Origin of the sequence: Embleya sp. NPDC059237 (genome assembly GCF_042754105.1) — a bacterium.
Lineage (GTDB): Bacteria > Actinomycetota > Actinomycetes > Streptomycetales > Streptomycetaceae > Embleya.
Window position 1 is genome coordinate 171,975 of record NZ_JBHZAE010000017.1, and the last position, 57,671, is coordinate 229,645.

The following is a 57,671-nucleotide window of genomic DNA, read 5'->3' on the forward strand; positions in this document are numbered from 1 at the left end:
CCAGGTAGCGCAGGCCCAGGCGGGCGGCGACCGCCCGCGAGACGCTGGACTTTCCGGAACCGGACGGGCCGTCGATGGCGACCACGGCGGTCGCGAGCGGCGTACGGGCTTCCACGGTCGCCGACCTTTCACTTGTCTGGCTGCTTGCCGGCCCGGGGGCCGTCACGGGTATTGCCGAACCGGGCGGCGCTGCGGAGGCCGCGGGGCGATAGGACACCGCCCGAGGGTACCGTCACGGATAGCCTTGATCGGTTCCCCCATTATTCCGTCACCCGCCCCTTGGAGTTCCCGTCGTGCGTACCGCCGCCGTGGTCGGCACCGGACTGATCGGCACATCCGTCGCGCTCGCGCTGACCTTGCGCGGGGTCACGGTGTATCTGCGCGATCACGACAGGACCGCGGTGCAGACGGCGGCGGCGATGGGCGCGGGCCTGGACGCGGTGCCGGCCGAGCCGGTGGACCTGGCGGTGCTCGCGGTGCCGCCGGGGCGGATCGCGGAAACCCTGTGGCAGGTACAGGAGTCGCGGCTGGCGCTGAGCTACACCGACGTGGCGAGCGTGAAGGAGCAGCCGCTGGCCGAGATCGCCGCGCTGGGCTGCGACCTCGGGCGCTACATCGGCGGGCATCCGCTCGCCGGGCGGGAGCGCTCCGGGCCGCTGGCGGCGCGCGGCGACCTGTTCGAGGGCCGGCCGTGGGTGCTCACGCCCTCGCGGGAGACCGACACCGAGACGCTCAACCGGGCGCTGGAGATGGTGTCGCTGTGTCGCGCCGTGCCGGTGGTGATGAAGCCGCGCGACCACGACCACGCGGTGGCGCTGGTGTCGCACGCGCCGCACCTGGTGTCCGCGCTGATGGCGGCGCGGCTGGAACACGCGCAGGACACCGACACCCGGCTCGCGGGGCAGGGGGTGCGGGACGTGACCCGGATCGCGGGCTCCGACCCGCGGCTGTGGATCGACATCCTGGGCGCCAACGCCGAGGCGGTGGCCGATGTGCTGGCGGGCCTCGCCGGGGATCTGGACGCCGTGGTGGGCGCGTTGCGGTCGCTGGCGGCCGACGACGCGGTCAAGCGGGAGGTGGGCACGCGCGGCATCGAGGCGCTGCTGCGGCGCGGCAACGCCGGCCACGCCCGGATCCCGGGCAAGCACGGCGAACCGGCCGCGGTGTACGAGGCGATCCCGGTGGTGGTCCCCGACCGCCCGGGCGAGCTGGCCCGCCTGTTCGCCGACGTCGGCCGCGCAGGGGTCAACATCGAAGACATCCGCATCGACCACGCCCAAGGCCGCCCAGCCGGCCTGGCCGAACTCCAGGTAGCCCCCCAACACGCCGAAGCCCTCACCCAAGCCCTACGCAACAGCGGCTGGACCGTACAACGCTGACCCCACCGGCAAGCCAACCCTCCGACGCATAAAAACAACCGAAAACGCTCGAACCACAAACCCAGCCCGTCCGGCGCTTGAGGACACCCGGCCGAAGGCCGAACCGAACCAAACCCGGCCCGGCCCGACCGAAAACGCTCGGACCACAAACCCAGCCCGTCCGGCGCTTGAGGACCAGCGGGCCGCAGGCCGGCCCGCACCCTGCCGATCCGAACCGACACCCCAGCCCGTCCGGCGCCTGAGGACACCCGACCGAAAGCCGAACCGAACCAACCCGGCCCGGCCCGACCGAAAACGCTCGGACCACAAACCCAGCCCGTCCGGCGCTTGAGGACACCCGACCGAAGGCCGAACCAAACCGGCCCGGCCCGGCCGGACCGAAAACGCTCGGACCACAAACCCAGCCCGTCCGGCGCATGAGGACCAGCGGGCCGCAGGCCGGCCCGCACCCTGCCGATCCGGCATTGCACACAGGCGAACCGACACCCCAGCCCATCCGGCGCATGAGGACCGGCGGGCCGCAGGCCGGCCCGCACGCTGCCCGCCCGGCATCGGGCGCAGGCGAGCGGGACACCCAGCCCGTCCGGCGCATGAGGACCCGCGCCCGCTCCGCGGTCAGCGACGCGCGTGGAGACGCGCGGCCTGGCGGGTCAGGTGGTCGCGTTCGGCGAGGTTGCCGGCCTGGTGGGCCGCCTCGGCGTACAGGCGGGCCGCCGTCGTCGGGTCGCCCGCGCGTTCGTGGAGGTACGCCGCCACCGCCGTGTGGCGCGGCAGCGAGTCGTCCAGCGTCGCGAGTATCGCCAATCCGGCGCGCGGTCCGTCGGCCTCGCCCACGGCCACCGCGCGGTTGAGCCGGACGACGGGGTTGTCGGTCAGGCGCACCAGCTCGTCGTACCACTCGACGATCTGCACCCAGTCGGTCTCCTCGGCGGTCGGCGCGTCGGCGTGCAGCGCCGCGATCGCGGCCTGCGCCTGGAACTCGCCCAGCCGGTCACGGGCCAGCGCCGCCTGCAAAATCGTCACGCCCTCGGCGATCATCCGGGTGTCCCACCGGCCCCGGTCCTGCTCGGCGAGCGGCACCAGGCCGCCGTCCGGCGCGGTCCGCGCGGCGCGGCGCGCGTGGTGGAGCAGCATCAGCGCGAGCAGGCCCGCGACCTCCGGGTGGTCGATCGCGGCGGCGAGCTGCCGGGTGAGCCGGATGGCCTCGGCGGCCAGGTCCACGTCCCCGGAGTACCCCTCGTTGAAGACCAGGTACAACACCCGCAACACGGTGGCCACGTCGCCGGGCCGGTCGAACCGCACGCCGGAGACCGTGCGCTTGGCCCGGCTGATGCGCTGCGCCATGGTCGCCTCGGGCACCAGGTAGGCCCGGGCGATCTGGCGCGTGGTCAGCCCGCCGACGGCGCGCAGCGTGAGCGCGACGGCCGAGGACGGGGTCAGCGACGGGTGGGCGCACAGGAAGTAGAGCCGGAGCGTGTCGTCCGCCGCGGGCGTGGGTCCCGGCTCCGGCTCATCGTCGACGAGGTCCTCACGCCGACGTCGGGCCGCGTCCGCGCGGGTCGCGTCGAGGAACTTGCGCCAGGCCGCGGTGACCAACCAGCCCTTCGGGTCCCGCGGCGGGTCGGTCGGCCAGACCCGGATCGCCTCGACCAGCGCGTCCTGTACGGCGTCCTCGGCCGCCGCGAAGTCGGCTCCGCGGCGGACGAGGATCCCGAGCACGCTCGGCGTGAGGCCGCGAAGCAGTGCCTCGTTCATGCCGGTGGTCACGTCACTCCGCGATGGTGTGCTGCGAGGCGCTCATGAACGGGCGCACCTCCAGCCATTCGTGGATCGGCTTGCCGCCCGCGCCGGGGGCGGCCGACAGTTCCCCGGCCAGCTCGACGGCGCGCTCGTAGGTGTCGACGTCGATGATCATCCAACCGGCGATCAGGTCCTTGGTCTCGGCGAACGGGCCGTCGGTGACCGGCGGACGCCCCTCGCCGTCGTACCGGACCCACGCCCCCTGCGGGGTCAGCGCCTGGCTGTCGACGAACTCGCCGGTCTCCTTCAGCCGGTCCGCGAAGTCGTTCATGTATCCCACGTGCGCGGAGATCTCCTCCGGCGTCCAACGGTCCATCGGCACGTCGTTGACCGAGGCCGGCGCGCCGCGGTAGTGCTTGAGCAGCAGGTACTTGGCCATGATCGTTCTCCTCGATACCGGTGCGCCCATTGTGGTCGCGCTCACCCCGGGGACGAAGCCGGCCACACGATCTCGACACCACCGACCGAAGAATCTTTTTCCGAACCCGGCGCCCCGCGCCCCCCTCGCCGGGAGGCTTCAGCGGGGTGGGTTCTGTTCGGACCAGCGGCGGCCGAGTTCGGTGCGGAAGTCTTCGCCCCATTGGCTGTTGAGGAGGATTTCCTCGATCAGCGGGTTCGGGGACCGGTCCCGGCGGTCGGAGAGTACGCAGATCGCGATCTGGCGCAGCACCCCCTTCGTGTCGGTCTTGGGGGCCAGCACCACCACGAGAAGCTGTTCGAGCAGCTTGCGGGTGCGCTTCTCGCCCGCGCCGGCCGCCTCCAGGCGGTCCCCGAACTGTTCTGCGTCCAGCACCGTTTCCCGCATCGCCCGCATGTCGTCCGGATTCCACGCCTCGGGGGCGAGCTGGCGGCGGCGCTGTTCCAGGCGCGTGGTCAACCGGTCCGCGATCACCGGCAACACCCGCAGGTCGGCCAACCGCAACGCGACCGCGAGGGTGACGATGTTGTCGATCGTGGCGATCTCGGTCTTGGCCGCGCCGCCGCCGAGCGCCCGTTCGCGCAACGTCGGCTTGTCCGGAAGGCGCTTGACCGCGCGCCGTATCTTGTTCACCTCGGTGTCCGGAATGCCGAATTCGGCCCACACGCTCCACGGCGCGTTCCCGGCGCTGGTCGGCGGCGCGCCCGGGGTCGGCGGGCTCTCGGGTCCACCGACCGCGCCCGGCTCGGCGCGCGGCTCGGCGTCCGGGTCCGCGTCGAGGTCGTCGTCGGTGTGCGGCAGCGCGGGTATCGGCAGTTCGCCGCGCTCCTCCTCGAAGCCCGGCCACGGCCCGGTGAAGGCGTCCTCGATCTCCTCGAACACCGCGCCGTCGTCCGCGTACCAGGTCACATCCGCGGGCTCCGCGCTCGCGGCGGCCGGAGCCGAGTACGGCAACGACGACCGGGGCGGCGACACGGTCGGCGCGGCCCGGGGAGCCGACGGCTCCGCCGGGTAGGGGAACGCCGGCTCCTCCTCGGCCGTGGACACCGTCACCACCCGGGGCTCCCGCTCGCCCCGCGCCGCCGCGCCGCCCTGCCGTACCCGCTCCGCCGCGGGCACCAGCGCCTTCTCGATCGCCGGCCCCCGATCCCGAACCGGCGCGGGCACGGCGGCGGCGCGCGTCGGCGCGGGCACCGACACCGGCGCGGGCTCGAACAACGGCGCACGCGCGGGCGCGGGCGGCATCGGCGCGCCCACCGACGCACCCGACCCCGCACCCGACCCGGACCCAGCGCCCGAGCCGCGCCGTCCCAACCGGGCGCAGATCTCCCGCGACCGCTCCTCGGCCCGCTCGTGCGGCAGCGGCCGCAGGTCGCGCATGCCCTCCAGAAGCCGGTGGATCCCCGGCCAATCGGTGTCGGTGTACCGGCTCACCAGCAGCGCCGCCGCGTGCGCGTGCACGTCCGAACCGGCCTTGGGCTCCTCCCCCACCACCAACCGGTAGCGGCCCGCCCACGGCTGCGCGTCGCGCGGCCGGCGCGGCAGCACCACGAACCTCGGCTTGCCCGAGTGGTCCAGCGTCTCGAAGGTGGAGAACGTGAAGGACACCGGCACCAGCCACAGGAGCAGGTCGGACAACCCCCACAACATCGGCACCGGATCGATCCCCACGTCCGCCTGCCGGAACGAGAAGAACCGGCCCGGATGCCGCAGCACGGCGGCGACCGCGACCTCCAACAGGTAGGCCTGCTCGCGTGCCCGGCCGCGCAGCCGCTCGGCGTGCCCGTCCAGCGCGGCGGCCACGAAGTCCGGGGCCAGCGGCGCGAGTCCGTAGCCGCGCGGGATGTCCTCCAGGGCCGGCTCCCCCGCCCACACGGCCTCCTGGGTGAGCACGAGCGCGGCATGCGGGCCCAGATCGCGGCCGGGGTCGAGCAACACGCGGGCGTTGTTCCCGTCGACCACGTACTCGCGCCGGACCACCGCCGCGCCGCGACCGGTGTGCACCAGCGCCACGCTGGTCACCGGCGCCCCCCGGTCCTCCGCGTCGACCGCGACATGCTCACGCAACTCGTCGTGCCAGCCCAACAGTTCGTCCCGGGACACGGAGGAGGCGATCGGCCCCAGGCCGCGCCCGCCGAGCAGGCTGTCGTCCTGGCGCCGGTAGACGATCTGGCGGAAACCGTCCGCCTCGGCCCCGGTCGGCGGCTGGTTCCCTCCCGGCTGCGCCGTGCGTGCCGTGCGTGCCGTCATGGCTACGGTCCCGTCCTGTGCGGCATGGTCTGGAAGCTCTCCACGGTCAGTCGCCCCATCTCGAGCAGAAACGGCTCGCGATGGCGGGAGGAACACAGCACGTCCACGAGCACGTTCTGATAATCCGCCCACACCCGCAAAGACGTCCGAAGGGCCCAGACCGTGCCCGCGACGTCGACGGCCAGCGTGGACAGCACATCGGCGCCGAATCTGGGCCGCTTGACCTCGGCCACGGTGAGCCGGGCCAGCATCTCCACCACCCGACACAGCGTCTCCCTCGGGGCGCCGCAGGTGTCGAGGGTGTTGATGTCCTCGTGCAGCCGGCCGAGCACTGTCGCGTAGGTCTGCCTGGTGTGCCGCTCCGGCCGGCCGCCGTCGCCGTAGGCGGGATGCAGGAGCCGATCCAGCCGGTACACCACCGGGGCCAGCAGCGGCGGCCGGGCGAGCAGCAGCGCAACCGCGAGCGAAGCGGAGTCGACCCGGGTGAGTACGTCGCGGAACTCGTTCGTCTCGTGTCCGTTGCTCCGGGCCAGCAGCCCGTCGGCCACCCCCAGCACGGTGTAGCCGTTGCGGGAGGCGCCCAGGCGTTCCCACTCCCCCTGGTCCCACGTGCCGCGCGCGAGTCGGCCCGTCGGGCCGTCGGAGGGCAACACCGGACGGCCGCCCGAGCCGGACTCGGGGCGGGGGGACGCGCCCGGCGCAGGGGCGAGCCGATCCGGGCGGGGCGGCACCGCTGCGTCGCCGCCCACCGTCGGACGGTACGCCGGCATCGGCCCGGCCCGGTTCGCCCCGTCGCCCACCCGCCACGCGTCGGCCTGCCCGGATCGCCCGAACCCCGGCGGCGCCGAACCCGGCTGCCCGGGCCCGGGCGGCGATTGGCCCGGCCGCGCGTACTCCGACGCGGCGCCCCTGCCGTACCGATCCTGCTCGGTAGGGCCACCGGGCTCGCCCGCGGAGTCCGGCTCGTCGTCCTCGCTCCCGTTGATCCAGGTCTCCGTGTAGCCGTTCTCCCACCGCTCGGCGTCGGCCTGAGACACAGCCGGCACGGGCGGCTCGGGCGGTGCCTGCGGTGCCCGCGGCGGCTGCGCGGCCCGGGGCGGCTGCGGCGCCCGGCTCTCGCGCGGCGCGGCGGCGACCGCCGGTGTCAGCCTGGTCGCGTCCGATTCGAGCGCCAGCACCAGATCGGCGACCTCCCCATACGACGCCCCGTCGGCGCCGATCGCCGTCTCGATCCGGGCCAGCAGCCCATCCACCTCGGCCCACGGACGCGTGCAGTACAGCTGCACCAGCAGCCCGGCGGCGTCGCGGAACACGTCCTGTCCCGGCTGCGGTTCGGCACGCGGGTCGATCCGCAGCCGGTTGGCCGGCTCCGGCGCGTTCGGCCAGCGCGGGACCAGGACGAAGCGCGGCTTCAGCGCCGCGTCGCTGGTCTCGTAGGTGGAGAAGGTCCACATCCCGGGCGCGATCGGCTGCGCCAGGTCGAACACGCCCCACAACAGCGGCACCATGTCCGCGCCGACGTCGTTCTGATGCAGGGTGAAGGTGCGGCGATGGTCACGCAGTACGGCCGCGAGCACGACCTCGAGGAGGTCCGGCCGGGCCCGGGCCCGCTCGCGCAGTTGCCCCTGGATGACCGGGTCGAACGCCTCCGGGCGGATCGTGGTGCCGCGCAGCGGTACGTTCTCGGGCACCTCGGCGAGCGGGGTCCTGGACCCGGTGAGCCCGCCGCCGCGCTCCTCGTGCAGCCAGGCGGTGGCCAGCATCGTGTGGGCCGCGACGCTGAGTTCGGGGTCCACCAGAACGTGCGCGTTGGTTCCCGGTCGGTTGCCGGCGTGGACCGCGGCCTCGCGCAACACCAGGGCGTGCCGGTTCTCCAGGCGTACCCGGCAAAAGCTCCAGGCGGGGGTCTCCGGCAGCGAGCGGTCCATCGAGACGTGCTGCTCCAAGCCGCCGTGCCAGTCCCGGAGTTCGTTCAGACCCAGCGACGTGGCGACCGGACCCATACCGCGACCGCCCAGGAGGTGTTCGTAGCTCCAGCGATAGACGATCTCGTCCAGTCGATCCTCTGTGGCGCCCACCCCGTCCGATGCCATCTCACACCCCCACCCGCTCGATGTCGGCCTGATCGAGCATGCCGCACATCGCGAGGATGGACACCACCGGTTCCAGAACCCGGCGCGGGCGGATGCCGCCGGGGAAGTGCCCGTCCCGCTCACGCGCGCCGGTCGCCGAGACGAAGTGCATGGTGCAGCGCCGGAATTCCTCGAACGGGCTGAGCCAGGCGCCGGCGTCGTGCGCGTACAGGAACGAGTACACGTCGCGGCTCTCCGCGTCCGTGCGGGCCGGGTCCACCACCCCGGGTCGGGGCGGCTGCGAGCCCAACCAGGCGTCCACGGGCGGCTCGAAACGGATCAGGTCGGACTTGGTGACCGCGACGGCGACCGGTTGGTCGAGCAGCGCGGCCGTACGCGGCAGCCGGTCCATCACGGCGGCGAAGGTGCGGTCGCCCCGGCGCAGGCCCGCGGTGTCCTCGCCGTCGCGGGTCAGCCGGCGCAGCTCCGGCAGGTCGACCGCGACCACCGGGTCCACCACGAACACGAACGCGTCGGCGGCGGCCAGGAATTGCATCTCCCGGCCGCCTCGGGCCAGGTCCTCGCCACTGACGTCGAAGAAGGCGATCGGCCGGGTCCGCCCGCCGACGCGCAGCAGCAGCGCGTCGGCGAACTGCACGAGGTTGCCCTGGTGGTTGACCGTGGTCGCGAGCATCTGTCCGCGCTGCAACAGGTCGACCCGGTCCCGCAGGTATTCCTGATGGTGGCCGGCGTCCACCGGCACGTGTGTCACCCCGTATTGGCGCAGCCCGCCGGCGTCGATCTCGGCGATCATCGCGGCCAGCAGGTGGGTCTTGCCGGAGAGGCCGTCGCCGATCAGCCCGACCACCAGCGGCGGTTCGTGGATCATGTAGTTGGTCGGCAGGAAGTGCTCGCGCTCCTCGTCGCCCGTGGGGTTGGGGCAGCGCATGAAGGTGGTGATCATGCGGTCGTGCCGCTTGACCGGGTCGGTGACCGTGCTCAGGTCGACCCGTGCGTAGCGCAGCCGCGCGTCGCGCTCGTAGAGGTCGTTCTCGTTCCAGCGGACCAGGTCCAGGCAGAAGGGGCAGCGCACCACGGGTCGATTCGAGTCGGTGGGATCGGCCGCCGGGGCGCCGGGGGACGGGGTGACGACGGTGATCGTCTCGCTCGCCCCGCGCGTGGGCTCGCGGGTGTCGCGCGGTTCGGTCCGGCCGGCGGACGGGCCGGTGGTCCCGGGCGGGGCGCCGACCGGCCCGGGCGCCTGGCCCATCGCCGACTCCTCGCGCGGTCGGGTGGTCCGGGCCTCCTGACGGGTGCCGAGCGCGTCCAGCCGCTGCCGGATCGCGTTCACCCGGTCCGCGTCGGGCAGCGTGTGCACCTCGGTGGGGACGTTGAGCAGCCGGTGGAAGCCCGCCCAGCCGGAGCCCACGTAGTGCCGGACGATCCGCCGGGCCAGTTCGCGGTGCGGGTCGAACGGCTCGCCGTGGCCGGTCAGATCGACCCGCACGCGCGGCCCGGGCGGACCGGACGGCACCCGGGGCAGCGCGATGAAGCGCGGCGCCCCGTTGGGGTCGTCGAGCGCGTCGTCGACCTCGAAGGTGGAGAACGTCCACGGTCCCGGGAGCAGCGCGGTGAGCAGGTGTTGCAGGCCCCACAGCAGCACGGTGGCGTCCTCGGCGCCGGCCGGCAGCAGGGCCAGCCGGGCCCGGGGGCGGCGCAGCACGGCGGCGACGAGCACTTCGAGCGGGTCGGCCAGTCGTTGGGACTGCTCGTGCAGGTCGCCGGCGGCGACCTCGAAGGCCGCGGCCAGGCGCTCGTCGGGCAGCGGTTTGAGGCCGTAGCCCGGCTGGACCCGGTCCAGGTCCAGTGCCCCGGGCGCGCGCCGCTCCAGCGAGCCCCACGCGAGTGCGTCGAACGGCGCGATCGAGTCCCGGGGGCCGACCAGCACGTGGGCGGAGTTGTTCAGCCGCTGGCGGCGCGCGTCGGCGGAGAACTCCCGGCGGATCAGCGCCACTCCGAGCGGGGTGTCGAGCAGACACACGCTGGACGCCGGGCACGCGGGGTCGCCGTAGTCCATGGTGACCGCCTCGGCCAGCCCGGTGCGGGTGTGCCAACCGAACACCTCGTCGCGGCCCAGCGAGGTGGCGACCGGAACGATGCCGCGGCGCCCGAGCAGCCCGTCCGGGTCCCAGCGGTACACGATCTGATGCAACATCAGCCGACCTCACCTGCCGTCGCGTTCGACTCATCCGATGCGCCCGGTCCGACCCGGCCCGTCACGTTCACCCCATCCGGTCCTTCCCGAAGAGCCGAAACCGACCGGTCCTCGGCGGCTCGCCGGGCCTGCCCGGTGGCTCCGGGGGCCTGGGCGGCAGCACGGGCGGCGGTCGGTCCCGGGTTCCCGCCAGGTGCGCCGGCTGCGGTTGCCCGGGCAGCGGCATGCGCTGCCGTTTGCGCTCCATCGCCGCCTCGTAGCCGCGCCGCCCCTCGGCGAGCGGGTCGTACTGGGCGTGGCCCGCCACGTACGGGTCCGGTTCGCCGAGTCGGCGCAGCAGTTCGGCGGCGCCCGGGCGGCGCACCGCCTCCGCCTCGAACACGCCCTGGAACAGGTCGAGCAGCAGGCCCTGGGTCTCCACGCCGACCGGGACGCGGCCCTGGCGGATCGGGCGTCCGGTGGTGACGTGGTAGGCGACCTGCGCGGCCGACCAGACGTCGTCGCGCGGATCGGCCGGCCCGGGCCCGCGCAGCGGCCCCGGCGCGGCCCACATGGCGGTGCCCAGGCTGCTGCGCGGCTCGCCGGCCAGCGCCGCGTGCCCGAAGTCGACCACTTGGAGCCGGCGTTGCTCGCGCTGCCAGCGCACGCTGCTCGGGGTCAGGTCGCCGTGCACGATGCCGGCCGACTCGAGGTAGCGCACGGTACGGAAGATCGCCCGGCGGAACGCGTCCTGCTCCTCGCTGAGGAGTTTGCCCACCACGTCCTCGGCGGGCGGGCAGGGGCTCGCCTCCAGGAGCAGGAACGGCTCGACCCCGTCGAAGTCGTGCCCGGCCACCCGGACCAGCTCGCGCGGATACCCGGCGCCGCCGAAGGTGCGCACCAGGCGCAGCAGCACCCGGATCTCGGTCTCCAGGCTCGCCTCGGCGCCCACCCGGCGCCGCGGGTCCAGCCGCCCGAGCCGCTTTTGCACGAAGACGCTGCCGTCCTCCACGTCGCGCACGTCGCGGATCCGGAACGGCTGCCCGGGTGGGGCCGGGCGGTCCGGGCCGAACTCGACCCGGCGCTCCACCGAATAGCCCTCGGGGTCGGTGTAGCCGAGCTTGCCCTCGCCCGACGGCTCGCCCGCCTGCCCCGTGCCCCCGCTCACGGCGCCCATCCGCCGTCGTACCGGTCGTCACCCGCACCGGGTCGGTCGGCGCCGCCGGCGCTCTCCTCCCAGATCCGCGCATCGTCCACCGAGCCGGGCAGCAGCGGCAGCAGGCGCAGCACACCGGCCATCCGGCCGCCGCCGGTCCACACCAGTTCGTGCTCGATCGTGTGCCCGGCACGGCGCTCGCGCAGCGCCTCGCGCACGGCGGGGCGCACCCCGCGCGGGGCGAAGCGCACGCTGACGGTGTGCGTCGGCACGTGGTCGAGCAGGACCAACTGGTCGCTCGCGCACAGTTGCAACATCGAGTGCGCCGCGGGCTGCCCGAGCAGTTCGGCGATGCGGTCCGCGTCGCCGCCGACCGCCTCGCCGACGTGCGGGCGGTCCTGGCCCTGCCGGCCGAACGGCGGCGCGGCCTGTACCCCGTTGTGCGCGAGGTGGTCGGTGTACGCGCGCAGCACGGGCCGCAGTTCGGGCGCCGCGCCGCGCCGGGAGGCCTCCGCCGGGTCGCGCTCCAGGAGCGACCACAGCGGCTCGAACGCGGCATGCAGCGCGTCCACGAGGTCGCCGAGCACGGTGTCGTACAGGCTCGCCCCGGCCGCGCCCGGCGGCGGGCCCGACGGCGGCGCGGGCCGGCCGGGGGCCGAATGGCCGCCCGTGCCGAACGGCTCCGCGCCGGGATACGGCGGCGCGCCGAGGAAGCCCGGGGTCGGGTGGCCGCCGGTGCCGAAGTTCTGCGCGGCCGGATCCGGTCCGGCCGGCTCGCCGGTGAACTGCCGCTCCAGCGCGGCCGCATCGTCGGTCAAAAGCGTGGCGCTCTCCTCCAGCAACGCGGCCAGCACGGTGGCCCGGTCCACCGCCTCGCGGCGCGGACCGGCCAGCGCCCAGTCGTTCCACACCGTGCGCACGAGCAGCGCGTGCAGCCCGTGCAGCGCGCGGGTGGCCGCGCCCAGGCCGAGCACGCGCTCCCAGTGCCGCACCCGCAACCGCCAGTCCAGGCCGGGCAGCACGAGCAGTACACCCAGGCCGAGCACCAGGGCCAGGGGCCCGACGCCGGTCGGCGGATCCCAGGCCCGCCCCGCGAGCACCCCGCAGACCGCGCCGACAAGCGCCACCAGGCCGGTGACCACGATCATCGGCAGCGCCTCGGGCGGCAGCACGGCCCGGCCCTCGCGGTCCGGGCGCCGGGCGGTGATCAGGATCGACCCGAGCAGCGCGAGCACCACCGCGAGTCCCCCGCCGACCACGCCGAAGGCGGGCCACAGAGCGGTCAGGAACGCGCCGAGCAGCAGGCCGCCGACGATGCCGACATGACCGGGGCCGAGCGGGAACGCGGCCGGGCGCAGGTAGCGGGTCAAAAAGCCGTCCGAGCAGCTCTGGTCCACCTCGTGGGCCCGGGCGGCGCCCGCCCCGGGGGTGATCCGGTCGGCGAGTTCGCGCAGCCGTTCGGCCAGCCCGCGCAGCCCCTCCGGGCGGTCGAATGCGGCGGCGGTACGGGTGTACAGGGCCGCGGCCACCGAGTTCGCGCCGAGCCCGGGCGGCTCCGGGATCACCACGCCGACCTGGTCCAGCCAGGCCCGCCCGTCCGCGTCGAATCCTGCCGCGCCCCGGCCCACGGTCTGCCGGACCAGGTCCCGGTAGTCGCGCAGCACGGTCGCCGCGTCGGCGATCTCGCCGTCGATCGAGCGCCCGCCGCGTCCGGCCGAGCCGTAGAGCGCGACCGGCGCGGCCAGCACGGTCAGCCGCTGCTGGGCCCGCTTGAACCCCTGCTCGGCATGCGCCCATCGCACCCCGAGCGCCCCGTCCGGCCGCACACACTCGCGCACCCCGCCGGTGGTTGTGGCCAACCCGGCGCCCTGCTCGTCGGCCAGCGCCGCCAACGGCTCCGGCCAGGGTTCGTCGACCCCACCCTCGGCGCCGGCCAGCCGCTGCACGGCGCGGATCCGGGCCCGCCGTACCGCGTCGTCCCGGATCCGGTGCACGAACACGTTCATCCCGGGGGCAGCGATCGAGCGGGGCATCTCGGTCACCCCGGCGAGCACCTGGTCGAACACCTCGGGCTGGCTCAGCACGTCGACCAGCGGCGCGAGCGCGTCCGCGTCGTCGGGGGTGAGCACCACGCCGGGTGCCCGCCCCGGCGCCCACTCGGTGCCCCGGACGTCGCCGACCCACAGCGTGGCCGCGTCGCTGCCGGCGAGCTGGCCGGGCCGGCGCAGCACGATCGAGCCGTCCACGGGCGCGCCGACCGCGACGCACACGACCTTGCTGTACATGCCGGCGAAGATCCGCTCGTACGCGTGCCGGTGCGCCACCAACTCGTCGACGGAGTCGAGCACGAGCACCCGGTCGGCGTCCACGTTGCGGGTCCCTGCGGGCACCCGAGTGCGGGCGTAGGCGGTCTGCACGTCGGCGAAGGTCCGGGCCGCCATCACCGTGTCGTACTCGGTGCGCAGGTCGACCACGATCACCAGCGGGCGCGGGACGCCCGCGCCCGGAACGGCGGTGTCGGTCACCAGCCACCCCCGGGCAGTTCGCGCTCGTCGTGGTCCTCGGGCGGGTCGAGCCGCCGGGTGCGGTCCAGGCCGTCGAGGCGGATCGTGCCGTCGTCCGGATCCGGCTCGCCCGGGCCGGGCCGGTCGTGCGGGTCGTACGGATCCCGCGCGGCGTGCGGGTCGTACGCGTCCCGGGCTCCGCGCGCGTCCCGATCCGCGCGCGGCAGCGCCGGCGGATACGGATCGTAGGGGTCGTCCCGCTCGGTCCGCCCGCGGCGCTCCGGGGCATCGCGGTCGTCCCGGTCGTCGCGCCGCGGCGCCGGCTTGTCCAGGCTCGGTCGGGTCGTCTCGGGCGGGTCCGCGTCGCGCCACGCGTCCCGGCCGCGCGGCTCCGGTACGTCCCGTCGCTCCCGGTCCTCCTTCTCGAACACCGGGCCATCCGGCTCCCGAACGGGCCGCCACTCGCGCTCCTGCTCCCGCGGGTCCGCACGATCCTCCCGGGGCCGACGCTCCTCGCGCCGCTCCCGGTCCCGGACTTCGCGCTCCCGCTCCCGGTCCTCGCGCACCCGGTCCCGCTCGTCCCGCGCCTCGCGCACGTCCCGAACCTCGCGCGGATCGCGCTCGCCGCGAAGACCCCGCACCTCCGGCGCATCACGCACGTCCCGCGCATCGGGCCCGTCCCGCCGGTCCCGCCGATCCCGAAGACCGCGCCCCTCCCGTACATCCCGCGCATTCCGCTCGTCCCACGTATCGCGCTCGTCCCGCACCCGCTCGGGCCCGCGCCGCTCCCACTCCGCACCACGCTCGTCCCGGTCCCGGTCCCGGTCCCGGTCGCGTTCCCGCGCCCGAGCCCGCTCGTCCGCCTCCCGGTCCCACGCGTCGTCGCGCTCGTCCCGCCGGCGGTCCCGCTCCCGGCCGCGCTCGTCCGCCGCGCGATCCCACCCGTCCCCGCGCGCGTCGTCGTACCCCGCGCCCGGGTAGCCCCCGTCCTCCTCGTCCCGATACTCCAACTCGCGCAACGAGTCCCGGTTGGCGCCCTGGTGCGAGAACGACAGGTCGAGCGCGGCGGGCAGGGTGACCTCCCACAGCCGCAGCAGCTCCTCCGCCCAGCCCCGGCTGCGCTCGGGCAGCCGATCGCGCAGCTCCTGCAGCGTGCGCACCTGGCGCGGGGCCACCTCGTGCACGAAGTGCCGGTACAGCGGCGCCGGTTCGCGCACGCGCGAGCCCAGCCCCTCGGGGTAGGTGAGCATCAGCTGTTTGGCGAACTCCCGCCGCACCGACGCGTCGTCGGTCAGTGTCCACTCCTCGTAGGCGCGCAGCAGGCTGCCCCACGAGGAGGCCCGGTCGAACGGGCGCAGCGGCAGCTTCATCACCGTCGACCCGTGCGGCAGCCGGATGTCGACCACCTCGGGCGAGGACCGGTCCCCGCGCGCCACCTCGACCTGGCCGTTCCACATCGCGCACAACAGCCGGTGCAGGATGTAGGCCCGATGGCCCTCGGTGGTGGCCAGCCAGTCGTAGGTGAAGCCGAGCCGCTGCCGCCACTTGAGGAAGTCGACCGGATCCTGCCGGTCCAGCGAGCGCGACCACTGCGCGAGCACCTGGCGCACCTCGGGCACCTCGGTCAGGCTCATCGCGCTGCGGAAGAGCACCACCACGATCGACTCCTGCTCGACCGCGCGGAACTCGATCTTGCGGGACGGCTCGTTGGGAATGTTGAGCATCCGTTCCAGGTATTGCCGCACGTCCGCATCGTGCGCGGTGCCCGGGTGCGCGATCAGCACCTTGAGCTCGCCGCTGCCCTCGGGCGAGAAGCCGTTGGGCAACATGCCCGCGAGCTTTTGCACGAACTGTTCCAGGTCCTCCTCGCCCACCGAGGCGCCGCGCTTGGTGGCGGCGCGGGTGAGCAGGTCGCGCACCGGCGGCAGCAGCGGCTGTGCGTTCAGCTCGCCGGCCTGTACGAACAGGGTCTTGACCTGCTGCTTGATCTGGTCGCGCACGTAGGTGACCGCAGCCGGGCCGCCCTCGCGCTCCTCGCCCATCTCGTAGGCGCGTTGCCAGATGCCCGCGCCGAGGAGCTTGCCGACGATCTGCGCGGCGCCGGACGTCTCGGGCAGCCGTTCGCGGTCCACGAAGCGGCGCAACACCTGGCGGTAGAACGACTCCAGGTTGCCCTGCGGCGGCAGCAGGTAGGACACGCCGGAGCGCTGCCGGTACAACTCGCGGGTGGCCCGGGAGAAGTTGGCCTCCTCGGTGTCGCGGTGGTCGTTGAACGCTTGGGCGAGACCGTCCACGACATGCCGCAGGTAGACCATCTTGCGGTCCCATACCTCGGCCTGGGCGCCCCACTGGGCATGCCAGTTGCGCCGCGAACGCCACTCGAACCAGCGCTGCTGCGTGGCCAGCGCACGCTGCACCTCGGGGTCGCCCCACTTGGCCTTGACCACCCCGCCGGCGCGGTCCTTGATGGCGGGTATGTGCGGCGCGTTGACGTTGACCCCGGCCGGCGGGGTGGGCTCGGTGCTGCAGTGCGCGAGCAGACCGGCGACCCCGGGCCGGTCCGCGTCGTGGTAGAGCCGCCGGTCGCCGAAGAGCACCCGACGGGCCCGGAACAGGTCTCCGTCGGCCAGGAGTTGGCGGATTCCGCGAGCGTGGTTGAACTCCTCGGCCAACTGCGCGGTATGCGTCCGCAGTTGCGCCTCCTGTTGACGCAACGCCTGTTCCATCGCCCGGGTTCGGGCGTTGAGCGCCTGCATGATGCCCGCGGCGCCCTTGGCCGGCGCGGGGTCGGCGACGTGCGGCGGTGCGCACAACCACAGTTCGCTCAGGCCCGACACCGACATGAACGACTTGATCTGCTCCAGGTTGGCCTCGGCGGACACCCGCACGTCCGAGGTCAGATCGCGCACCGCCTGGGCGAGCAGCCGACCGGCCACGATGTCGGCGAGTTCGTCCACCGGCACGGTCATCGACGCGACCAGGCTGGTGGAGACCCCGCAGGCGCCGATCCCACTGGGTGCGGGCACCTCGCGTCGCACACCCTCGTTGATGAAGCTGTCCGCGAACGACTGGTACAGGTCGCCCTGGACGACCGCGTTCTCCAACTCCGGCCCGCCGGCGTTGAGTCCGGTCCCGATCAGGGACATCACCAGCGAGACCACCGAGCGGTGCAGGTCCTCGCGCTCGATGCCGCTGGTGCGGCTGAACAGGAAGCCGGTCTGCACGGTGCCGGCCTTGAGCCGGGTCGACTCCAGACCGGGGTAGCGCACCGCGAGGTTGCCCGCCGGCGCGCCCAGGCCGGTGTCCAACTCCTCCTGCGCGTACTGCCCGTTCTGGTCGTCGACCAGCTGGAACAGGTCGAGCAACGCACGTCCGGCGTTGAGCACGGCGGGCCGCCCGCCCCCGCGCTCCTCGTCGAACGCGGACGGCATCAGCACCAGCGGGTAGATCTTGATCCCGTCGTAGCCTTGCGAGAACGCCTCGCCGATCAGGTGCAGGTAGTCGTAGAAGATCCCGCACCCGGTGCCGCCGGCGATGGAGAAGGCGACGAACACGTCGCAGGTGTTGCGGTTGTTCTGGCTGCCGCTGAGCGCCATCAGGTGGTCGTTGCCGTTGCTGATCAATCCGACCGCACGGCGCAGCGGGTCCATGGCGGGCGCGAGTCCGTGCCGGAAGGTCTCGAACAGGGCGGCGCGCCCGACGGTGGGCAACTGCCCGGCGCCGCGCCGCAGCGGGGTCACCCGGGGCTCGCCCTCACGGGCGGGCAGCCAGGGGATGGTCTCCTCCGCCGCGTTGATCCGCAGCGAACGGGCCACTTCCGGATAGGTGTTCAGCGGCGGCACGAGCTGGGTGGTCAGGTGCGCGTTGCGGTCGGCGGCGGCCCGGTGCGCGGGCGGCGCGGCGCGCAACCGCTGCCGCTGCAACTCGTTCTCGTTCAGGTCGGCGTAGACGAACTGGATGCAGTTGGGCAGTTGGTACGGGGCGAGTTGGCCACCGAGCCGCTGCATCAGCCCCGTGCCGTCCGCGCCGCACAACTCCTCGCGCAGCCGTCGCTCGAGTTCGGCTCCGATCAGACATCCGGTACCGCCCAGGCCCACGAACAGCATGGACTGGTGGATGGACATGCCCCTGCGGCCTTGCGCTGCCACGGGCCCTCCTCGAAAAGTGCGTGACGTGCGAGTTCAGGTGCCTTCGACCCCGCGCCGGGGACTAACGCGGTGGTCCGTAGCCGAACGTGGTGTCGTCGGGGCCCGGGTTCGCCCCGGGACCCGAGCCGGGCTCCGCGGCCGGTCCCGAACCATACGGGCCGTAGGGGTTGTACGGCCGTTCCGCGCCGTAGGTCCCCTCGCCGCCGTACGGTCGCGGCGGCGCGGCCGTGGGCGCGGCCGCGCCGTAGCCGCCGTAGGGATCGGCGGAACCCCCGCCGCCGCCCCACGGATCGGCGGCACCGCCCGCCCCGTCGGCCGGCCCGGCCTGCACCCGCTCGTCGGCGAAGCCGAGCGCCAGTCCGGGTTCGATCTCGGTGGGGCGGCCCATGTCCAACTGCAGACGTGTACCGAGCGGGGTCTCCACGTCCAGGGTGCCGGTCGCGGCGGTCCGCCGCACGGTCCACGCGGTTCCGGGTTCGTGCTGGTACAGCGGGATCAACTGCGGCGGGAAGGCGGTGGTGTCGAGCTTGAACCACATCGCCTCGGCGCGCTCGTCCAGCGGCCGGGTCTCCACCCCGATCTGCTGCCCGTCGCGGTACAGGCGCAACACGATCGGCCCGATCCGCCGGGCCCGCCCGCGCCGCTTGGCGAGGTAGCCGAACAGGCCGAGCAGCAGCGCGATCAGCACGACGGCCCCGATCACCAGCCACAGGTACCGGTCCCAAAAGCCCGGCGGCGGCTCGACCGTGATGGTGCGGGTGGTGTCGGCGAGGACCTTGTCGCCGTCACTGGTGTCCACCACCCGGACCCGGCCGGTGTGGTCGCCCTTGGCGATGTTGTCGCCGAAGGTCAGCTTGAAGCCGAACGCGTCGGAGCCGGCGCTCACCCGCTGCTCGCCGCCGGTGATCCGCATGCCGACGTTCGGCGGGAAGTCGGCGACCACCCGCAGGGTGTGCGGCTTGCCGTCGGTGACCTTCCACTGCACGGTGCCGGCGACGCTGCCGCCGGGTTCGATGGTGGTGTCGCCCCATTTTAGTTCGACGCCCACGGCCGCCGGGCCCTGGCCCAGGGTGACCGTCTTGACCTCCTGGGCGCCGGTCACGCCGGGCGCGGTGATGGTGCCGGTGAAGCGCACATCGCCCGCGGTGCCGCCGGGGATGCGGTAGTCGCTGTAGAACTCGCCCTTGTCACCGGCCTTGAGCTGGATGTCGGCCTTGAGGCCGGCCCCCTCGACGTGCCCGGCCACCGTGACGCCCTTGAGCGCGGCGGGATCGGTGAGGTTCTTCTCCCGGGTCTGGAGGAAGACGCTGAACCGGACCGATTCGCCCACGCTCGGCTGCGGCGGGTTGAGCTGCACGTAGGACTTGACCACGCCCTGCCACAACGCCGCCGCGCTGACCGGCCCGGATGCGCCGGCGCGCGCCTTGAGGTGGATCCGCCACTTGCCGGCGATCGGGTCGGACACCCGCAGCGTCTCGGTCCGCGAACCCTGTCCGCGCCGCTCGGTGCCCGGCGCGGCGTCGACCTGCTTGCCGTCGGGGTCGAAGAAGGTGGCGTCGATGTCCGGGTTGGCCTTCTGTACCTGGATGACCACGTCGGTGGCGATCGCGGGGATCGTCACCTCCAAGTCGGCCTCGCCGTTGACGTCGGTCGAGGCGGTCTGGGTCACCCCGGCGCAGCGCGCGCTGCCGAACGCCTTGCGCAGCGTCTGGACGACCTCGCCCGAATCCTTGATCACCGACGCCTTCGGCGCGTCCTCGGGGCGGGCCGAGCAGAAGGATGGCGCCCCGCCGCTCGCGATCCGGTTCAGCTGCGCGGTGTCGATCCCGGCGCCGAAACCCAGTGGCCAGATCTGTACGCCCGCCGCCTTGGCCTCGGCCAGCGCACTGGTCAGCGCCTTGTCCAACTCGCCCGGGATCCGCGCGGCGTCGGCGCCGTAGCCCTCGTTCGGCTGCACGGACATCGCGCCGTCGGTGGTGATGAACAAGACCTTGGGCTGCCCGGCCGGCGCGGAGCGGAGCATGCTCACGCCCTGCTTGATCGCGGCCGGGATGTCGGTGTTGTTGCCCTCCTGGTCGGTGCGTGGGCGCAGTTTGCCGGCGCACCCGGCCGCGGCCGGGTCGGACACCGGGATCATCGGACAAACCACGTCCACCGCGGGCTTGAATCCAGCGCCGCTGCCGAAGCCGACCATGCCGACCCGGGATTCGGGCGAGAGTTCGCCGATCGCGGCGAGGCCGGCGGCGTCCTTCTCCCGGTCCAGATCGGAGCCCTTGAGACTGCCGGACTCGTCGACCAGGACCACATAGGAGATCGGCGCGACCTTGAGGTTGGGATCTCCCCCCGGCGGGTCGGCGGCGCGGGCGGCGCCGGGCAGGAGCGCGAGTGCGAGCGCGCCGAGCACGATCGCTCCGGCCGACCGTCGTGAACGCCGTGTGGAGGGCGCCGGCCGCGGCGCTCCCCGGCGGACAGGCAGCACCACTGTGGCGTCCCCCCTGCTGTCGGCCCCGCCGTGCGCGGGGCACACCTCGGGTGTTCGGCAACGTTCTAGCAGCTGTGCGGGGGGTCGCGGGCACCGTTCGCGATCACTGGAACACGCCCGGTTCCGAACCGTTATCGGCCACTACCCCCCGTGCGGGCTTCCACGATGCACCATCCCACCGTCCGGCGGAACCGAATCGGCCAGATACGAACAACGGCCGCAGCGGTTCCACCCGGAAGTGGAACTGCCGCGGCCGTCAGGGCAGTTGGCTGCCTGTGCCGATGGCGCCGGCCAGGGCCTAGAGGTCGACCTGGCGGAACAACAGCCCGATCTCGTCGTTGGACAACCGGCGGGTGCGGCCGGGCTTTTGGTCGCCGAGCTGGATCGGGCCGAACTGCGTGCGCACCAGGCGCTCGACGGGGAAGCCCAGTTCGGCCAGCATGCGCCGGACGATGTGCTTGCGGCCCTCGTGCAGGACCACCTCGACGAGGTAGTTGTTGCCGACGCTGTCCACGATCCGGAAGCTGTCGGCGCGCGCGACGCCGTCCTCCAGTTCGACCCCGTCCTTGAGCCGCTTGCCCAGGTCGCGCGGGATCGGGCCCTGGATCGAGGCGAGGTAGGTCTTGCGCACCTCGTAGCGGGGGTGGGTGAGCCGGTTGGACAGCTCGCCGTGGTTGGTGAGCAGGATCAGGCCCTCGGTCTCGGTGTCCAGCCGACCGACGTGGAACAGGCGCTGCTCGAACTCGGTGATGTAGTCGGCGAGGGTGAACCGGCCGTCCGGGTCGTACATGGTGGAGACCACGCCGGTCGGCTTGTTGAACGCGATGTAGGTCTCGGCGGGGCGGGTCGGGATGCGCATCCCGTCGACCTTGATCTCCACCGTGTCCGGGTCGACCCGCATGCCCTGCTCGGTGACCCGCTCGTCGTTGACCTGGACCCGGCCCGCGTCGATCAGGTTCTCGCAGTGCCGGCGGCTGCCGATGCCCGCGTCGGCCATCACCTTCTGCAGCCGCACGCCCTCCTGCTTCTCCCGCTCGTTGCGCTCGGTGTTGCGCATCGTGGTGGGCCGGCGGTCGGGGCGACCCGTGCTCGCCGAGGGGCGGCGGTCCTTGCCGCCCGCGGCGCCCGACTTCGGCTGCCCACCCGCGCCGCCGCGACGGTTGTCGTCGGCGACCCGCCGGGGCTGCGGAGTGTTGCTGCCGCGCCCGGTGCCCCCGCGCTTGTTCACCGAGCGTTCCTTGCCTCGGTCGTTGCCGCCGGAGCCTTGCCTGTTGGTGGGTGCCATCAATCTTCCGTAGTCGTCTCGCCGTCGTCGGGATCGGTGTGCACCGCCCCGGTATCCCTCCCAGTATCCCCGCTCCGCGCAAGCGGGTACGCCGCGCGGGTCGGCAGCAGCTCCGGACTGGCCCCGCCCTCGGCCTCCAGGGCCTCGATCTCGGGCAGGAAGGGGGCCAATTCCGGCAACTCGTCCAGCGAACGCAGGCCCATCCGCTCCAGAAAGTATTCGGTGGTGCGGTACAGCGTGGCCTGGGTCTCGTACTCGACCCCGTACTCCTCGACCAGCCCGCGCGCCAGCAGCGTGCGCATCACCCCGTCGCAGTTGACCCCGCGCACCGCGGCGATCCGGCCGCGGCTGACCGGCTGGCGGTAGGCGACCACGGCCAGCGTCTCCAGGGCGGCCTGGGTGAGCCGGGACTGCTGCCCGTCCAGGACGAAGCGCTCGACCGCGGCGGCGTGCTCGGGACGGCTGTAGAAGCGCCAGCCGCCGGCCACCTCGCGCAGGTCGAAGCCGCGCCCCTGGGTGGTGTACTCCAGGGCCAGCGTGCGCAGCGTGGCGGCCACCTCGGGCAGGGGGTGTTCCAGCACCTCGGCGAGCAGGTGTTCGGACACCGGCTCCTGGACCACCATCAGGACGGCCTCCAGGGCCGCCGCGAGCGGACTGTCGGACACCGGGAGGGTGGGGGGCGGGGTCTTGGCCCGCGCAGCCCGGGGAGCGGGCACCGCGGCCTCGGCGGGCGCCGGCGGCGGATCGTGCTCGGGGGCGGCCTCGGGTCCCACGGCGGATTCGACCCCGGAGTCGACCAAGGGTTCGCCCCCGGGTTCGAGTCCCGGTTCGCGCCGCCGGCCGTCGTCGTTCACGTGCCCTCCTCCTCGTCCGCGTCCCGCAGCACGGTGTCGAATTCGTCGAACTCCGCGCTCACCGCCACGTCCTCGGCGGCGCCCGCGATCCACTTCACGGTCAGCTCCCCCAGCGCCTCGACCTGGTCGAACCCCACCGCCAACTCGCGGAAGAGTTCGAGCAGGACCAGGAACCGGGCCACCACGTGCAGCGTGTCCGGCGCGTCGGCGGCCAGCTCGGCGAAGGTCGCGCTGCCCATCCGGCGCAGCCGCTCGACCACTATCGCCGCCTGCTCGCGCACACTCACCCGCTGTGCGTGGATGTGCTCGATGGACACCACCTTCGGCGCCTTCGGCGTCATCGCCTTGGCCGCCATCCGGGCGAACCGCTCCAGGTCGGTGGTGATCACCACCTCCGGCAGCAGCCCCTGGTAGCGCGGCTCCAGCGGCACGTCGCGCGGATACCGGCGGGACTCCTCGGCCCAGCGGTCCGCCAGGATGCCGGCGATCTGCTTGTACGCCCGGTACTGGAGCAGCCGGGCGAACAGGATGTCCCGGGCTTCGAGCAGGGCCAGGTCCTCCGCGTCCTCGACCTCGGCGGCGGGCAGCAGCCGGGCCGTCTTGAGGTCGAGCAGGGTGGCCGCGACCAGCAGGAACTCGGTGGCCTGGCCGAGGTCCCAGTCCGGCCCCTGGGCCCGGATGTGCGCAATGAACTCGTCGGTGACCCGGGACAGCGCCACCTCGGTGACGTCCAGCTTGTGCTTGGCGATCAGGCCGAGGAGCAGGTCGAACGGGCCCTCGAAGTTGTCCAGGCTGACCCGGAAGCCGGTGCCGTCGTCCGGTACCGGAATCGGCGCCGGCGCCTCGGCGGGCGGGGGCGAGGCGGGCCCGGGGACGCGGACCGGGGCGGGCCCCGCCTCGGGATCGGCGGATCCGGCCCCGGCCCCGGCGGCGGACGTCGGCGGCGGCGACCCGTCCGGCCCGACCGAAGCGGCGGGCCGGCCCGGGCCGCGCCCGAGCGCGCGTCGGGGGCGGGCGGAACCGTGGGTGTCGGACATCGTGCGCTCAATGGTGCGGGCCGCGACTGCGGGAAACGGCACGGACCCGCCGGGCGGTGGTCCGAATTGGGCCACTCAGGGGACCGGCGGGTCCGTCGAGACTTCACCGAGCGGGCAACCGCTCGAATCGGGTTTGTCGCTTAAGAGCCACGCAGCCGGCGGACGAGAATGCTCGCCTCGCCGCGCGCCTCCAGGTCGGCCAGGACCACCGCGACCGCCTCGCGCACTATCCGCCCGCGGTCCACGGCCAAGCCGTAGTCGCCGCGCAGGCTCAGCCGCGCGTGTTCGAGGTCCATCAGTTCCTCGGCGGAGACGTAGACGGTGATCTTCTCGTCGTGTCGCTCGCGCCCGCTCGGGCGGCGCTGCGCACGGGTGCGCCGATGGGCCGGACGCGCGGTCGGGTCGACCCCCGCGGCGGCGGCGGACATCGACGACGCCCCCGACGGCGTGGGCGCCTCGCGGCGACCGGGCACGGGATGTTGTACGGCGTGCTGTTCGGCCTCGCCGGATCCGCCGTCCGCACCGGACGACTCGTGTCGCTCGGTGCTGTCGGGTGTGGCCCCGACCGGTGGAACCTGCGCGGGTACGGTGCCGCGCTGCTCTCCCGCGTCGCCGCCGGCACTCTGCTGCTGTCGCAACATCGCGCCGCCGGTGGTGCGGAACAGCTCGTCGGCACCCGGGAGACTCACTCGGCGCGACACCGGGCGAGCACCTCCCTGGCGAGCTGGCGGTAGGCGGCGGCGCCCACCGAGTTGGAGGCGTAGGTGGTGATCGGTTCGCCCGCGACGGTGGTCTCGGGGAACCTGACGGTGCGCCCGATCACCGTGTGGAAGACCTGATCGCCGAACGCCTCGGTGACCCGGGCCAGGACCTCGCGGCCGTGCACGGTGCGGACGTCGTACATCGTCGCCAGGATGCCGTCGAGCACGAGGTCGGGGTTCAGCCGCTCGTGCACCTTCTCGATCGTCTCGGTCAGCAGCGCCACGCCGCGCAGCGCGAAGAACTCGCACTCCAGCGGCACGATGACGCTGTTCGCCGCGGTGAGCGCGTTGACCGTGAGCAGACCGAGCGAGGGCTGGCAGTCGATGATGATGTAGTCGTAGTCGTTGACCAGCGGCCGGATCGCGCGCGAGAGTGTGGTCTCGCGGGCGACCTCGGTGACCAGTTGCACCTCGGCAGCCGACAAGTCGATGTTGCTGGGCAACAGGTCCATGCCGGGGATGATCGTCTTCAGCAGCACGTCGTCCGCGCTGAGATGGCTTTCCATCAGCAGGTTGTAGACCGTGAGTTCGAGCTCCATGGGGTTGACGCCCAGGCCCACCGAAAGCGCGCCCTGGGGATCGAAGTCCACGAGCAGGACCCGGCGACCGTATTCGGCCAGCGCGGCACCCAGGTTGATGGTCGACGTGGTCTTGCCGACGCCGCCCTTCTGGTTGCACATCGCGATGATCTTCGCCGGCCCGTGTTCGCTCACCGGCGCCGGGATCGGGAAGTAGGGAAGGGCGCGGCCGGTCGGGCCGACCCGCTCGCGCCGCTGCGTGGCGGCGTCGGGAGCGAGGGTCGCGGCGTATTCCGGATCCGGTTCGTAGTCCGCGTCGGGGTCGAACGGTCCGCCACGCAGTTCCTCGGCGTAGCGCAACTCGTCGTCGTAGTAGTACATATCGTAGGCGTACTCGTGCGCGTCCGGGCCATCGAGCCCGTCGGGCCCGGCCTGGCCGGCCGGGGCGGTGTGGCCCGCCTGGACGGCGGCGTCCGTGCGCGTCCCCTGCTGGTCCTGCGGGCCGTCGGCGGGCCCGTAGGAAGAGGTAGTCGGCGCTGCACGGCCCGGCGCCGCCCCTGGCTGGGCACCCCCGGGAGCAAATGTCGACTCGTTCACAAGTCGTCTTACCTCCTTGCCGACCAGGTCATTTCTTGCTTCGTCAGCCTGAGTCCTTGCCGACGGATCGCGACTCTATGGCGTTGCGGACGGTCGCAGCAAGGCGAACCGCCCGACGTATGCAACATGTGAGGTGATCCAGTCAAGCGCCCGAGGGTGGGATCCTCAGTACATCTGATGTGGTTCATCGGGGGTTTGGCGCACGTAGACTCGGGTCGTGGACACCGAGGAATGACCCAGGAGTTCCTGGACGACCCGGACATCGGCCCCACCGTCGAGCAAATGTGTGGCGAACGAACTCCGAAGTGTACGTGGGGAGATGCCCCGCTCCGGAGCACTCCGGCCGGCCGCGTCGGCAAGCACGGCCCATCCGCTCTGCCGTGACAGTCGGCCGCCTCGCGCGTTGAGAAAAACGGCGGCGCCACCGGAACCCGAAGCGGCCAGCTCCGGGCGCGCCCGCAGCAGGTACACATCGAGCGCCGCCAGGGCACTCGCCCCCAACGGCACGACCCGCCGCCGCCCACCCGAACCGCGGAGCCCGATCGTTCCGGCCGCCAAATCGACATCGGCGAGGTCCACCCCCACCGCCTCCGAAACCCGAGCCCCACATCCATACAACACCTCGACCAGGGCCCGATCCCGAAGCCCGAACACCCCGGAGGCAGCCGAGGCCGCAACAAACAACGCCTCCACCGATTCCGCCGAGAGCACATCCCCACGCCGCCGCCCCGAAACCACCGGATCCGGCGCGGCAACCCCACACGCCACATCCACGGCAACCAACCCGGCACTCACCGCAAACGCATGAACCCCGCGCACGGCCACAAGCGCCCGCGCCACGGAAGCCGGCGCCAACCCCTCATCCCGCAACGCCCCACCAAACCCCCACACATCCGCGCCCCGAACCCCGCCCAACCCCTCGATCCCGAGCCCACGCACATAGAGGAGGTACCGCCCAAGATCCCGCCGATAAGCAATCAACGTATTGCGAGCCAACCCACGCCGAAGCCCCAAATACCCCAAATACTCCTCAACAACAGTCTCCACGCCCCTAATTCTGGCGCCCAAAACACCACATGCCGCACACCCACGTCATTGGGGGTGTACGGCATGCGCACGGCCTCGACCAGAGACCAACCAACCGCCCGACCAGACCAACCTCAGCCCAGCAGGCAACCCGAAGCCCGAAAGCCCCAGCCAAACCACCACGCAACCCGGCCGGCGCCTGAGACCACTCAGCCCGTCCGGCGCTTGAGGCCAAGCAGGCAACCCGCAACCCTCAAGCCCCAACCAAGCCAACCCCAGCCCGGCCGGCGCATGAGGCCACACAGCCCGGCCGGCGCTTGAGGCCAAGCAGGCAACCCGCAACCCTCAAGCCCCAACCAAGCCAACCCCAGCCCGGCCGGCGCTTGAGGCCAAGCACGCAACCCGCAGCCCTCAAGCCCGGCCAAGCCAACCCCAGCCCGGCCGGCGCTTGAGGCCAAGCAGGTAAACCGCAGCCCTCAAGCCCGACCAAGCAAAGGTCAGGAACCCAGGACCTCTTCGAGCGAAACGGCGTCAATCCCCAGCGCCTCGCCCACAGCCGCGTTCGTAAGCCGACCCTCATGCGTCGACAGACCCAGCGCCAGCGCCCGATCCGCCTTCGCCGCCTCACGCCACCCACGATTCGCCAACTGCACGATGTACGGCAGCGTCGCATTCGTCAGCGCATACGTGGACGTGTGCGGCACCGCACCCGGCATGTTCGCCACGCAGTAGAAGATCGAGTTGTGCACCTTGTACACCGGGTCGTCGTGCGTCGTGGCGTGCGAGTCCTCGAAGCACCCGCCCTGGTCGATCGCGATGTCGACCAGCACCGAGCCCGGCTTCATCCGCGACACCAGCTCGTTGGTGATCAGCTTCGGCGCCTTCGCACCCGGAATCAGCACCGCGCCGATGACCAGGTCCGCGTCCAGCACGGCCTTCTCGATCTCGTACGTGTTCGACGCGACCGTCTGCAGATGCCCCTGGTAGATCCGGTCCGCATCGCGCAGCGCCTGGATGTTCCGGTCCAGCAGCAGCACCTCGGCCTGCATGCCGAGCGCGATCGCCGCGGCGTTCATCCCCGAGACACCGGCGCCGATCACGACGACCTTCGCGGCGTAGACGCCGGAGACGCCACCCATGAGGGTGCCGCGACCGCCGCCCTGCGCCATCAGGTGGTACGAGCCGACCTGCGGCGCGAGCCGACCGGCCACCTCGGACATCGGCGCGAGCAGCGGCAGCGCGCCGTTGGGCAGCTGCACCGTCTCGTAGGCGATGGACGTGGTCCCGGCGTTGAGCAGGGCCTCGGTGCACTCCTTGCCTGCGGCGAGGTGCAGGTAGGTGAACAGCGTCTGGTCCTTGCGGAGCCGGCCGAACTCGGAGGCGATCGGCTCCTTGACCTTCAGGATCAGCTCGCCGGTCGCCCAGACCTCGTCCGCCGTACCGAGGATGGTCGCCCCCGCGGCCACGTACTCCTCGTTGGGGATGGACGAGCCGACGCCGGCGTCGTGCTCGATGAAGACCTCGTGACCGTTGCGCACCAGCTCGTGCACGCCGGCGGGCGTGATCGCCACGCGGTACTCGTGGTTCTTGACCTCGCGGGGGATACCGACCTTCACGGCTATCAAGTCCTGTCGACAGAGGGTTGGGCACCAGCGAGCCCGAGCATGCGAAAGCACGCTGTACCTCGTGGTGTCCCTAGCTTAGTGCGGTTGGAACCCCCCGCCAACCTTACAAAGTGGCAGTGAGGACCGGACCGCTTGTCTATTTCGTAGGTTGCGCCCAAAACTTTGGACAGCAGCGAGTACCCACAAGGGGTCTACTCGTCACCCAGGAAGCGGCGAACCTCGTCGGCCTCGGGCGCGCCCGCGTCCACGAGCAGGGCCAATGCCTGCCGGCGGCGCGATCGGGCGTCCCGGGCGTCGCCCGAATCGAGCGCCAGCTCGGCGCTCTGCAACAGCGCCAGCGCCTCCAGCCGCTCGTCGCCGGCCGCGCGAAACGCCTCCATCGCGTCGCGGTACACCGTCAGCGCCTCCGGCACCCGGCCCGCCTCACCCAGCACGGCGGCGATGTCGGCCAGCACCCGGCCGATGTCGGCGGGGTCGCCGATCCGCCGACGCACCCCGAGCGCCGCCCGGTGGTCGCGCACCGACTGTTCGAAGCGGCCCATCCGCGCGTGCAGCCGGCCCAGGTGGGAGAGCACCCGCGCCTGGCCGGCCGCGTCGCCGATGGTGCGGCGCAGCAACAGCGACCGGTCGTACCAGTCGGCGGCCCGCTGCAGGTCGCCCAGGTCGGCGTAGGCATTGCCGAGGTTGACCATCGCCCGCCCCTCGCCGGCCGGGTCGCCCAGTCCGCGGGAGACCTCCAGCGCGGCGCGGTAGCAGGACAGCGCCTCCTCCAGCTCCGCGCGCGCGACGTGCAGGTTGCCCAGATTGAGCAGGGCCACCGCCTCCTGCCGGCCGGAGCCGGCCCGGCGCGCGGTGGTCAGCGCGAGTTCGTGCAGTTCGCGGACGTCGCTCCAGTGCGCGCGGCGGTCCAGGAGCCGGGTGAGCACCGAGACCAGCCGGCGGGTCGCCGCGTCCAGTCCGGCCGCGGCGGCCACCCGGGCGGCGGCCAGCAGTTCGGGCCGCTCGTCGCGCAACCACGCGCGGGCCTCGTCGGCGCTGTCGAAGCGCACGTCGGCGGCCGGGTCCGGACCGCCCGTGCCGATGATGATCCGCTCCGCCGAGCGGGCCAGGCGCACATACCGGTCGAGCAGCCGCACCCGGGCGTTGCGCCGCTCGCCGGGCCGCTCCTCCGCGTCCAGGCGCTCTTGTACATAGCCGCGCACCAAATCGTGGAAGCGAAAGCGGCCCGGCACCGAGCCCTGCTCCAGCAGGTGCAGCTCGCGCAGCTCGATCAACGACCGCGTCGCCGCGTCCGGCCCGCAGTCGGCCAGCGCCGCGGCGGCGTCCGCGCCGAACTCGCGCCCCGGCACCAGCGCGAGCAGCCGCAACAGCCGGGCGGCCGACGGCACCAGTTCACGATGGATCAGCGAGAAGCACGCCCGCACCGCCAGGTCGTCCCCGGCCTGCTCGTGCAGCCGCAACCGCTCGGCCCGCAACCGCCGCCCGACGTCGGCCATCGCGTAGCGCGGCCGGGCCCGCAACCACGCGCCCGCCATCCGCAGCGCCGCCGGGTGGTGGTCGCACAGCGCGGCCAACTCGTCCGCGGCCCGCGGATCGCACGCGACCCGGGTGTGCCCGGCCAGGTTCCCGAGCAGTTCGGCCGCGGCGCGCGGGTCGAGCATGTCCAGCGCACAACTGCGCACCGCCGCGGCCCGCCCCAGGCCGGTGAGCGGGGCCACCGAGGTGACCACGACGAGCGCGGTCGGGCTCTCCGGCAGCAGCGGCCGCAACTGCGGCGTCCCGGTCACGTCCTCGAGGAGGATCAGGAACCGTTTGCCGTCCAGGTGCTCGCGAAAGAGCCGGATGCGCTCCTCGTGCGCGGAGGGGATGCTCGCCGTGCCGAGCGCGTACAGCATCGACTCCAGCACGTCGCCCGGCGGGATCAGCTCACCGCGCGGCCCGGTGAGCCGGGCGTAGAGCCGCCCGTCGGGGAAGTGCGGGGCCAGCCGATGGGCGAGCCGTACCGCGAACTCGGTCCGCCCCACGCCCACCGGTCCGGTGATCGCGACCACCCGGTCCCGGGGCAGCCACACCGTGCGGGTGGTGCCGGGGTGCTCCGGGTCGGTCGGCGCCAGTTGCGCGGGGATCGCCGCGCCGGGTCCGGTCACCCAGGTATAGAGGGTGTCGAGTTCGTCGGTACGCCCGACGAAGTCGGGTCCGCCGGGCGGCAGTTGGTCCACGATCGCGGGCAACGCCGGGACCGGCGCGCGCATTCCGGGAACCAGCCCCTCGGTCGACGCACACGCGACCTCGGACTCCCCGGTCACACCCACCGCAGACGCCCCCTGTCTCACCCACACCCATCGCGCAGATTACGACCACGCACGGGCCCACAGGGCCCGACTCGCCAACCCCGAGTCACGAAATCCGCAGCCTTTCGCCCCCGAGGCGACGGGTGGGCGAGTGGGCACAAATATCCCGGGCCCACCAGGACCCGACCGCGGCCGGTCAGAACGGTCGAGCAGGCCAGGGCGCGTCCGCGGCCCGCAGCGCGTCCAACCCGTCCCCCGCCCGCGCGGCCGCCAGCGCCAACGCTCCCGAAACCAGTGTCGGATTGTGCAGCTCGCCCGCCAGGATCAGCTCGATCGCCTCGTCCACCGGCAGCCAGGCGAGCTCCATCCCGACCTCCTCGTGCTCCACCGCGAACCGCTCGGCGGTGGACTCGGACAACCCGCGCGCGAGGAACACCCGGATCGCCTCGTCCGAGGAGCCGGGTGTGGTGTAGATGTCCACCAGCACGTTCCAGACGGCGGCCTCGTGGTGCGCCTCCTCGAACAATTCCCGCCGGGCCGCGTGCAGCGGATGTTCGCCGGCCACGTCCAACAACCCGGCCGGGATCTCCCACAACTTCTGCCGCACGGGATGCCGGTACTGCCGCAGCACCAGGATGCGCCCCTGCTCGTCCAGCGCCACCACGCCCACCGCGCCGGGGTGGTCCAGGTAGTCGCGCCGCGCGCTGCTCCCGTCCGGCATCTCGACCACGTCGCTGCGCATCGACCAGACCCGCCCCCGAAACGGCGTCTCACTCGCCGAGACCGGCCACGACTCGGGGGTGTCGCCGATCCTCGCCCGAATCCGCGGGTCGTTCACGTTGCGCTCCCTCTCACCCGGCCGCCGGCCGAATACCGCCGCCCCGATCGGCCAGCCTAATGGTCTTCGACCGCGCGCCGGCCACGAGCAGGACCGTGATCGCACCGACCCCGAAGACCGGCGAAACCCGGGAAGCCACCCGCCCGCGTGCGCGGGTGGGTGGCTTCCCGGGTCGTCGAGCGCTCGGGCGGGTCGAGCGGTCGGGCGCGTCGAGCGAACCTACGGCGGGCGATCGGTCAGGAGGTCGTCTCCACGACCCGGTCCTCGCCCTTGATCCGGCGGACCGCCGCCGCGACCAGGCCCGCGAACAGCGGGTGCGGGCGCGTCGGGCGCGACTTCAGCTCCGGGTGGGCCTGGGTCGCGATGAAGTACGGGTGCTGCTCGCGCGGCAGTTCGACGTACTCCACCAGTCGGCCGTCGGGGGAGAGCCCGGAGAAGACCAGGCCGGTCTCCTCCAGCCGGGTCCGGTAGGCGTTGTTGACCTCGTAGCGGTGCCGGTGGCGCTCCTCGGAGCGGGCCGCGCCGTACACCTCGCGCGCGATCGAGCCCTCGGCCAGGTCCGCGGTGTACAGCCCGAGCCGCATCGTGCCGCCCAGGTCGCCCTGGCCCGCCACGATGTCGAGCTGGTCGGCCATGGTGGCCACCACCGGGTGCGCGGCCTCGGAGTCGAACTCCAGCGAGTTGGCCCCGTCGAGCCCGGCCAGGTTGCGCGCGGCCTCGATCACCATGCACTGCAGGCCCAGACAGATGCCCAGGGTCGGGATCCGGTGCTCGCGGGCGTACGCGATCGCCTGCACCTTGCCCTCGACGCCCCGGTCGCCGAAGCCACCGGGGATCAGCACCGCGTCGCAGTCGCCGAGTTCGCGCGCGGCGCCCTCGGGCGTGGCGGTGTTGTCCGAGGTCACCCACTTGATCCGGGTGCGCACGTTGTTGGCGAAGCCGCCCGCGCGGATCGCTTCGGTGACCGAGAGGTAGGCGTCGGGCAGGTCGATGTACTTGCCGACCAGCGCGACGGTGACCTCGCGCTCGGGCTGGTGCACCCGGCGCAGCAGGTCGTCCCATTCGGTCCAGTCCACGTCCCGGAAGTTCAGCCCGAGCCGGCGCACCACGTACGCGTCCAGGCCCTCCGAGTGCAGCACCTTGGGGATGTCGTAGATGGACGGGGCATCGATGGCCGCGACCACGGCCTCCTCGTCCACGTCGCACATCAGCGAGATCTTGCGCTTGATGTCCTGCGGCACCGCGCGGTCGGCGCGCAGCACGATCGCGTCGGGCTGGATGCCGATGCTGCGCAGCGCGGCGACCGAGTGCTGGGTCGGCTTGGTCTTCAGCTCGCCCGAGGGGCCGATGTACGGGAGCAGCGAGACGTGCAGGAAGAAGACGTTGTCCCGGCCGACCTCGTGCCGGACCTGGCGGATCGACTCCAGGAAGGGCAGCGACTCGATGTCGCCGACGGTCCCGCCGACTTCGGTGATCACGATGTCGACGTCGGCCACGGCCATCGCCCGGATCCGCGACTTGATCTCGTTCGTGATGTGCGGGATGACCTGGACGGTGTCGCCCAGGTATTCGCCGCGGCGCTCCTTGGCGATCACCGTCGAGTAGACCTGACCGGTCGTCACATTGGCCGAGCCGTGCAGGTCGACGTCGAGGAAGCGCTCGTAGTGGCCGACGTCCAGGTCGGTCTCGGCGCCGTCGTTGGTGACGAACACCTCGCCGTGCTGGAACGGGTTCATCGTGCCGGGGTCGACGTTGAGGTAGGGGTCGAGCTTCTGCATCGTGACCCGCAGGCCGCGCGCCTTGAGGAGCGCTCCGAGGCTCGACGCGGTGAGCCCCTTGCCAAGCGAGGAGGCGACGCCTCCGGTGACGAAGAGGTGCTTCGCCTGCCGGGTGCGACTGGGCGTCTGAGGCACTGCCAAGGAAGGGCTCCCGTGGTTGCGATGAAGGGGGATGTCCTGGGGACATCCGAGGGATATCGAAGGGGACGCTGCTGGGCCGACGCGGGCCCGGAACAGTCCCACCAAGTCCACGGGATACCAGCCTAACAGCGTCGGGGGTCGAGGTCCCGCACCCGGGGCGGAACAACTGCGACACCACCCGGCGATTGCCCAGAGTGACGACGCACGGGAGAATCCGGACGCATGCCGACGGAACGGCCGAGTCGGATTCCACGCAGAGTCAACGATCGGGTCGGCGAAAGCAGGCACGTTTCAGCGCCGACGGCGCACTATGCTACGCAGGCGGCGCGCGAGCCTCTCTCCGTTCGCCGACACCCGCGCGCAGCGGAACCCACGCGCGCGACGGGTGCGCGTCCCCCGGATCCCGACGGGACGACATTTCGGGAGTACCGGTCGATCCGACCACCGTTCCGGCGGTCGATCACGCGCGCGTGGTGCACCCTGGAATGAATCGATCAAGGCAACCGAGGCAACGAATCGATCGATCGCCGACCAGAACACGACATCGGCGCGCAGGGTACGTACCACCCGCAGCAGCACCCGCAGCACGACCCACCGGTACCGGCACGCAGCACGACCCGCCGGCACCGAACACAGCAACCCGTACGAGCCGACCCCTCGTACGCGCCCAGCCCCCCGGCCGATCCCCGCCGCGCACGACGGGACCACCGGCCTCACCAGGACGACCAGGAACGGAAAGCGCTGCCCGTGACCAGCCGCATCGAGGACTACGCCCTCATCGGGGACATGCAAACCGCCGCTCTCGTGGGCCGCGACGGTTCCATGGATTGGCTCTGCCTCCCCCGCTTCGATTCGCCCGCCGTGTTCGCCGGCCTGCTCGGCAGCGAGGAACACGGCTCGTGGCGGGTCGCGCCGCTCTCCGGCGGCCCCGCGACACGCCGCCGTTATCGCGGCGACTCGCTGATCCTCGAATCGGAGTGGGAGACCCCCCGGGGCACCGTTCGGGTGATCGATTTCATGCCGCCGGCCGACGCCCTGGTCGGCGCGCCGGTGGTGGTGCGGATCGTGGAGGGCGTGTCCGGCCAGGTGCCGGTGCGCTCGGAGCTGCGCATGCGCTTCCACTACGGCAAGGTCGTGCCCTGGGTGCGCCGCGAGGCGGACGGCCGCACGGTCGCGGTCGCCGGGCCCGACGCGGTGTGGTTCGACAGCGACACCGAGACCTACGGACGCGGGCTGACCACCTATTCGGACGTCACCCTCGGGGAGGGCGACCGGGTCACGTTCACCCTCACGTGGCATCCCTCGCACGTCGACGGCCCGCTGCGCACCGACGCGCTCGCCGCGCTCGCGGACACCGAGTCGTTCTGGGCCGACTGGATGACCCGCTGCACCTACCAGGGCCCGTGGCGCGAGCCGGTGGTGCGTTCGCTGATCACGCTCAAGGCGTTGACGTACGCCCCCACCGGCGGCATCGTCGCCGCGCCGACCACCTCGCTGCCCGAGGACGTGGGCGGCGTGCGCAACTGGGACTACCGCTACACGTGGCTGCGGGATGCGGCGATGACGCTGGGCGCGCTGCTCAAGACAGGCTTCGTGGACGAGGCCAAGGCGTGGCGCGAGTGGCTGCTGCGGGCGGTGGCGGGCGACCCGGAGAATCTGCAGATCATGTACGGCGTGGGCGGCGAGCGCAGGCTCACCGAGTACGAGGCGACCTGGCTGCCCGGCTACGAGGGCTCGCACCCGGTACGGATCGGCAATGCCGCCGCCGAGCAGTTCCAGCTCGACGTCTACGGCGAGGTCGTCGACGCGCTGCACCTGGGCCGGGTCGCCGGCATGGAGGGCCACGACCACGCGCACGCGCTCCAGCTCAAGCTGATGGACTACATGGAGCAGCACTGGCGCGACCCGGACGAGGGCATCTGGGAGGTGCGCGGGCCGCGCCGGCACTTCGTGCACTCCAAGGTGATGGCGTGGGTCGCGGTGGACCGCACCATCAAGATGCTGGTCGACCAGCCCGAGGACTCCGACACCGGGAAGATGCTGGAGCACCTGAAGGGTGTGCGCGAGGAGATCCACCGCGAGGTGTGCGCGTACGGCTACGACGCCGAGCGCAACACCTTCACCCAGTACTACGGCTCCACCGAGCTGGACGCCTCGCTGCTGCTGATCCCGCAGGTGGGCTTCCTGCCGCCGGAGGACAAACGGGTGATCGGCACGATCGAGGCGATCCAGCGCGAACTGACCGAGGACGGCTTCGTACGCCGCTACCCCACCAACGGCACCAGCGTCGGCCTGGACGGCCTGCCCGGCGACGAAGGCGCTTTCCTGGCCTGCTCGTTCTGGCTCGCCGACGACCTGGCCATGATCGGCCGGGTCGAGGAGGCGCGCGAGCTGTTCGAACGCCTGCTCGCGCTGCGCAACGACCTGGGCCTGCTCGCCGAGGAATGGGACCCGCGCCTCCAGCGCCAGGTGGGCAACTTCCCGCAGGCGTTCAGCCACGTGCCGTTGATCGACACGGCGCTGCGGCTGACCGCGACGATGCGCGCGGGGGCGGTCGTGGCGGCGGAGTAGGGGCCGGGTCGCGCGGGATCCCGCGGGCCGGCCCGATTCGGTGTGGCGTTCGAAGCCGGTGGGCGCGCTGTGCAGGTGTGCGTACCGGTTCCGGGTGGTACCTCCGGACACCACGACCCCCACCCGATCCACCGACGCCGACGCGGGCGACGAGCCGACCGGTTCGTCGCCCGCGTCGACGTTGAGCCGAGGGGCGGGCCACGCCGGGCGGTCGGCGGCGGGGGCCGGCCGGGAGGCGTGCGTGGGGCGGGTTGGGCGGACCGGGGCCGGGGCCGGCTACACCGGGCCCAGTTCCTCGTAGATGCTGAGGACCTGGGCGATGGTTTCGCGTTCGCCGGGCCACGTGGCGGCCTGGACCGGGCCCGCGGCCGCGAGTTCGCTGCGGCGGTCCGGGTCGGCGAGCAGCGCGGTGACGGAGGCCGCCAGGGCCTCGGCGTCGCCGTACGGCACCAGCACCGCCGCCTCGCCGACGAGTTCCGGCACTCCCCCGACCGCCGTCGCCACCAGCGGCACCCCGTTGCGCAGCGCCTCCTGGGCGACCAGCGCCCGCGCCTCCCACCGGCTGGGCAACACCACCACGTCCGCCGCGCCCAACAGGTCGGCCACATCCGACCGATGCCCCAGCAACCGAACCGGCAACGACTCGGCGTCGATACGTTCCTGAAGCGTCTCGCGCAACGGCCCGTCCCCGGCGACCACCACCAACGGCGCCGGCCGGACCTCGCCCCACTCCCGCGCCGCGTCCAGCAACACCGGATACGCCTTCTGCGCCGCCAACCGGCCCACCGCGACCACCAACGGCCGATCCCCCGCCGCGAATTCGTCCCGCACCGCGCCCCGGTCCCGGGACGCCGGCGGCAACGGCGGCGCCGACACCGGGCCGAGCCGCGCGTCCCGCGCCCCCAACTGCCGCGCCCGGTCCACCAGATCGGCCGACGCGCCCAGGACCACGTCGGCCGCCCGTACCGCGCGCCCCTCCAGCACCCGGGTCAGCGCACCCTTCGCGCCGCCCGCCAACACCGCGTTGTGCAGCGTCAACACCAACGGCGTCCGCCGCACGCGATGCCGACCGAGCGCGTTGCCCGCCACCAACCCGGCGCGCAGCCCGTGCGCGTGCACCACGTGCGCGTGCGCGCACGCCGCCCGCAACTCGCGCGCCGCGCCCCGGTCCGAGGGCCGCGGCGCGGCCGGGATCTCCACCGCCCGAAACCGCGCGCCGGTACCCGCGAAGTCGAAGTGCTCCTCGGTCGAGGCCGGCCCGCAGACCGTCACCGCGACCCCGCGCCCGACCAGCCCGGCCGCCAGCGAGCGCACGTGCGCGCCGATCCCGCCGGTGGACGTGGCCAGCACCAGGACGGCCCGCAGCCGGGCCGGCTCGGTACGCTCCCGCGACTCAGTCGTCGTGTCCACGTCGCTGCTCCCCTTCCGTTTCGGCCGTCCGCCGCCCGGGCAACGCCGCCTTCACGGCCTCGCCGACGGTGGCGAGGACGACTCCCGCGAACACCAGGGTGCCCACGATGGCGGCAACCGTCGCGATGATCAACGTAAAGACGATGCCCCCGGTGCCCAATGCCCGCGACACCCCGAATCCGACCAGGCCACCGGCCGCCGCACCGACCACCGAGGCGATCGCCGCCCGGCCCAGCGCCCGCATCGGCAGTGCCCGGGGCCCGGCCGTCCTGGCGACGGGATACGCCAGCAGCAGGCCCGCCACGGTCATCCCGATCGAGTTGCCGAGGCCGAGCGCGGCCACCGTCCAGCGCGCGGGCAACACGTACGCGAGGATCACGTCGGCGACCACCACCACACACCAGCCGACCACCACACACCCGGCGGCGGCCCGCCCGTGCCCGGACGCGTTCAGCACCCGGCTCAGGTGCGCGACCAGCGCGTACCCGATCAGCCCGGGGGCGAACGCGGCCAGCGCCCACGCCATCTGGTCCGCCTCGGTGGAGCCGGCCATGAACAGCGCGAAGAACCGCCCCACCGGCGCCGCGGCGGCCAAGAGCAGCGTGGTGCCCGCCGCGCCGACCAGCAGCACGGTCCGGGTCGTCGCGGCCACGGCGTCGGCGAACGCGTCCCGGTCGCCGTCGTGCGCGTGCGCGCTCAGGCGCGGGAAGGCGGCGGTGGCGATCGGCACGGCCAGGACCGCGTACGGCAGCAGGTACACCATCCAGGTCGTCTGGTACACCACGAGCGACCCGTGCGTCCCGCGCCCGTTGGCGAGCAGGATCACCGCGATCGTCGCGGCCTGCTGGGCGACCAGCGTGGCGACGCCGGCCAGCGCGAGGGTGCGTACCCGGCGGCCCACCCCGTCCGGAAAGCGCAACGTCGGACGCAGCCGCAGCCCGGTCGAGCGCAGCGGCACGACGGTGACGAGCGCCAGCGCCAGCACACCCGCCGTCGTCCCCAGGGACAGCGTCAATTCGGCGCCGCGGGGCAGGTGCGCGAGGTCGTCGAGGTCGACGTCGTACCGGTTCGCGAAGAGCAGATAGGTGCCGGCCACCACGAGGCTGGACACCAGCGGCGCGAGGGTGCCGGCCAGGAAGCGCCGATGCGCCTGGAGGATGCCGCCGGCGACCACGGCGACCCCGTACAGCAGCACCTGCGGCACGAACACGACCAACATCCGCGCGGCCACGTCCACCACCCCGGGCCCGTCGGCCTTGCCGGCCAGCAACACCTCGGCGATCGGCCGCGCCAGCAACGCCCCGAGCAGCACGATCGGCGTCAGAACCAGCACGACCCAGGTCAGCAGCGCGGACGCGATCCGCCCGGCGTCCTCGCGGGCGCCCCGGGCCACCGGACCGGCCAGCACCGGCACGACGACACTCGCGAGCGCCCCGCCGGCGACGATCTCGAAGACAATGTTGGGAACGGAGTTGACGGTGCTGTAGGCGGTTCCGAGAGCGGTGTCGCCCACGGTCCCGGAAAACACCAACTGCCGCCCGAACCCGGCCAACCGCGCGAACACGGTGACGAGCCCCATCAACGCGGCGGCCCCCGCCAGCCCCCGAACCGCCCGCGTGGCACCGGAGCCGCCCACCACCGAAACGTCGTCGCGAGGGGCGGTCACCGGCGACCGACCGAGCCGGTCGGCGGGCGATGGTGGGGGCGGCCGATCGTCATGCCGACGCGACGGACCCCTCGACACCCGGCCGCCCGGGCACGACGTTGGCGTCGCCGGCCGCGCCGGCGCCCGTTGCCGCGCTCGGCTCCGCACCCGCTCCGGCGTCCGTGACCGACCCCGGGCCGGCGTCCGCGGTGGACTCCGCGCCAGTCTCCGTGGCCACGCCGGCGTCCGGGGTCAGCCCCGACCCTGCACCCGCGGCCGAACCCGACCCCGCATCCGGCGCCGCGCCCGTGGTGGACAAGGACCCGGTACCCGCAACGGACCCGGGCACCGCCCCGGCCTGCGTGGCGGAACCCGACCCGGAGCCCGCCTGCGTGGCGGAACCCGACCCCGCGTCCGCACCGGCCTCTGTGTCCGCGCTCGTCTCCGCGCCCGAACCGGTTTCCGTGGCCGGCCCAGACCCGGCGCTCGCAGCCAACCCCGAGGCCGTCTCCGACTCCGCGTCCGCGACCGACCTCGACCCCTTCTCCGTAGCCGACCCCAAGGCCGTCGCCGCATCCGCAGCCGACCCGGCGCCGGCCTGCGTGGCCGAACCTGGCCCCGTGTCCGCGCCCGACCTCGACCTCGCGTCCGCGCCGGCCTCCGCGTCCGGCGCCGCGACCGAGCCGGCGTCCTTGGCCGATCCCGGCCCCGGCCCCGCGCTCGCGGCCGGCGCCGGTCGGCGGCCCAGCATGTCGATCGTGTTCAGTGCCCGGTTGCCCGCGATGACCTTCGTGAAGCTGACCCGCTCACTCGCCGCCGTCAGGCCGACCAGCACCGCCGCCTTGGTCAGCAGTCCTGTCCGGGACGCGCCCGCCGCCAGGGCCACCCCGAGCGCCGCGCCCAGCGCGTTCGCGCCCGCGTCGCCGAGCATCGCCTGCTCGCCCAGGTCCTCGGGCAGCAGCGCCGCCGCCGCGCCCACCGGCGCCGCCGCCAGAGCCGCCGCCGCGCCGCCCCGTACCAGCCCGGGCGCGCCTGCGATCAGCACCGCCTTGGCCGCCCGCCCCGGACGCAGGTCGAACAGGTTGATCAGATTCGCGGTCCCGGCCACCACCACCGCGGCCAGCAGCCGATCCACCGGATGCCGCTGAACCAGCGCGCCCGCCGCAAGCCCCGCCGCGCCCAGCCCCACGATCTTGACGCCCCCGCTGGTCACTTCGCCCTTGGCGAGCGCCCCGAGGTGGCCCTTGAAGCCGCGCCGGTCGGTCGACCCGGCCAGGTCGTCGTACGTCCCGAACCCGGCCCCCGCGACCGCCGCCAGCGCACCCGCCGCCCGCCACCGCCCCGGTACGCCCGGAGCGCACGCGGCGGCCACGGTCGCGCCGATCGCCGCAGCCGGCCCCTCCAGCAGGGTCAGCGTCTCGCCCCGGTGGTTGCGCCGCTCCCAGAGGGCGGCGCCGCCCGGGGCGCGGCGGGTCAGCGCGGCGTACGCGGTCCGGGCCGCGCCGGTCGCGGCCAGGCCGGTCACCAGCCGACCGGCTCGACCCCGACGGGACACGGCGCCCCCCGTACCGGCACCCGGCGTCACGGCGGCCTTCGTCACGGCGTCTCCTTCTTCGGCAGCTCCGGCAGCGGACCGTCGGTGGTGCCCGTCGTCCCATACTGACCCGAAATGCCCTGCTTGTCCTCGACCACCAGGGACCACACGACCGCGACCTGACCCACGGGCGTGTCGGCGGTGTCCACGGTGGAAACGGCCTTGGCTGTTTGATCGTTACGGCGCAGCGCCCAGATCGCGCCGTTCTCCTGCGCGGCGGACGCGGTGCCGGCCATGACCGTACCGTTGCCGCCGCCGTCCAGCGCCCGGGCGAGCGCGAGGTACGCGTTGTTCGTCCGCCCCGGGTCGTCGCCGGAGGTGGCTCCCGAGGGCGCGATCACCACGACCATGTCGGCGCCGACGGCCGGATTGTCCTTGACGTCGATGAAGCCGGCTTCCTTGAGCCGGGTCAGCGCCTCGGTCGCGGCCTGCGTGTTGTGCGTACCGGGCGTGGTGGTGCCCGTCCCGGGCTGCTGGCCCGTGTTCGCCCCGCCGGCGGGCGGCGCCGAGGTGGTCCCGCCGGCCCCGGCGGACGCGCCCGACCCGGGCGTCCCCGTCGCGGGCGCCCCGGAGGCCGGCGCCCCCGTGGCCGGCGCCCCGGACGCGGGCGGCGTGGTCGAACCGCCGGGCGTCCCACTCTGTATCGGCGGCGTCTTCTCGGTGATCGCTCCCGCCAACACCTTCGCGGCCCGCTCGGTCGCCGACCCGGTCGGGAACGTGAGCGCGTTCGTGCCCAGCGCCGCGACCAGTTCGTTCTCCCGCTTGGGGTCGGTCCACTGCCCCTTCACCGACACCTGGCCGGTGACCGTCGCGGACGCCCCGTCGAGCAGCTTGACCGTGCTGTCCGCCAGCTTGGTGTCCGCGCCGGGCAGCGCGACCACGACCGCCTTGTGCCCGGCGAGCCGGCCCTTGGTCAGCTCGGGCCCGACGGTGCCCATGATGCCGTTGAGGTAGCGCTGACCGGCGTTCGCCCGGTCGACTTCGCGACGCAGCCCTTCGTTGTTCCGGGCGAGGTCCTGAACCGACTGGTCGAGCCCGGAGACGGCGGCCTCCTTGAGGAAGGACGCGCCGAGGACGAGCCCGACCGACAGGGCCAGGAAGACCGCGATGATGGAGACGACGTGGTATCTGAAGTCGATCAACTGAACAGTCCCTGGAGCCAGTAGACGAAGGCGTCCCACTGTGCCCCGAACACGTGGAAGTACGCGCGCCCGAGCGGGGTCACCCGCACGGTCACCGCGATCGTGATCAGCGCGGCGAGGCACAACATGAGCAGCGAAGTCGTGGAGATGCGGCTGCGGTACAGACGGCTGACGCCCTTGGCGTCCACGAGCTTGCCGCCGACCCGCAACCGGGTGAGGAAGGTGCTCGCCATGCCGGCCCGGCCCTTGTCCAGGAACTCGACGAGCGTGAGGTGCGTACCGACCGCGACGATCAGGCTCGCGCCGCCGTCGTCGGCGAGCAACATCGCGATGTCCTCGCTGGTCCCGGTGGCGGGGAAGGCGATGCCCTCCACGCCCAGTTCGTCGAGGCGTTCCATCCCGGGGGCGCGGCCGTCCCGGTACGCGTGCACGATGATCTCCGCGCCGCAGCGCAGCGCCTGGTCGGAGACCGAGTCCATGTCGCCGACGATCATGTCCGGCTTGTAGCCGGCCTGGAGCAGCGCGTCGGCGCCGCCGTCGACGCCGATCATCACCGGGCGGTACTCGCGGATGTAGGGGCGCAGCGCGGCGATGTCCTCGCGGTAGTGGTAGCCGCGCACCACGATGAGCACCTGGCGGCCGTCGACCCGGGTGCGGATCTCGGGGACGCCGACGCCGTCGAGGAGGAGTTCGCGCTCCTCGCGGATGTACTTGAGGGTGTTCTCGGCGAATGCCTCGATCTGCTCGGACAGCCCGGCGCGGGCCTTCTCCATCGCGGCGGCCACGGAATCCGCGTCGAGCAGCGTGCCGACGGCGATCGGGTCGTCGCCGCGATAGAGGACGTTGTCCTCCACCCGGACCAGCTCGCCCTCGCGGATCCGGTCCAGCACACTGCCGCCGACCTCGTCCAGGAGTGGTACGCCGGCCTCCACGAGCAGTTGCGGCCCGATGTTGGGGTAGCGCCCGCTGATGCTGGCGGCGGCGTTGACCACGGCGGCCGGGCGGCACTTGACCAGCGCCTCGGCGGCGACCCGGTCGAGGTCGACGTGGTTGATGATCGCGATGTCGCCGGGGCGGAGCCGCTTGGTGAGGTCCTTGGTACGCCGATCGACCCGGGCGAACGAGCCGGTGTCCTCGGTGTGCCGTCGACGACGAAGCGTGGGGATCCTCACCGGCGCAATCCTGCCATGCACGAAATTCTCCGGCGGCCTCCGGCCGCTGTGGAAACGGCCCTGCGGGCCGGGGCGGCGGCCTCGGGCCGCTCTCCTCGCTGCGCTCGTCGATCCCCGGCCGACGATGACCTCGTGGGCGCTGACGCGCTGACGGGTGGCCGAATTCGCAGCGGCCCCGGGGTGATGCGGGGATGCCTGGTCGGAGTCGGAGACTCGCGGCCCGGCACGATCCGGCGCTGTCCGACACCGTCCGGCGCGGGCGCGGGGGCGTGAAATCGGAGCGGGGCTGTTACAGAAGGCGTCGGTCGCTTCGGGAGGCCCGGACCGGCGGCGGGGAGGGCGAACCGGGCCAAAGCCGCAAGCGCGTCCTCGGCCCGGGGGTGGGGCGGCAGGCGGGCGGCGCCGGGGGGCGACGCCGAGGGGCGGCGCTGGGGGGCGACGCCGAGGGGGCGGCGCCGAGGGGCGGCGCTGGGGGGCGGCGCCGAGGGGCGGCGCCGAGGGGCCGCGCCGGGGCCGCGCCGAGTGGGCGACGCCGAGGCCCCGGCCGGGTGGGCGACGCCGGAGGGCCGCGCCCGAGCCCGAGACGCGCCCGCGCCGGGCCGGCTCGCCGCGAGCCGCGAGCGCGTCGCGCAGGCGCCTCCGGGCTACCGCCCCGTTGGCGTCCGGACGACCGCCCCGTCCCCCATCCGGGGGACCGGCTTCCACATTCGCGCCGACGCGCCACACGGGACGCCGCCGCGAGGGTTGCGGTCATGGAAACCCCGGCGCTCACCGACCCGACCGCTCCACGATCCGCCTCGCCGACTCCCGGGTCGCCCGGGCAGCCCGCGGCACCCGCACCGGCCGCACCCGCTCCCGCTCCCGGGAGCGGGAGCGCACAGCCCACACCGGCCCCACTCCCATACAACCTCCGCAAACACCTGGCCTGGTTCGCGGTCGCCGCCTGCTCCCCCTACCTGACCCTCAAGCTGCTCTGGGTGCTCGGCATCGACGTGGGCGTCGTCCACCCCGACGACCTCGACCGAGTCCAGTGGGTGGCGGCCAACGCGTTCACCTTTCTCCTCGATGCCATCGCCGCGCTGATCGCCTACACCCTGGCCCGCCCCCGCGAGGTCCGCGTCCGGGCCTGGCTGATCCTGCTGCCGCTGTGGGTCGCGTCGGGCCTGCTCGTGGTGATCATGCTGGTCGTGCCGGCCGACCTGCTGAGTGCGGCGGTCGGGCTCACCGGCAACCCGTTCGCGGGCGACGACTTCCTGCGCCCGTGGGTGTACGGCGTGGTCTACGGCGGCTTCATCGTCGAGGGCGCGGTACTGCTCGCCGCCTTCACCCTGTACGCCCACGAGCGCTGGGGCGCGCTCCTGCGCACCCGGGTCCGCACGCTCCCGGACCCGGCCGGCACCCGCGACGCGCAGCGCTTCCTCGGTACGGCCGCCGCCGCGCTGCTCGGCTTCGTCGGCGTCGCGCGACTGGCCTGGGGGCTGGGCGCCGACGTGGGGATGAGCGAAGGCTGGATCGCGGACCGCGACGCGTCGGGCCGATGGATGGACGGCGTCCAGGGCGGCCTCGCACTCGTGGGCGGGGTGGGTCTGCTCCTGCTGGTGTATCGGATCGGCGGCGCCCGGGTGCGCGGACCGCTGGCGATGGTCTGGTTCGGTGCGGGCAGCGCGTTCGGGTGGGGTGGCTGGATGGGCCTGATCAGCGCCGGCGCGGCGCCCGGCAGTCGGATGGCGGAGCGTACATCCGCGCTTCTGCACCTTGTCTACACTGCCGAAATGATCACCGGTGTCCTGGTCCTGACCATCGGCTGGTTCTTCCTGAGCGAGTACACCGGCGGCACCACGCTCCCCGAGCCGACCGTCCTCGAACTTGCCACCGCGACCGCCCCTGCCCCCGCCCCGCGGGCGACCTGATGGTGCGTCGCCTCACCCGCCGGCTGCTCGGTCGGCGGGCCCGGCTGCGCTGGGTACATCTGGTTCTGGGCGGCGCCCTGTTGACCCCGTTCCACCTCGCCGCGCTCACCGTGCTCACCGCGACCGGACTGCCGCGCGACACCCCGGCGGAGCCGCTCACCTCGCAACTCCTGGCCTTGGCCCTGGCGTTGCCGTTCGTCGCGCTGGCCGGCCTGGTCCCGCTGGTGCGCACCCTCGAAGGCAGCGCCGCGCGGGTGTTGTGCGCGCCGACCGGCGAGGTACTGAGCCTGCCCGCGACGAGCGCCGCCGCCCGCCGACGGGCCGCCGCGTGGTTCACCCTGCACGCGCTCGCGGGCGGCGTGGTGGCCGGCGTGTCGCTGGCCGCGCCCCCCGGCGGGCTGGTCCTGCTCCTCCTGCCGCTCTTCGCGAACCTGGCCGACGTCTTCGGCTGGGCCGAACCGGCGACCTCGCTCCCCCTCGCGTGGGCCCCGCTCGGCCTCGCCCTGAGCCTGCTCCCCCTGCCGGTATCCGCCGCCGCCGGCGCCTGGCTCGCCCGGATCGCCCCGATCCTGCTCGGCTCCACCCCCGCCGACCGCCTGGCCCTCGCCGAGCAGCGCGCCGAACGCCTCGCCGAACGTGCCCGCATCGCCCGCGACCTGCACGACTCGGTCGGCCACGCGCTCAGCGCGGTCGGCATCCAGGCAGCCGCCGCCGGCCGCCTGCTGGACCGCAATCCGGCCTTCGTCGCCCGCGCGTTGACCGCGATCGAGGACACCGCCCGCGACGCCGTCGCCGAACTCGACCACGTCCTCGGCCTCCTGCGCGAGGAGACCCCCGAACCCGCCACGCCCGTGCCCTCGTTGGCCAACCTCGACGAGCTGGTCGCCCGCACCCGCGCGGCCGGCGCCGACGTCGACCTCCGCCTCGACCCGGCCGACGGCGTCGCGGCGCTGCCCCGCCTGGTCTCGCGCGAGGCGTACCGGATCGTCCAGGAGGGCTTCGGCAACGTCCTGCGGCACGCGGGCGAGGTCCCGGTCAGTCTGCATCTCCGAGTAGCGCAAGGCGAGTTGACGATCGACCTGAACAACCCCACCACCGGCACCCGACCCACCCGAAACGGCGGCGGACGCGGCCTGCGCGGCACCGCCGAGCGCGTCGCCGTACTGCGCGGCACCTTCACCGCCGGTCCCCGCGACGGCCGTTGGCACCTCAGCGCCCGAATACCCCTGGAAGGCCACCCGTGAGCACCCACCCGACCCGCGTAGTGATCGCCGACGACGAGAGCCTGGTCCGCGCGGGCCTGTACGCGATCGTCGACGCCGAACCCGACCTGACCGTGGTCGGCGAGGCGGCGACCGGCGCAGAGGCGGTGGATCGGGTCCGCGAACTGCGGCCCGACGTGGTGCTGATGGACGTCCGGATGCCCGACCTGAACGGTATCGAGGCCACCGCACGCGTCCTGCGCGAGTCGCCGAACCCGCCGAAGGTGCTGGTGGTCACGACGTTCGAGAACGACGAATACGTCTACGACGCGCTCCGCGCCGGCGCCCACGGCTTCCTCCTGAAGCGGGCCCGCGCCGACGACATGGTGCACGCGATCCGTACCGTGGCCCGAGGCGACTCGCTGCTCTTTCCGGCCGCCATCCGCGACTTGGCCCTCGCCCGCACCCAAGAGCCGGCCCACAACGCGGAGTTGCGCACGCGCATCGCCCGGCTCACCCCGCGCGAGCAGGAGGTCCTGCGCCTGATCACCGCCGGGCTGGCCAACACCGAGATCGCCGAACGCACCGGACTGGGCCCGGAAACGGTCAAGACCCACGTGGCCCGCATCCTCACCAAGCTCGGCGTCCGCGACCGCACACAGGCGGTGATCGCCGCGTACGAAGGCGGCTTCACGACGACGGGTCGGGGCGGGTGGGGGTAGGCCGGCCCACCTGCACCCGTCCCGACCGCCGACTATGGCGCTGCCTACGGCGCCGCCGAACCGCGCGGCCCGTCATCGAACGTCGGCCCCTGGCTCCTCGGATCGTCGACCAGGCGCAGCAGCCGGACCGGTGAACTCGACGGGCCGATGCCGGGACCGGCAACTCTGCTCGGTCCTACTCGGTCCGCAGCGCGGTGGCGGTCCGGGTCTTTGCCGCCCAACCGGCCGGCAGCAGTGCGCCCAGCAGGGCGATGACGATCCCGCCGGCGAGCAGGGGGATGAGCAGCCCTGCGGTGTAGACGTGGGACACGCTCGGCGGCAGGTGCCGGCCGATCGCGTGCCCCATCGCGGTCAGCGTCGCCTTCTCCACCGCGACCCCGAGCGGGACCCCGATCAGCCCGGCGATCAGGCCGGTGACGGACACCGAAGTCAGCACCATCGCAATGGTCTGCTTGGGCGTCATCCCGAGGGCCTTGAAGATCCCCAGGTCATGAACCCGCTCCCGGGTGTCCTGCACCACCGTGCTCAGCACCCCGAGCGCGGCGACCGCCACCATCATCAGCGTGAGCATGGCCACCAGGGTGCCCATGATGAGCACCACCATGGCCTTGCCCCCGTTCGAGATCGGCCGGACCGAGGCGTTCAGCGGGGTCAGCGCGGCGGCGGCCGAGGCGGACCAGTGCGAACCGCTGACGTTCGAGGCCAACTCGACGTTGAACTGCTCGATGTGCGGGTCCAGGCCGGCGGCGGTGAAGGTGGCCGCATCCGTCATGACCGTATAGTCGCCCACGTTGGTGTCGAAGTTGATACCGACGACCTTCAGCGGCAGTTGCCGGCTCTGCTGCACCACGGTGACGTTGTCACCGACGTGAATCCCCGCCGTCGTGGCCAGCTTGTCGCCGACCACGGCCTCGCCGGGCGCCGAGAACCAGCGGCCGGACAACAGTTCCATGCCCGTCCAGGAGAAGTCGCCGGTGACCGAGAACACCGTCGGAGGTTCGCCGCCGGGCGGGGCGCCGACGATGGTCGCGCCGCTCTCGCCCCAGCCGAACGCGGCCTTCGTGCCCGGGATCCCGGCAAGCGCGGCGGCCACCTTGGGGGCATCCAGGTGCGGCCTGCGCGGGTCGTTGGGCCCGTAGAGACCCCGGGGCACGTCTGCGTCGGCGGCCGGTTCCACGACCTTCGACCCGATGTTGAAGCCGGCGGTGCTGCTGTCCAGATACTTGTTGAACCCGGCCTCCAGCCCCACCGCGAACGTGACACTCACCACGCCGAACAGCACCGCCGCACCGACCAGTACGGCCCGGGCCGGCCGGGCGAACGGCTGGGCCAGCCCCAGCGACACGGCCCGGGGCAGCGGCAGCCGCGCGGCCAGACGATGCGCCGCCTGGCCGCGCCCGGCCTTGGGGGCGCGGCCGACCACCAGAGCCCGCACCGCCGGCATCCGGCCGGCCCGCAGCGCCGGGACCAAAGCCGTGACGCCGACGATCAGCAGCGTGCCCAGCGGCACCACGGCGCTGACCCACAACGGGATCGTGGCACCGGCCCCGCCGAGCTGCTTGCCGGCCCCGTCCAGGATCGGTACAGCCAGGAGGTTGCCGAACACCGTGCCGAGCACCACACCGAGTATCGCGGGGATCATGGCCTGCGCGGTGTAGGCGCGGGCCACCTGCGAAGGGCTGAAGCCCAGCGACTTCAAAATCCCGATGCGCCGGATTCCCGAGGCCACAGCCCCGCTGACCACGATCGAGATGATCAGCACCGACATCGACATCCCGAGGATCCCGAAGGCGATCAGGAACGGCACGTAGGCCTTGGCGTTGCCGGTCGCCTGCTGCTCCGCGGTCAGGTACGACTGTCCGGCCTCGACCGAGCCGGCCGGCGCGGCGGCGGCAATCGCCTGCTTGTCGGCGGCGATGTCGGCGTCGGTGCCGACCTTGGCGAACCGGTAGAGCATCTGCTCGTCGGACTTGGCCCCGGCGGCGGTGAGCCGCGCGAAACCGTCGGCGGTGGCGAAGGCGGTCGCGCTGCTGGTCACCGAGCCGCCGAAGCCGACGACCTGGAACGACGGCTTGCCCGGCAGGGAGGAGAACACCACCGAGGAGCCGAAGCAGGCGTAGGCATAGTTCTGCGCCGGCAGGGCGATCTCGTCCGGGCCGGCCGGCCAGCGCCCCCGGGTCAGCACGAGTTGGTCCATCCCGGAGGTGCTCCCCGGGTCGGGCCGGGTGGTTACGGTGATCGGATGGTTGTCGCGACCGGCGAAATCCTTCTCGGGGCAGTCCGTGCCGACGATCGTGTCCAGGGCGGCGACGACCGGGTACGGTCCGGCCGCCTCGGTGACGCCGGCGGCGTGCGCGGTGGCGGCGACCTGCGCGGCCGTGGCCTTCGAACTGTCGAACTGAACCGCCAGGTGCGCCCCCTTCCGGGCCTTGAAGGCGTGCTCGAACGGGGCCTGCACGACGGTCAGCAGACCGAGGCAGAGCACTGACGACGTCACCGTGGCGAACGTCGTCAGAGCCATGACGAGGGACTGGAGCCGGCGTCGGCCGACGCCGGAGCGTACGACCTTGCCGAGCGCGCTCACCGGCTCACCGCCGGCAGCATGCGGGCCATCGCGTGGAATCCGGCCTCGAAGAGGCGCCGGGGCATCGGCGGCTTGCGCAGCGTCATCCGATCGCTCCCGCCGGACGGGTCGGCGACGTGTGGGCGGCCGGGCCGGCACCGCTGCCGTTGTTGACGACGTCCCGCGCGACCGCACCGTCCACCAACTCGATGGTGCGGTGCGCGGTGGCGGCGGCCAGCCGCACATCATGGGTAACCAACAAGATGGTCTGCCCTTCGTCGTTCAGGTCCATCAGCAGCCGACGCACGTCCTCGGCCGAGCGCGAGTCCAGCGCGCCGGTCGGCTCGTCGGCCAGCAGCAGAGCCGGCCGGTTCATCAGGGCCCTGGCCACCGCCACCCGCTGCCGTTGCCCGCCGGACAGCCGCTGCGGGTAGGCCTCGGCATGCCGGTCGATGCCCAGCGAACCGAGCAACTCGACGGCCCGCCGCTTCGCTTCGCCCTTGCCCATCCCGGCCAGCTGCGCCGGAACCATGACGTTGTCCGACACGGTCAGGTCGTCGAGCAGATTGAAGAACTGGAAGATCATGCCGACGGAAGCCCGGCGGTACTTCGCCGAACCGGCCTCACCGAGCCGGTCGACGCGGATGCCGTCGACGGTCACGGTGCCACTGGACGGTTTGTCCAGACCGGCGATCAGATTCAGCAGCGTGGACTTCCCGCTGCCGGAATGGCCGAGGATCGCCACGCACTCACCGGACGCCACGGACAAGGTCACACCGGCCAGCGCGGGCGGGCCGTCGTCGTACTTCTTCATCGCGTCTTGGAGAGCGATCATCGGCGGATTCGTCATGGCCATGAACCTAGGAACGGCCCGGGACGCCTCGCGTCGGCCGACGGATGTCACCTCTGCCGAGGTCATCGGCCCGGCGGTGTACCCGCGTACATCCCCGGGGCGACGCGCGGAGCCGACGCCACTGAATACGATCTCCGTGTGGAAGAGCTTCTCCGGCGTCTGTCGACATCGAAGCGCGTGACCTGGCTGATGTCACAGGGCGTGGTGCTGGCGATCGCCGGCATCTACATGCTGATGCTCGCCTTGACGACGCCGAGCCCTGACGACGGCCTGTTCCGATTCCCCGACCTCGGGCGCTACGAGACGACGGGTCTCTGCGTCGTGCTCGCCCTTCCCGTCCTGCTGGTGCGCCGTATGCCGGTGGCCGTCTTCGCGACGGTCCTGGGCGAGTCGGCCCTCGGCGACATTTTCGGCGCGCGGCCCTTGGCCGTGTTCATCCTGCTCGTCGCCTTGAACGGGTACATCGCCGCCCGGCGGCCGAAGGCTGCCGCCATCGGCTCCGTCGCGGGCGTCGTGGCCGCGTTCGTCAACGACCTCCCCATCAGCGGGCACTCCGTCGGCGACGCGCTCCAGTGGGCCGGGTGGCTCGCGTTGTGGTTCGCGGTCGCGTGGGTCTTCGGAGGCGTGTATCGCAAACGCCGTGAATACCTCGGAGCCCTGGACGAACAGACCGCGGCCCACGCCGTCATGGCCGAGCGGCTGCGGATCGCCCGTGAACTGCACGACAGCGTCGCGCACAGCATCGGGATCATCACGGTGCTGTCGGGAGCGGCGGCGCGGGTCGTGGAGACCAAGCCCGAGCAGACGCGGCAGGCGCTGATCGGCATCGAGACCACGAGCCGGGAGACGCTGCTCGGGCTGCAGCGCATGCTCGGGGCGCTACGCCGCGCCGAGCCGGACGACGCCATGCCGCAGGCCGCCCCGCTGGCGCCGGCCGGCAGCCTGGCCGACGTCCCGCAGCTGGCCGAACGCACGGCCCACGCCGGAGTGCGGGTCCACGTGACCTGGCGGGGCGAGAAGCGTCCACTGCCGCAGGAGATCGAACTGTCGGCGTTCCGGATCATCCAGGAGTCGGTGACGAACGTGGTGCGGCATTCCGGGGCGCGGATGTGCCGGGTCGCGGTCGGTTACGAGCCGGAAGGAGTGAGCATAGAGGTGGTTGACGACGGGGACGACGGTCTCGGCGGGCCGGGCCGTCCGAGGCACTCCGCGACCGGTGGGAGCGGCTTCGGCCTGCTCGGTATGCGCGAGCGAGTGACGTTGCTGTCCGGCCAGTTCAGCGCCGGCCGGCGTCCGGAGGGCGGATTCCGGGTCGCGGCGAGGCTTCCGGCATGAGCGCGCGAGTGCTGCTGGTCGACGACCAGCCGCTGATGCTGGTCGGGCTCGGGATCCTGATCGGCGACACCGACGACCTGGAGGTGGTCGGACAGGCCGGCGACGGCCACGAGGCGGTGCGCCTGGTGCGTGAGCTGCGGCCGGACGTCGTGGTGATGGACATCCGGATGCCGGGCATGGACGGGATCGAGGCGACCCGGCAGGCGACCGCCGAGCCGGACCCGCCCAAGGTGCTGGTGCTGACGACGTTCGACGACGACGAGTACGTCTACGGCGCACTGCGTGCCGGGGCCGGCGGATTCCTGCTCAAGAGCATGGCCCTGGACGCGATCCTGGACGCGATCCGCGTGGTGGCGGCCGGCGACGCGTTGATCGCGCCGAGCGTGACCCGACGGCTGATCGCGGACTTCGCCGGAACGTCCGGCCCGGCGGCCCCCGAACCGGACGCCGAGCCCGCCATGGACTCGCGTCTCATCGCGGGGATCACCGACCGGGAGCGCGAGGTGCTGGCACTGGTCGGACAGGGACTGTCGAACACCGAGATAGCCGAGCGGTTGGTGATCAGCGCGGCGACGGCGAAGACGCATGTCGCGCGTCTGTTCGCCAAGCTCGCGGCCCGAGACCGCGTCCACCTGGCGATCATCGCCTACGAGACCGGACTTGTGCCGCGTAGATCCGCCCGCTGATCCGCTGTAGGACACGCTCGGCCACCCCCAACGAAGTAACGGACACCGGTCAGAAGGGGCGGGTCGGGAAGACGACCGGGTCGGGGACGAGTTCGGATGCGGGGGCGTCGTAGAGGGCGCGGTCCGACCAGCGGCGGACGGTCAAGATCGGTCCCTCCTCGGTGACTCGCACGCCGATGACCTCACCGCTGTCGCGCCGGCGGGTCTCCGCGCGACGTACGCGGGAGCCAACCTCGAACGTCGGCCCGGCCGGGGCCCCTTGCGGTGGGGCTGCATGTTCGACGGGCCCGTTCGCGGGCGCGATGAAGCGGATGGTGGAGTCTCCGGTCATGGCTGGATTCCTTTTCGGGCATGGCTCCGCCGACCGAGCGGCAGAGGCGATTGGGCATAGGCGCCCCGGTGTCGAGGGAACGCGTGAACGAGCGTCGACACCGGGGCAGTTCATGGAAGGGACGGACGCCGGGCCACGGGCCATGGATGCGACCCGGCGCCCCTTCCCCCACCGCGACCGACACGGAAGTCACCGGTCGCGGAGCACTCCTCGCGAGGCGGGTCCGGCGGGACCACCTGAGCGCGCGAGGAGAAGTCTCAGGCGCTGCGTCTCTTCAACGGACAGTCCACGAGCGGGCATCCGCACGGCGGTTCGCGCTGCCGCCACCATGGATCCGCGCCACACAGCTTGTGGCCGGTGTGCGGCACCAGGACACGTGCTCCTCTCGGCCCCACCCGATAGACGGCCAGGGTGATGTAGCTTCCCGGAGGTTCGGGGTGCGGGTCCGGACCGAAGTCGGCCGGGCGGAGGTACCAGAGCGGGTCATTCGAGGGCGACACATGCGGGGTTGGAGACATCGCAGATCCTTGGCTTCGATCCCATGGAGGCGGTCGCCCGCGAACAGTGCGCACACGGGCACGCGCTCGCCAACACGGATTGCTCGGAAGCGAATGCTGTGCGTGAGCAACTGCGATTAGCATGCCGGCATGAGCCCGACAAACAGTATGGGCAGGGCAGAATCCCGCTGTTCAAATTCCGCAGGAGCTTTCGCTGGTCACGAGGTTGAACCGCGCCTGCGCGAAGCCTCCTGCTGTGGCGCAGAAGGTTCCTTGCTCCGGCGGAACGTTCGCCCACACACTGGATTCGCGCATCGAGAGGATCGCAGATGATCGGCGACAGCGAGTCGGCGTCACCAGCCCTGTGCCGCCTTCAACTCGGCGGCGAACTCCGCCGCCTACGGCTCCAGGCCGGCATGAAGTCCGCCCAGGTGGTGCGGCGCTTGATCTGGAGTCCTTCCAAACTCACCCGCCTGGAGGCCGGCGAGAACTACGTCGTCGAGCCGTCCGACGTCATGGCCCTCTGCGAGATCTACGGCGCGGATGCGGACACCCGAGCGCTCCTCGACGGCTTCGCCGCAGTGACCAAAACCAAACGCGACTGGTGGCAATCACCGCAGTATCGGCCGATTATCCGTCCGGGCCTCAAGGCGTTCCTCGGCTTGGAGGCGACGGCCGGTGCCCTGCACAACTACGAGTCGGAGTTCGTGCCGGGGTTGCTGCAGACCGAGGCGTACGTACGCGCGATTCATCAGATCTCACACGCAGCGCTCCCCCCAGACGATATCGACCGACTCGTCTCGATCCGAATGACTCGTCAGGAGGTGCTGCTCCGACCCCGGACGCCGCTCAAGTTGATCGCCATCGTCAACGAAGCAGTGCTGCGCCGTCAGGTGGGCGGAGCGGCACTCACCCGCGCACAGTTGCAGCACATCGTCGAACTGGGCGAACTCCCCAACGTGAGGGTGCAGGTGGTCCCCTACCGGCTCGGCGTACATCCCGGGATGGCAGGACCCTTTGTGATCCTCAAGTTCCCGAAGGAAGCAGCGCTGAAGCCGATCGTCTACCTGGAAAACCTGGCGGATGCCTGGGTCACCCGCCGGGAGACCGATGTCGAGCAGTACGAAGAGGCCTTCACCGATCTCCAAGCCCTCGCGCCGGGCCCCCAGGAATCGTTGAGCCTGATCCATACGGCAATCAAGGAGCTTTGATCGATGACCGCCTCCCCCACGACCGCCTGGTTCAAGTCGAGCTACAGCAACAACTCGGGCGGGCAATGCGTCGAGGGAACGTACGTCGGGCTTCGCGCAATGGCCATACGCGACTCGAAAGACCCCTCCCGAGGCGCCTTCCTCTTCCGTGCCCATCCGTGGAAGGCATTCCTCGACTCCGTAAAGCGTCAGAGCTGACCCACGGCGCCGCACCACCCAACCGTGAGGTGGGCCACAGGCGTTCCCCGGTGCGCCCGCGCAACTCCCCATGATCGCCACCGATAAGCTGCCCCCACTGTGCGGGCTCGGGGTTCGCCCGGGCACCAAAGGAGCACCAACCGCATGATGGGACCGGCCCATTCGCTGTCCGGAGCCTGCGCCTGGATGGCCGTCGGAGCCGCCGCCGACGCCTACGGCCAACCGATGCCCTGGCCCGTCCTCGTGGTCGGCGGCCTGATCTGCGCCGGCGCCGCGCTCGGGCCGGACCTGGACCACAAGGCCGCCACCGTCTCCCGCTCCTTCGGGCCGATATCCATGGTCCTCTGCGGCGTCGTCGACGCCCTCGCGAGCGCCACGTACAAGGCCACCCGCATGAAGGGCGACCCCCGCCGCAACGGCGGCCACCGCACTCTCACCCATACCTGGGTCTGGGCGGGGCTCGTCGGCGTCGCCGCCTCGGCCATCTGCGCCTACGGCGGCCGGTGGGGCGTCCTGGGCGTGCTGTTCGTGCACATGGTCCTGGCCATCGAGGGGCTCCTGTGGCGCGCCGCCCGCCTGCACAGCGACATCCTCGTCTGGCTGCTCGGCGGAACCAGCACCTGGATGCTCGTCGAAATCCTCAACCGCCCCGGCAACGGCTCCGATTGGTTCTTCACCGGGCCCGGCCAGGAGTACTGGTGGGTCGGCCTCCCGATCGCCCTCGGCGCCCTCACCCACTGCATCGGCGACGCGCTCACCGTCTCCGGCTGCCCGATCCTGTGGCCGATCCCCATAGGCCGCAAACGCTGGTACCCCCTCGGCCCCCCGAAGTCCATGCGCTTCCGCGCCGGCGCCAAGGTCGAAGTCAAGGTCCTGATGCCCCTGTTCATGGGCGCCGGCGGCCTCGGCGCGGTGGCCGCCCTCGGCTACCTGGGCTGACGACGCGCCGACGTCATGCCGCCGCCAGCGCTTCGGTGGGCGCCAAGTGGGCCGCCCGCAGCGCCGGATAGAGCCCGGCACAGACGCCGACGACCAGGGTCGCGCCGAGGCCGCCGGCCATGGCCCAGGGAGGTACCACGGCGGGCCAGTGCCGGTACGTGCTGTATCCGACCGTCGCCGCGGAACCCAGGAGGATGCCGCCGGCGCCGCCGAGGATCGACAACAGCAGCGCCTCGGCGAGGAATTGCGTGCCGATGTGGCCTCGGGTGGCACCGAGTGCGCGGCGCAGGCCGATCTCGGCGCGGCGTTCGAGAACGGAGATCACCATCGTGTTGGCCACACCGACGCCGCCGACGAGCAACGCGACCGAACCCAGCCCGACCAGAAGGCCGTTGAGTGCGTCGTCGGCCGCCTCGCGGGCGGCCAGGGCGTCGGAGGGGCGGGACACCTCCACCTCGTTCGGGTTGGCCGGATTGGCGGTGGCGCCCAGGACTGCGGCCACATCGGCGATCGACGCATTGTCGGCGCGGGTGTAGACGGTGGTCGGGTTGCCGTCGAAGCCGAGGTCGCGCCGGGCCTCGGGCCAGCCGACGAGCGCGGCGGTGTCGAGTTCGCCGGCCAGCGGCGTCGGGGCCAGGATGCCGATCACGGTGAACCACCGTCGGCCGAGCCACACTTGCACGTCGGGCCCGGGGGCCCGGACGCCCAGTCGCGCGGCGGCGACCGGCCCCAGCACGACCGCGGGGTAGCCCTCGTTCGCCGGATTGAGCCAGGTCCCGTGGGCGAGGGATGTGCCGACGGTCGCGGGTAGATCGAGGCGGGCGGCGTATACGCCGATGCCGCCGGATTCCTGCGACGGGATGCGGTCGTTGCGGTAGACCTTGGCACCGGTCTTGCCGATGGCGGACACCGCCTCCACCGGGCCGATGCGCGCGACCATGGCGACTGCGTCGGGGGGCAGTCCGGCGGCGGCGCCGGTGGCGGTCTTCCCGGGCGCGGCGGTGAGGAGGTTGGTGCCGAGGGCGTCGAGGCGGCGGTCGAGGTTTTCGCGCCCCGACGCCGATACGCCGACCACGGCGATCAGCGCCGCGACGCCGAGCGCGATGCCGAGCGCCGACAGCAGGACCCGGGTCGGACGGTTGCGCAGTCCGGCGCCCCCGACACGCAGGACATCGGCGGCTTTCATGCGAGTCGGCCGAGGCTGTGACCGCGACCGCGACCACGACCGAGACCGGCCTGCCGGTTGGGCACCCGGAACGCGAGCGAGGCGTGTTCGGCTCATCGAATGGCCTCCACATCCGCCACATCCGCCACCCCGTCGTGCACGATCCGGCCGTCCTGGAGCGCGATCCGGCGGGGCACTGCGGCGGCGATGTCCTGGTTGTGGGTGATGATCACCACGGCCGTCCCGTCGCGGTGGAGTTCGCGGAGCAGTTCCATCACGACCCGGCCGGATTGGGAGTCCAGGGCGCCGGTCGGTTCGTCCGCGAGCAGCAGGGGAGGATCGCCGAGCACGGCGCGGGCGATGGCCACCCGTTGCTTCTGTCCTCCGGACAGTTGGTGGGTGTGGTGCCCGACCCGGTCGGCCAATCCGACCCGGTTCAGCGCCTTTTCGGCGAGTTCGCGGCGGCGTCGGCGGGCCACGCCCCGATACAGGAGGCCGTCGGCCACGGCATCCAGAACCGGACCCGGAGGCAGGTGGAACTGCTGGAAGACGAAGCCGATGGTGGTGGCGCGAAGGGCCGACAGTCGGCGATCGGTGAGGCTGTCCAGGTCGTGTCCGGCGATGCGCACCCGGCCGCGGCTCGGCCGGCTCAGCGTGCCCATGATGGTCAGCAGCGTGGACTTGCCGGACCCCGAGGGGCCGACCACCGCCACCAGTTCCCCGGGCACGACGGTGAGGTGCGTGGCGTCCAGGGCGGTGACGGTGCCGTAGTCCTTACGGGCGGCGACGAGTTCGACCAGCGGAGCGGGCGCGGTCATCGGGGCACCACCACGGCCAGGCCCTGGGCGATGTCGGGACCGGATACTTCGACGCGACCGTTGACGAACATGCCCAGCGTCACCGGGCGATAGTCCCCGGGGCTTCCGGGGGGTCCGGTGCCGACGACCTCGATCGCGTAGCCACCCTCACGCAGTGCCACCAGCGCATTGATGGGAACGGCGAGCACGTTGGACCGGGTTTCGGCAACCAGGGTGACCTCCACCGGCGCTGCCTGGAAACGACCCAGCCTGTCCTGCTGCGGGACGGCGAGGGCAACGGGGAGGGTGGCGTCCTGGGGCCGGGCCGAAGTCCCCTCGGCGGGGCGGCCATTGCCCGCACCGCCGGCTCCGGGCGGGGCCGAGGCCGCGGTGCCCACGTCGGTGACCTGGGCCTCCGCGGTGGTGCCGTCGGGCAGTTTGACCGTGGCCTTGGTGCCGGTTTGCACGAGGTCCTCGTACTGGACGTTCAGGTCCACGGCAACGGTGCGCTCGGTGCCGGTCCAGGTCAATACGGGACCGGCCGCGGCACGGCCGGGAGTTGCGGCGACCGTGG

At 72.8% G+C, this 57,671-nt stretch carries 41 protein-coding genes (2 of these 41 cut by a window edge); 10 read left to right on the forward strand and 31 right to left on the reverse strand.

The annotated features are described in order from the left end of the window. Positions 1–115: the beginning of a (d)CMP kinase gene (gene cmk, locus ACFXKZ_RS39380; RefSeq protein ID WP_380008453.1), read on the reverse strand. 572 nt of this gene lie to the left of the window's left edge; the window shows 115 of its 687 coding nt (coding positions 1–115); it begins with the start codon at positions 113–115; its stop codon lies beyond the left edge, outside the window. A gap of 178 nt (positions 116–293) precedes the next feature. On the opposite strand from cmk, the gene ACFXKZ_RS39385 reads away from it, so the two are divergent. Next, a complete protein-coding gene (locus ACFXKZ_RS39385; RefSeq protein ID WP_380008456.1) occupies positions 294–1,379 on the forward strand; it encodes a prephenate dehydrogenase in 1,086 nt (361 codons plus the stop codon). A gap of 615 nt (positions 1,380–1,994) precedes the next feature. On the opposite strand, the gene ACFXKZ_RS39390 is transcribed toward ACFXKZ_RS39385, so the two are convergent. The 19 genes from ACFXKZ_RS39390 to ACFXKZ_RS39480 all read right to left on the reverse strand — a co-directional run bounded on the left by ACFXKZ_RS39390 (position 1,995) and on the right by ACFXKZ_RS39480 (position 33,148). Further along, positions 1,995–3,134 carry an RNA polymerase sigma factor gene (locus tag ACFXKZ_RS39390; RefSeq protein WP_380008625.1) on the reverse strand — a complete coding sequence of 380 codons (1,140 nt, stop codon included), beginning with the start codon at positions 3,132–3,134 and terminating at the stop codon, positions 1,995–1,997. Between the two features lie 13 nt (positions 3,135–3,147). Then, positions 3,148–3,558, reverse strand: coding sequence for a YciI family protein (locus ACFXKZ_RS39395; protein WP_380008459.1), 411 nt, complete (start codon positions 3,556–3,558; stop codon positions 3,148–3,150). 138 nt (positions 3,559–3,696) lie between these two features. Continuing rightward, positions 3,697–5,847, reverse strand: coding sequence for a hypothetical protein (locus tag ACFXKZ_RS39400; RefSeq protein ID WP_380008461.1), 2,151 nt, complete (start codon positions 5,845–5,847; stop codon positions 3,697–3,699). Between the two features lie 2 nt (positions 5,848–5,849). Next, positions 5,850–7,940 (reverse strand): hypothetical protein, encoded by a 2,091-nt coding sequence (locus tag ACFXKZ_RS39405; RefSeq protein ID WP_380008464.1) that lies wholly within the window; start codon positions 7,938–7,940, stop codon positions 5,850–5,852. A 1-nt stretch (position 7,941) separates the two neighbouring features. Further along, positions 7,942–10,134, reverse strand: a complete 2,193-nt coding sequence (locus tag ACFXKZ_RS39410) for a hypothetical protein (protein WP_380008467.1) — start codon at positions 10,132–10,134, stop codon at positions 7,942–7,944. A 67-nt stretch (positions 10,135–10,201) separates the two neighbouring features. Then, complete coding sequence (locus ACFXKZ_RS39415; RefSeq protein WP_380008470.1) at positions 10,202–11,281, reverse strand: hypothetical protein; 1,080 nt, start codon at positions 11,279–11,281, stop codon at positions 10,202–10,204. Then, positions 11,278–13,794 carry a hypothetical protein gene (locus tag ACFXKZ_RS39420; protein ID WP_380008473.1) on the reverse strand — a complete coding sequence of 839 codons (2,517 nt, stop codon included), beginning with the start codon at positions 13,792–13,794 and terminating at the stop codon, positions 11,278–11,280. Before ACFXKZ_RS39420 ends, ACFXKZ_RS39415 begins: the two co-directional genes overlap by 4 nt. After that, on the reverse strand, positions 13,791–17,921 hold the full coding sequence (locus tag ACFXKZ_RS39425; protein WP_380008476.1) for a tubulin-like doman-containing protein: 4,131 nt from the start codon (positions 17,919–17,921) through the stop codon (positions 13,791–13,793). The genes ACFXKZ_RS39420 and ACFXKZ_RS39425 overlap by 4 nt, the downstream gene beginning before the upstream one ends. Before the next feature lie 61 nt (positions 17,922–17,982). Beyond that, positions 17,983–20,325, reverse strand: coding sequence for a VWA domain-containing protein (locus ACFXKZ_RS39430; RefSeq protein WP_380008479.1), 2,343 nt, complete (start codon positions 20,323–20,325; stop codon positions 17,983–17,985). A 376-nt stretch (positions 20,326–20,701) separates the two neighbouring features. Then, on the reverse strand, positions 20,702–21,688 hold the full coding sequence (locus tag ACFXKZ_RS39435) for a pseudouridine synthase (protein WP_380008482.1): 987 nt from the start codon (positions 21,686–21,688) through the stop codon (positions 20,702–20,704). Then, positions 21,688–22,311, reverse strand: a complete 624-nt coding sequence (gene scpB, locus ACFXKZ_RS39440; RefSeq protein ID WP_380008628.1) for an SMC-Scp complex subunit ScpB — start codon at positions 22,309–22,311, stop codon at positions 21,688–21,690. The genes ACFXKZ_RS39435 and scpB overlap by 1 nt, the downstream gene beginning before the upstream one ends. A 227-nt stretch (positions 22,312–22,538) precedes the next feature. Beyond that, positions 22,539–23,579 carry a segregation and condensation protein A gene (locus tag ACFXKZ_RS39445; RefSeq protein WP_380008485.1) on the reverse strand — a complete coding sequence of 347 codons (1,041 nt, stop codon included), beginning with the start codon at positions 23,577–23,579 and terminating at the stop codon, positions 22,539–22,541. Between the two features lie 140 nt (positions 23,580–23,719). Continuing rightward, on the reverse strand, positions 23,720–24,280 hold the full coding sequence (locus ACFXKZ_RS39450; protein WP_380008488.1) for a hypothetical protein: 561 nt from the start codon (positions 24,278–24,280) through the stop codon (positions 23,720–23,722). Next, entirely contained in the window at positions 24,265–25,239 is a 975-nt protein-coding gene (locus ACFXKZ_RS39455; protein WP_020555592.1) for a ParA family protein, read from the reverse strand. The genes ACFXKZ_RS39450 and ACFXKZ_RS39455 overlap by 16 nt, the downstream gene beginning before the upstream one ends. 381 nt (positions 25,240–25,620) lie before the next feature. Next, entirely contained in the window at positions 25,621–26,502 is an 882-nt protein-coding gene (locus tag ACFXKZ_RS39460; protein ID WP_380008631.1) for a tyrosine-type recombinase/integrase, read from the reverse strand. A 476-nt stretch (positions 26,503–26,978) separates the two neighbouring features. Continuing rightward, the gene (gene ald, locus ACFXKZ_RS39465) at positions 26,979–28,097 is read right to left on the reverse strand and encodes an alanine dehydrogenase (protein WP_078977799.1); all 1,119 of its coding nucleotides are present in this window, start codon (positions 28,095–28,097) and stop codon (positions 26,979–26,981) included. Positions 28,098–28,297: 200 nt separating this feature from the next. After that, entirely contained in the window at positions 28,298–30,418 is a 2,121-nt protein-coding gene (locus ACFXKZ_RS39470; RefSeq protein WP_380008492.1) for a tetratricopeptide repeat protein, read from the reverse strand. A gap of 175 nt (positions 30,419–30,593) precedes the next feature. Then, positions 30,594–31,235 carry an NUDIX domain-containing protein gene (locus ACFXKZ_RS39475; RefSeq protein WP_380008495.1) on the reverse strand — a complete coding sequence of 214 codons (642 nt, stop codon included), beginning with the start codon at positions 31,233–31,235 and terminating at the stop codon, positions 30,594–30,596. Between the two features lie 236 nt (positions 31,236–31,471). Beyond that, entirely contained in the window at positions 31,472–33,148 is a 1,677-nt protein-coding gene (locus ACFXKZ_RS39480; RefSeq protein WP_380008634.1) for a CTP synthase, read from the reverse strand. A gap of 753 nt (positions 33,149–33,901) precedes the next feature. Between ACFXKZ_RS39480 and ACFXKZ_RS39485 the strand changes: the two genes are divergently transcribed. Further along, positions 33,902–35,725: a glycoside hydrolase family 15 protein gene (locus tag ACFXKZ_RS39485; protein ID WP_380008498.1), complete on the forward strand. Its 1,824-nt coding sequence runs from the start codon at positions 33,902–33,904 to the stop codon at positions 35,723–35,725. Positions 35,726–36,001: 276 nt separating this feature from the next. Here the strand turns inward: ACFXKZ_RS39485 and ACFXKZ_RS39490 are convergent, their stop codons facing one another. From ACFXKZ_RS39490 to steA, 5 genes are all read right to left on the reverse strand, one after another. Then, the gene (locus ACFXKZ_RS39490) at positions 36,002–37,135 is read right to left on the reverse strand and encodes a glycosyltransferase family 4 protein (protein ID WP_380008501.1); all 1,134 of its coding nucleotides are present in this window, start codon (positions 37,133–37,135) and stop codon (positions 36,002–36,004) included. After that, a complete protein-coding gene (gene murJ / locus ACFXKZ_RS39495; protein ID WP_380008504.1) occupies positions 37,119–38,771 on the reverse strand; it encodes a murein biosynthesis integral membrane protein MurJ in 1,653 nt (550 codons plus the stop codon). The genes ACFXKZ_RS39490 and murJ overlap by 17 nt, the downstream gene beginning before the upstream one ends. A 79-nt stretch (positions 38,772–38,850) precedes the next feature. Beyond that, a complete protein-coding gene (locus ACFXKZ_RS39500; protein WP_380008507.1) occupies positions 38,851–40,380 on the reverse strand; it encodes a hypothetical protein in 1,530 nt (509 codons plus the stop codon). Continuing rightward, positions 40,377–41,516, reverse strand: coding sequence for a copper transporter (locus ACFXKZ_RS39505; RefSeq protein ID WP_380008510.1), 1,140 nt, complete (start codon positions 41,514–41,516; stop codon positions 40,377–40,379). Before ACFXKZ_RS39505 ends, ACFXKZ_RS39500 begins: the two co-directional genes overlap by 4 nt. Then, complete coding sequence (steA, locus tag ACFXKZ_RS39510) at positions 41,513–42,688, reverse strand: putative cytokinetic ring protein SteA (protein ID WP_380008513.1); 1,176 nt, start codon at positions 42,686–42,688, stop codon at positions 41,513–41,515. Before steA ends, ACFXKZ_RS39505 begins: the two co-directional genes overlap by 4 nt. 752 nt (positions 42,689–43,440) lie before the next feature. On the opposite strand from steA, the gene ACFXKZ_RS39515 reads away from it, so the two are divergent. Genes ACFXKZ_RS39515 through ACFXKZ_RS39525 form a run of 3 tightly spaced genes read left to right on the forward strand, consistent with a single transcriptional unit; the run spans position 43,441 to position 46,522 of the window. After that, positions 43,441–44,598, forward strand: a complete 1,158-nt coding sequence (locus ACFXKZ_RS39515; protein ID WP_380008516.1) for a hypothetical protein — start codon at positions 43,441–43,443, stop codon at positions 44,596–44,598. Next, entirely contained in the window at positions 44,598–45,842 is a 1,245-nt protein-coding gene (locus ACFXKZ_RS39520; protein WP_380008519.1) for a sensor histidine kinase, read from the forward strand. Before ACFXKZ_RS39515 ends, ACFXKZ_RS39520 begins: the two co-directional genes overlap by 1 nt. Continuing rightward, on the forward strand, positions 45,839–46,522 hold the full coding sequence (locus tag ACFXKZ_RS39525; RefSeq protein ID WP_380008522.1) for a response regulator: 684 nt from the start codon (positions 45,839–45,841) through the stop codon (positions 46,520–46,522). The genes ACFXKZ_RS39520 and ACFXKZ_RS39525 overlap by 4 nt, the downstream gene beginning before the upstream one ends. 175 nt (positions 46,523–46,697) lie before the next feature. Here ACFXKZ_RS39525 and ACFXKZ_RS39530 read toward each other — a convergent pair whose 3' ends face one another. Further along, positions 46,698–49,106, reverse strand: coding sequence for an FtsX-like permease family protein (locus ACFXKZ_RS39530; RefSeq protein WP_380008525.1), 2,409 nt, complete (start codon positions 49,104–49,106; stop codon positions 46,698–46,700). 82 nt (positions 49,107–49,188) lie between these two features. Further along, the gene (locus ACFXKZ_RS39535; protein WP_380008528.1) at positions 49,189–49,935 is read right to left on the reverse strand and encodes an ABC transporter ATP-binding protein; all 747 of its coding nucleotides are present in this window, start codon (positions 49,933–49,935) and stop codon (positions 49,189–49,191) included. A gap of 141 nt (positions 49,936–50,076) precedes the next feature. Between ACFXKZ_RS39535 and ACFXKZ_RS39540 the strand changes: the two genes are divergently transcribed. Together ACFXKZ_RS39540 and ACFXKZ_RS39545 are read left to right on the forward strand one after the other, a co-directional pair. Next, positions 50,077–51,273 carry a sensor histidine kinase gene (locus ACFXKZ_RS39540; protein ID WP_380008531.1) on the forward strand — a complete coding sequence of 399 codons (1,197 nt, stop codon included), beginning with the start codon at positions 50,077–50,079 and terminating at the stop codon, positions 51,271–51,273. Then, positions 51,270–51,959: a response regulator gene (locus ACFXKZ_RS39545; protein WP_380008534.1), complete on the forward strand. Its 690-nt coding sequence runs from the start codon at positions 51,270–51,272 to the stop codon at positions 51,957–51,959. The genes ACFXKZ_RS39540 and ACFXKZ_RS39545 overlap by 4 nt, the downstream gene beginning before the upstream one ends. Before the next feature lie 49 nt (positions 51,960–52,008). Here the strand turns inward: ACFXKZ_RS39545 and ACFXKZ_RS39550 are convergent, their stop codons facing one another. Continuing rightward, positions 52,009–52,290: a hypothetical protein gene (locus tag ACFXKZ_RS39550; RefSeq protein WP_380008537.1), complete on the reverse strand. Its 282-nt coding sequence runs from the start codon at positions 52,288–52,290 to the stop codon at positions 52,009–52,011. A gap of 826 nt (positions 52,291–53,116) precedes the next feature. On the opposite strand from ACFXKZ_RS39550, the gene ACFXKZ_RS39555 reads away from it, so the two are divergent. From ACFXKZ_RS39555 to ACFXKZ_RS39565, 3 genes are all read left to right on the forward strand, one after another. Further along, positions 53,117–53,998, forward strand: a complete 882-nt coding sequence (locus ACFXKZ_RS39555; RefSeq protein WP_380008540.1) for a helix-turn-helix domain-containing protein — start codon at positions 53,117–53,119, stop codon at positions 53,996–53,998. Positions 53,999–54,001: 3 nt separating this feature from the next. Beyond that, entirely contained in the window at positions 54,002–54,196 is a 195-nt protein-coding gene (locus ACFXKZ_RS39560; protein ID WP_380008543.1) for a DUF397 domain-containing protein, read from the forward strand. Between the two features lie 144 nt (positions 54,197–54,340). Further along, the gene (locus ACFXKZ_RS39565) at positions 54,341–55,135 is read left to right on the forward strand and encodes a metal-dependent hydrolase (RefSeq protein ID WP_380008546.1); all 795 of its coding nucleotides are present in this window, start codon (positions 54,341–54,343) and stop codon (positions 55,133–55,135) included. Between the two features lie 13 nt (positions 55,136–55,148). On the opposite strand, the gene ACFXKZ_RS39570 is transcribed toward ACFXKZ_RS39565, so the two are convergent. From ACFXKZ_RS39570 to ACFXKZ_RS39580, 3 genes are all read right to left on the reverse strand, one after another. After that, positions 55,149–56,321 carry an ABC transporter permease gene (locus ACFXKZ_RS39570; RefSeq protein ID WP_380008549.1) on the reverse strand — a complete coding sequence of 391 codons (1,173 nt, stop codon included), beginning with the start codon at positions 56,319–56,321 and terminating at the stop codon, positions 55,149–55,151. A gap of 92 nt (positions 56,322–56,413) precedes the next feature. Continuing rightward, complete coding sequence (locus tag ACFXKZ_RS39575; RefSeq protein WP_380008552.1) at positions 56,414–57,118, reverse strand: ABC transporter ATP-binding protein; 705 nt, start codon at positions 57,116–57,118, stop codon at positions 56,414–56,416. Continuing rightward, positions 57,115–57,671 carry the 3' portion of a peptidoglycan-binding protein gene (locus ACFXKZ_RS39580; RefSeq protein WP_380008555.1) on the reverse strand. The gene runs 286 nt beyond the window's last position, so the window shows 557 of its 843 coding nt (coding positions 287–843); the start codon falls outside the window, past its right edge; its stop codon occupies positions 57,115–57,117. Before ACFXKZ_RS39580 ends, ACFXKZ_RS39575 begins: the two co-directional genes overlap by 4 nt.

What these genes read in the sequence shown, in the direction of transcription:
- ACFXKZ_RS39390 (WP_380008625.1), bottom strand. Translation starts at nt 3,134, where the DNA reads ATGAACGAGGCACTGCTTCGCGGCCTCACGCCGAGCGTGCTCGGGATC.
- ACFXKZ_RS39395 (WP_380008459.1), bottom strand. Translation starts at nt 3,558, where the DNA reads ATGGCCAAGTACCTGCTGCTCAAGCACTACCGCGGCGCGCCGGCCTCG.
- ACFXKZ_RS39400 (WP_380008461.1), bottom strand. Translation starts at nt 5,847, where the DNA reads ATGACGGCACGCACGGCACGCACGGCGCAGCCGGGAGGGAACCAGCCG.
- ACFXKZ_RS39405 (WP_380008464.1), bottom strand. Translation starts at nt 7,940, where the DNA reads ATGGCATCGGACGGGGTGGGCGCCACAGAGGATCGACTGGACGAGATC.
- ACFXKZ_RS39410 (WP_380008467.1), bottom strand. Translation starts at nt 10,134, where the DNA reads ATGTTGCATCAGATCGTGTACCGCTGGGACCCGGACGGGCTGCTCGGG.
- ACFXKZ_RS39435 (WP_380008482.1), bottom strand. Translation starts at nt 21,688, where the DNA reads ATGGCACCCACCAACAGGCAAGGCTCCGGCGGCAACGACCGAGGCAAG.
- scpB (WP_380008628.1), bottom strand. Translation starts at nt 22,311, where the DNA reads ATGGTGGTCCAGGAGCCGGTGTCCGAACACCTGCTCGCCGAGGTGCTG.
- ACFXKZ_RS39445 (WP_380008485.1), bottom strand. Translation starts at nt 23,579, where the DNA reads ATGTCCGACACCCACGGTTCCGCCCGCCCCCGACGCGCGCTCGGGCGC.
- ACFXKZ_RS39455 (WP_020555592.1), bottom strand. Translation starts at nt 25,239, where the DNA reads ATGTACTACTACGACGACGAGTTGCGCTACGCCGAGGAACTGCGTGGC.
- ACFXKZ_RS39515 (WP_380008516.1), top strand. Translation starts at nt 43,441, where the DNA reads ATGGAAACCCCGGCGCTCACCGACCCGACCGCTCCACGATCCGCCTCG.
- ACFXKZ_RS39520 (WP_380008519.1), top strand. Translation starts at nt 44,598, where the DNA reads ATGGTGCGTCGCCTCACCCGCCGGCTGCTCGGTCGGCGGGCCCGGCTG.
- ACFXKZ_RS39535 (WP_380008528.1), bottom strand. Translation starts at nt 49,935, where the DNA reads ATGACGAATCCGCCGATGATCGCTCTCCAAGACGCGATGAAGAAGTAC.
- ACFXKZ_RS39545 (WP_380008534.1), top strand. Translation starts at nt 51,270, where the DNA reads ATGAGCGCGCGAGTGCTGCTGGTCGACGACCAGCCGCTGATGCTGGTC.
- ACFXKZ_RS39550 (WP_380008537.1), bottom strand. Translation starts at nt 52,290, where the DNA reads ATGACCGGAGACTCCACCATCCGCTTCATCGCGCCCGCGAACGGGCCC.
- ACFXKZ_RS39555 (WP_380008540.1), top strand. Translation starts at nt 53,117, where the DNA reads ATGATCGGCGACAGCGAGTCGGCGTCACCAGCCCTGTGCCGCCTTCAA.
- ACFXKZ_RS39560 (WP_380008543.1), top strand. Translation starts at nt 54,002, where the DNA reads ATGACCGCCTCCCCCACGACCGCCTGGTTCAAGTCGAGCTACAGCAAC.
- ACFXKZ_RS39565 (WP_380008546.1), top strand. Translation starts at nt 54,341, where the DNA reads ATGATGGGACCGGCCCATTCGCTGTCCGGAGCCTGCGCCTGGATGGCC.
- ACFXKZ_RS39570 (WP_380008549.1), bottom strand. Translation starts at nt 56,321, where the DNA reads ATGAAAGCCGCCGATGTCCTGCGTGTCGGGGGCGCCGGACTGCGCAAC.
- ACFXKZ_RS39575 (WP_380008552.1), bottom strand. Translation starts at nt 57,118, where the DNA reads ATGACCGCGCCCGCTCCGCTGGTCGAACTCGTCGCCGCCCGTAAGGAC.